Annotated in this window: 52 protein-coding genes (1 of these 52 only partly in view); 28 read left to right on the plus strand and 24 right to left on the minus strand. The window is 61.6% G+C overall.

Going from position 1 to position 57,507, the window contains the following annotated elements; genetic code table 11:
* Positions 1 to 154 precede the first annotated feature (154 nt).
* Both PQR67_RS34340 and PQR67_RS34345 read right to left on the minus strand, forming a co-directional pair.
* Positions 155 to 1,420 carry an SGNH/GDSL hydrolase family protein gene (locus PQR67_RS34340; RefSeq protein WP_408467248.1) on the minus strand — a complete coding sequence of 422 codons (1,266 nt, stop codon included), beginning with the start codon at positions 1,418 to 1,420 and terminating at the stop codon, positions 155 to 157.
* 158 nt (positions 1,421 to 1,578) lie between these two features.
* Positions 1,579 to 3,204, minus strand: coding sequence for an NAD(P)/FAD-dependent oxidoreductase (locus PQR67_RS34345; RefSeq protein ID WP_408467249.1), 1,626 nt, complete (start codon positions 3,202 to 3,204; stop codon positions 1,579 to 1,581).
* A gap of 216 nt (positions 3,205 to 3,420) precedes the next feature.
* Here PQR67_RS34345 and paaA point away from each other — a divergent pair, with 216 nt between their 5' ends.
* The 8 genes from paaA (at position 3,421) to PQR67_RS34385 (ending at position 9,746) form a co-directional block, all read left to right on the plus strand.
* A complete protein-coding gene (gene paaA, locus PQR67_RS34350) occupies positions 3,421 to 4,419 on the plus strand; it encodes a 1,2-phenylacetyl-CoA epoxidase subunit PaaA (protein WP_408467250.1) in 999 nt (332 codons plus the stop codon).
* A gap of 55 nt (positions 4,420 to 4,474) precedes the next feature.
* On the plus strand, positions 4,475 to 4,759 hold the full coding sequence (paaB, locus tag PQR67_RS34355) for a 1,2-phenylacetyl-CoA epoxidase subunit PaaB (protein WP_007179854.1): 285 nt from the start codon (positions 4,475 to 4,477) through the stop codon (positions 4,757 to 4,759).
* Positions 4,760 to 4,767: 8 nt separating this feature from the next.
* Positions 4,768 to 5,571, plus strand: a complete 804-nt coding sequence (gene paaC / locus PQR67_RS34360) for a 1,2-phenylacetyl-CoA epoxidase subunit PaaC (RefSeq protein WP_408467251.1) — start codon at positions 4,768 to 4,770, stop codon at positions 5,569 to 5,571.
* Positions 5,552 to 6,157: a 1,2-phenylacetyl-CoA epoxidase subunit PaaD gene (paaD, locus tag PQR67_RS34365; protein ID WP_408467299.1), complete on the plus strand. Its 606-nt coding sequence runs from the start codon at positions 5,552 to 5,554 to the stop codon at positions 6,155 to 6,157. Before paaC ends, paaD begins: the two co-directional genes overlap by 20 nt.
* Position 6,158: 1 nt before the next feature.
* Positions 6,159 to 7,247: a 1,2-phenylacetyl-CoA epoxidase subunit PaaE gene (gene paaE / locus PQR67_RS34370; protein ID WP_408467252.1), complete on the plus strand. Its 1,089-nt coding sequence runs from the start codon at positions 6,159 to 6,161 to the stop codon at positions 7,245 to 7,247.
* Positions 7,248 to 7,397: 150 nt separating this feature from the next.
* On the plus strand, positions 7,398 to 8,210 hold the full coding sequence (locus PQR67_RS34375) for a DUF1835 domain-containing protein (protein WP_408467253.1): 813 nt from the start codon (positions 7,398 to 7,400) through the stop codon (positions 8,208 to 8,210).
* Positions 8,211 to 8,224: 14 nt separating this feature from the next.
* On the plus strand, positions 8,225 to 8,833 hold the full coding sequence (locus PQR67_RS34380; protein WP_120347923.1) for a TetR/AcrR family transcriptional regulator: 609 nt from the start codon (positions 8,225 to 8,227) through the stop codon (positions 8,831 to 8,833).
* A gap of 244 nt (positions 8,834 to 9,077) precedes the next feature.
* Entirely contained in the window at positions 9,078 to 9,746 is a 669-nt protein-coding gene (locus PQR67_RS34385; protein ID WP_408467254.1) for a GNAT family N-acetyltransferase, read from the plus strand.
* A gap of 79 nt (positions 9,747 to 9,825) precedes the next feature.
* Here PQR67_RS34385 and PQR67_RS34390 read toward each other — a convergent pair whose 3' ends face one another.
* Entirely contained in the window at positions 9,826 to 10,323 is a 498-nt protein-coding gene (locus PQR67_RS34390) for an Lrp/AsnC family transcriptional regulator (RefSeq protein WP_408467255.1), read from the minus strand.
* A gap of 292 nt (positions 10,324 to 10,615) precedes the next feature.
* Here PQR67_RS34390 and hppD point away from each other — a divergent pair, with 292 nt between their 5' ends.
* Positions 10,616 to 11,713 (plus strand): 4-hydroxyphenylpyruvate dioxygenase, encoded by a 1,098-nt coding sequence (hppD, locus tag PQR67_RS34395; RefSeq protein WP_408467256.1) that lies wholly within the window; start codon positions 10,616 to 10,618, stop codon positions 11,711 to 11,713.
* A 137-nt stretch (positions 11,714 to 11,850) separates the two neighbouring features.
* On the opposite strand, the gene PQR67_RS34400 is transcribed toward hppD, so the two are convergent.
* Entirely contained in the window at positions 11,851 to 12,057 is a 207-nt protein-coding gene (locus tag PQR67_RS34400; protein WP_408467257.1) for a hypothetical protein, read from the minus strand.
* 347 nt (positions 12,058 to 12,404) lie between these two features.
* Here PQR67_RS34400 and PQR67_RS34405 point away from each other — a divergent pair, with 347 nt between their 5' ends.
* Positions 12,405 to 16,004 carry an indolepyruvate ferredoxin oxidoreductase family protein gene (locus tag PQR67_RS34405; RefSeq protein ID WP_408467258.1) on the plus strand — a complete coding sequence of 1,200 codons (3,600 nt, stop codon included), beginning with the start codon at positions 12,405 to 12,407 and terminating at the stop codon, positions 16,002 to 16,004.
* Between the two features lie 96 nt (positions 16,005 to 16,100).
* Entirely contained in the window at positions 16,101 to 16,361 is a 261-nt protein-coding gene (locus tag PQR67_RS34410) for a hypothetical protein (RefSeq protein ID WP_408467259.1), read from the plus strand.
* 378 nt (positions 16,362 to 16,739) lie between these two features.
* On the opposite strand, the gene PQR67_RS34415 is transcribed toward PQR67_RS34410, so the two are convergent.
* Positions 16,740 to 19,022 carry an NADP-dependent malic enzyme gene (locus PQR67_RS34415; RefSeq protein WP_408467260.1) on the minus strand — a complete coding sequence of 761 codons (2,283 nt, stop codon included), beginning with the start codon at positions 19,020 to 19,022 and terminating at the stop codon, positions 16,740 to 16,742.
* 303 nt (positions 19,023 to 19,325) lie between these two features.
* Complete coding sequence (locus PQR67_RS34420) at positions 19,326 to 20,558, minus strand: MFS transporter (protein ID WP_408467261.1); 1,233 nt, start codon at positions 20,556 to 20,558, stop codon at positions 19,326 to 19,328.
* A gap of 386 nt (positions 20,559 to 20,944) precedes the next feature.
* Between PQR67_RS34420 and PQR67_RS34425 the strand changes: the two genes are divergently transcribed.
* A complete protein-coding gene (locus tag PQR67_RS34425) occupies positions 20,945 to 21,631 on the plus strand; it encodes an orotate phosphoribosyltransferase (protein WP_074281967.1) in 687 nt (228 codons plus the stop codon).
* Between the two features lie 102 nt (positions 21,632 to 21,733).
* Here PQR67_RS34425 and PQR67_RS34430 read toward each other — a convergent pair whose 3' ends face one another.
* Complete coding sequence (locus PQR67_RS34430) at positions 21,734 to 22,423, minus strand: response regulator (RefSeq protein ID WP_408467262.1); 690 nt, start codon at positions 22,421 to 22,423, stop codon at positions 21,734 to 21,736.
* Between the two features lie 265 nt (positions 22,424 to 22,688).
* On the opposite strand from PQR67_RS34430, the gene PQR67_RS34435 reads away from it, so the two are divergent.
* From PQR67_RS34435 to PQR67_RS34460, 6 genes are all read left to right on the plus strand, one after another.
* Positions 22,689 to 23,291 carry a YbhB/YbcL family Raf kinase inhibitor-like protein gene (locus PQR67_RS34435; protein ID WP_408467263.1) on the plus strand — a complete coding sequence of 201 codons (603 nt, stop codon included), beginning with the start codon at positions 22,689 to 22,691 and terminating at the stop codon, positions 23,289 to 23,291.
* A gap of 70 nt (positions 23,292 to 23,361) precedes the next feature.
* The gene (locus PQR67_RS34440) at positions 23,362 to 23,943 is read left to right on the plus strand and encodes a flavodoxin family protein (protein ID WP_408467264.1); all 582 of its coding nucleotides are present in this window, start codon (positions 23,362 to 23,364) and stop codon (positions 23,941 to 23,943) included.
* 290 nt (positions 23,944 to 24,233) lie between these two features.
* Positions 24,234 to 25,181 carry an N-acetyl-gamma-glutamyl-phosphate reductase gene (gene argC / locus PQR67_RS34445; protein WP_408467265.1) on the plus strand — a complete coding sequence of 316 codons (948 nt, stop codon included), beginning with the start codon at positions 24,234 to 24,236 and terminating at the stop codon, positions 25,179 to 25,181.
* Positions 25,182 to 25,670: 489 nt separating this feature from the next.
* On the plus strand, positions 25,671 to 27,095 hold the full coding sequence (locus PQR67_RS34450; protein ID WP_408467266.1) for a DUF2957 domain-containing protein: 1,425 nt from the start codon (positions 25,671 to 25,673) through the stop codon (positions 27,093 to 27,095).
* A 100-nt stretch (positions 27,096 to 27,195) separates the two neighbouring features.
* Positions 27,196 to 28,443 carry a DUF2957 domain-containing protein gene (locus PQR67_RS34455; RefSeq protein WP_408467267.1) on the plus strand — a complete coding sequence of 416 codons (1,248 nt, stop codon included), beginning with the start codon at positions 27,196 to 27,198 and terminating at the stop codon, positions 28,441 to 28,443.
* Positions 28,444 to 28,624: 181 nt separating this feature from the next.
* Positions 28,625 to 29,449, plus strand: a complete 825-nt coding sequence (locus tag PQR67_RS34460) for an OmpW/AlkL family protein (protein ID WP_408467268.1) — start codon at positions 28,625 to 28,627, stop codon at positions 29,447 to 29,449.
* Between the two features lie 277 nt (positions 29,450 to 29,726).
* Here PQR67_RS34460 and PQR67_RS34465 read toward each other — a convergent pair whose 3' ends face one another.
* Together PQR67_RS34465 and PQR67_RS34470 are read right to left on the minus strand one after the other, a co-directional pair.
* Entirely contained in the window at positions 29,727 to 30,362 is a 636-nt protein-coding gene (locus PQR67_RS34465; RefSeq protein WP_408467269.1) for a LysE family translocator, read from the minus strand.
* 76 nt (positions 30,363 to 30,438) lie between these two features.
* Positions 30,439 to 31,308, minus strand: coding sequence for an NAD(P)-dependent oxidoreductase (locus tag PQR67_RS34470; RefSeq protein ID WP_408467270.1), 870 nt, complete (start codon positions 31,306 to 31,308; stop codon positions 30,439 to 30,441).
* 94 nt (positions 31,309 to 31,402) lie between these two features.
* Here PQR67_RS34470 and PQR67_RS34475 point away from each other — a divergent pair, with 94 nt between their 5' ends.
* The gene (locus PQR67_RS34475; protein WP_408467271.1) at positions 31,403 to 32,158 is read left to right on the plus strand and encodes a Mut7-C RNAse domain-containing protein; all 756 of its coding nucleotides are present in this window, start codon (positions 31,403 to 31,405) and stop codon (positions 32,156 to 32,158) included.
* Between the two features lie 137 nt (positions 32,159 to 32,295).
* Positions 32,296 to 32,574, plus strand: coding sequence for a hypothetical protein (locus PQR67_RS34480; RefSeq protein ID WP_408467272.1), 279 nt, complete (start codon positions 32,296 to 32,298; stop codon positions 32,572 to 32,574).
* A gap of 153 nt (positions 32,575 to 32,727) precedes the next feature.
* Here PQR67_RS34480 and PQR67_RS34485 read toward each other — a convergent pair whose 3' ends face one another.
* From PQR67_RS34485 to PQR67_RS34500, 4 genes are all read right to left on the minus strand, one after another.
* Entirely contained in the window at positions 32,728 to 32,940 is a 213-nt protein-coding gene (locus tag PQR67_RS34485) for a hypothetical protein (RefSeq protein WP_408467273.1), read from the minus strand.
* 226 nt (positions 32,941 to 33,166) lie between these two features.
* Entirely contained in the window at positions 33,167 to 33,919 is a 753-nt protein-coding gene (locus PQR67_RS34490) for an IclR family transcriptional regulator domain-containing protein (RefSeq protein ID WP_408467274.1), read from the minus strand.
* A 120-nt stretch (positions 33,920 to 34,039) separates the two neighbouring features.
* A complete protein-coding gene (locus tag PQR67_RS34495; RefSeq protein WP_408467275.1) occupies positions 34,040 to 35,218 on the minus strand; it encodes an SDR family oxidoreductase in 1,179 nt (392 codons plus the stop codon).
* Between the two features lie 91 nt (positions 35,219 to 35,309).
* Positions 35,310 to 36,056, minus strand: a complete 747-nt coding sequence (locus PQR67_RS34500) for a MipA/OmpV family protein (RefSeq protein ID WP_408467300.1) — start codon at positions 36,054 to 36,056, stop codon at positions 35,310 to 35,312.
* A 201-nt stretch (positions 36,057 to 36,257) separates the two neighbouring features.
* Here PQR67_RS34500 and PQR67_RS34505 point away from each other — a divergent pair, with 201 nt between their 5' ends.
* The 3 genes from PQR67_RS34505 to PQR67_RS34515 are packed head-to-tail and all read left to right on the plus strand — an operon-like array spanning position 36,258 to position 39,400.
* Entirely contained in the window at positions 36,258 to 36,983 is a 726-nt protein-coding gene (locus PQR67_RS34505; RefSeq protein ID WP_408467276.1) for a response regulator, read from the plus strand.
* On the plus strand, positions 36,984 to 38,420 hold the full coding sequence (locus PQR67_RS34510) for an ATP-binding protein (protein WP_408467277.1): 1,437 nt from the start codon (positions 36,984 to 36,986) through the stop codon (positions 38,418 to 38,420).
* A gap of 44 nt (positions 38,421 to 38,464) precedes the next feature.
* Positions 38,465 to 39,400, plus strand: coding sequence for a DMT family transporter (locus PQR67_RS34515; protein WP_408467278.1), 936 nt, complete (start codon positions 38,465 to 38,467; stop codon positions 39,398 to 39,400).
* Here PQR67_RS34515 and rtcR read toward each other — a convergent pair.
* Positions 39,388 to 40,992 carry an RNA repair transcriptional activator RtcR gene (gene rtcR / locus PQR67_RS34520; RefSeq protein ID WP_408467279.1) on the minus strand — a complete coding sequence of 535 codons (1,605 nt, stop codon included), beginning with the start codon at positions 40,990 to 40,992 and terminating at the stop codon, positions 39,388 to 39,390. The two genes, PQR67_RS34515 and rtcR, sit on opposite strands and share 13 nt — an antisense overlap.
* A gap of 270 nt (positions 40,993 to 41,262) precedes the next feature.
* On the opposite strand from rtcR, the gene PQR67_RS34525 reads away from it, so the two are divergent.
* Positions 41,263 to 42,474 (plus strand): RtcB family protein, encoded by a 1,212-nt coding sequence (locus PQR67_RS34525; RefSeq protein WP_408467280.1) that lies wholly within the window; start codon positions 41,263 to 41,265, stop codon positions 42,472 to 42,474.
* A 65-nt stretch (positions 42,475 to 42,539) separates the two neighbouring features.
* Here PQR67_RS34525 and PQR67_RS34530 read toward each other — a convergent pair whose 3' ends face one another.
* The 6 genes from PQR67_RS34530 to PQR67_RS34555 form a co-directional block, all read right to left on the minus strand.
* A complete protein-coding gene (locus PQR67_RS34530) occupies positions 42,540 to 42,791 on the minus strand; it encodes a hypothetical protein (protein WP_408467281.1) in 252 nt (83 codons plus the stop codon).
* Positions 42,792 to 43,572: 781 nt separating this feature from the next.
* Entirely contained in the window at positions 43,573 to 44,277 is a 705-nt protein-coding gene (locus tag PQR67_RS34535; protein ID WP_408467282.1) for a DUF2242 domain-containing protein, read from the minus strand.
* A 178-nt stretch (positions 44,278 to 44,455) separates the two neighbouring features.
* Positions 44,456 to 45,094 carry a lytic transglycosylase domain-containing protein gene (locus PQR67_RS34540; protein ID WP_408467283.1) on the minus strand — a complete coding sequence of 213 codons (639 nt, stop codon included), beginning with the start codon at positions 45,092 to 45,094 and terminating at the stop codon, positions 44,456 to 44,458.
* Positions 45,095 to 45,215: 121 nt separating this feature from the next.
* On the minus strand, positions 45,216 to 46,457 hold the full coding sequence (locus tag PQR67_RS34545) for a cytochrome-c peroxidase (RefSeq protein ID WP_408467284.1): 1,242 nt from the start codon (positions 46,455 to 46,457) through the stop codon (positions 45,216 to 45,218).
* Positions 46,458 to 46,498: 41 nt separating this feature from the next.
* Positions 46,499 to 47,728, minus strand: coding sequence for an alkaline phosphatase family protein (locus tag PQR67_RS34550; RefSeq protein WP_408467285.1), 1,230 nt, complete (start codon positions 47,726 to 47,728; stop codon positions 46,499 to 46,501).
* Positions 47,729 to 47,886: 158 nt separating this feature from the next.
* Complete coding sequence (locus PQR67_RS34555; RefSeq protein WP_408467286.1) at positions 47,887 to 48,870, minus strand: helix-turn-helix transcriptional regulator; 984 nt, start codon at positions 48,868 to 48,870, stop codon at positions 47,887 to 47,889.
* A gap of 102 nt (positions 48,871 to 48,972) precedes the next feature.
* Between PQR67_RS34555 and PQR67_RS34560 the strand changes: the two genes are divergently transcribed.
* From PQR67_RS34560 to PQR67_RS34570, 3 genes are all read left to right on the plus strand, one after another.
* A complete protein-coding gene (locus tag PQR67_RS34560) occupies positions 48,973 to 49,623 on the plus strand; it encodes a glutathione S-transferase family protein (RefSeq protein WP_408467287.1) in 651 nt (216 codons plus the stop codon).
* A gap of 195 nt (positions 49,624 to 49,818) precedes the next feature.
* Positions 49,819 to 50,079 (plus strand): DUF6723 family protein, encoded by a 261-nt coding sequence (locus PQR67_RS34565; protein ID WP_028198573.1) that lies wholly within the window; start codon positions 49,819 to 49,821, stop codon positions 50,077 to 50,079.
* Positions 50,080 to 50,197: 118 nt separating this feature from the next.
* The gene (locus tag PQR67_RS34570; protein WP_408467288.1) at positions 50,198 to 50,791 is read left to right on the plus strand and encodes a hypothetical protein; all 594 of its coding nucleotides are present in this window, start codon (positions 50,198 to 50,200) and stop codon (positions 50,789 to 50,791) included.
* A 786-nt stretch (positions 50,792 to 51,577) separates the two neighbouring features.
* On the opposite strand, the gene PQR67_RS34575 is transcribed toward PQR67_RS34570, so the two are convergent.
* Entirely contained in the window at positions 51,578 to 52,825 is a 1,248-nt protein-coding gene (locus tag PQR67_RS34575; protein ID WP_408467289.1) for an MFS transporter, read from the minus strand.
* Positions 52,826 to 52,932: 107 nt separating this feature from the next.
* On the opposite strand from PQR67_RS34575, the gene PQR67_RS34580 reads away from it, so the two are divergent.
* Positions 52,933 to 53,814 (plus strand): LysR substrate-binding domain-containing protein, encoded by an 882-nt coding sequence (locus tag PQR67_RS34580; RefSeq protein ID WP_408467290.1) that lies wholly within the window; start codon positions 52,933 to 52,935, stop codon positions 53,812 to 53,814.
* A gap of 3 nt (positions 53,815 to 53,817) precedes the next feature.
* Here PQR67_RS34580 and PQR67_RS34585 read toward each other — a convergent pair whose 3' ends face one another.
* The 3 genes from PQR67_RS34585 to glmU form a co-directional block, all read right to left on the minus strand.
* Positions 53,818 to 54,246, minus strand: a complete 429-nt coding sequence (locus PQR67_RS34585; RefSeq protein ID WP_408467291.1) for a hypothetical protein — start codon at positions 54,244 to 54,246, stop codon at positions 53,818 to 53,820.
* A gap of 166 nt (positions 54,247 to 54,412) precedes the next feature.
* The gene (glmS, locus tag PQR67_RS34590; RefSeq protein ID WP_408467292.1) at positions 54,413 to 56,230 is read right to left on the minus strand and encodes a glutamine--fructose-6-phosphate transaminase (isomerizing); all 1,818 of its coding nucleotides are present in this window, start codon (positions 56,228 to 56,230) and stop codon (positions 54,413 to 54,415) included.
* Positions 56,231 to 56,290: 60 nt separating this feature from the next.
* Positions 56,291 to 57,507 carry the 3' portion of a bifunctional UDP-N-acetylglucosamine diphosphorylase/glucosamine-1-phosphate N-acetyltransferase GlmU gene (gene glmU / locus PQR67_RS34595; RefSeq protein WP_408467293.1) on the minus strand. 145 nt of this gene lie beyond the right edge of the window, so 1,217 of the gene's 1,362 nt are visible here — the last part of the coding sequence; its start codon lies off the right edge, out of view; it ends in the stop codon at positions 56,291 to 56,293.

A 57,507-nucleotide genomic window follows, 5' to 3' on the forward strand; every position in this document is an offset into this window, starting at 1 on the left:
GCTCTTTTTCGCTTTGTCAACAACATTTTTCCGCTTTCGCTTAAAACCTTGTTGACGCCACAGCCGCTGGTTTCCGCCGCGGCCCTCGTTCGCAAACGAGGAGGCGAACTTGGGGCATGTGACAAGGCTTTGGCGAAAATCTTTTTTTGGCGACTTACTTCCGAGTTGAATTCACTAAAGCGGCGATCGGAACCGCTTCAGCCATCGCGGTGTATCCAGCATCGCTGGGATGGATATGGTCGCCGCTGTCAAAGGCGCGTTGCAGGCGATCTGGTTGTGCCGACTCGCGTAGTGCAGCGTCGAAATCTACAACGCCATCGAAGGCGCGACTGGTTCGAATCCACTGATTGACCGCAAGCCGGATCGCCTCCCGCTGCGCCGGCAGCGAAGCCGGCGTCAACGTTGCGCCGAACACCTTCACGCCACGGTGCCGTGCGGCCGCAACCACCCGCTGGTAACCGGCAATCAGATCGGCGGCTGTCACCGCGGTATGTGGCGCGTCGCAGTCGAGCCCGCTACGCGGCGGCATCTCAGCAAAATTGATGTCGTTGATTCCGATCAGCAGAATCGCCGTCTTGACGCCCGGGCGCTCCAGCACGTCCCGCTCGAACCGCTGGACGAGCGCGTCGCCATAGCAAGGAGAATCGCTCAATAAGCGATTGCCGCTAATGCCAAGATTAACGATCGCCGTCGAGTGGTCGCCGGTGCTGGCGAACCGGCGGGCCAGCGCGTCCGGCCAGCGTCGATTCTGATTCAGGCTTGAGCGCATGCCGTCGGTAATCGAGTCGCCAATCGCGGCGACAGCAGCCGATGAAGGCGCGTCCACCGACAAACCCGTCACCCACACATATTGCGTGAACCGGCCGCGAAACCACTCAGCAGTAGCGTCGCCAGTGTGATTACCTGGCCCGGAAACGAAGTTCAACTGATTCGAGACCCGATGCCATGCCACGATCCGCTGTTCCGACCCCATGAACGTACTAATCGCATAGGGCGCCCCTTCAGCGATGTCGATAGCAATCGGATCGCTGTCCAACTCCCCACCGGCCGGCACGCTCACCGAGCTCTTGCCACCAAACGTCACGCGCGCGCCGCCATTGCCCAATGCAGCCCCGCCGGCCGAGCGCGCAATGCGCAAATCCTCGATAGCGAGCGCCGTCTTGCCATACTCGTTGCTGAGATGAATTCGTGCGGATTTACCTGACAACGTGGGATAAACGATCTGACGAACCGTGCGTCCAGCGACTTCCGGCGCACGGTAAAGCGGCGGCAAATCCGACCGCTGCGGAATAGGTTGCAACGCCGTCGCCCAGGCGGTGACCCAATGAGCTGGGGCGTCGGCGGCAAGAGCGGTCTGGGAAACGGCAAATTGGCAAAGCAGCGCCGCGCCACATGCGGCAGCCAGGGTGCGAATGGTCATTCGGGTGGTCAGTTCGATGCGAAACGTGCATTGTGCCCGATCGCCATGGCCATCGCGCCCGACCTGGCGAACGCTGTCATACGGTCGCCGCGCCCCGTATCAGCGTTGCCGCACCGAACGAGTCACGAGACAGGCACGGGTGCCCAGGCGCGGACCAATCAGCCCGCCGCCAACGCCCCCGTCATCTTCAACGCAAGCGCCTCGGCCACCTCGATCCCGTCGATAGCAGCCGAATAAATTCCGCCGGCGTACCCCGCGCCCTCGCCGGCAGGATACAAGCCCTCGACATTCATGCTCTGGTAATCGTCCCGGCGCCGCACGCGAATCGGCGACGACGTTCTCGTCTCGACGCCCGTCAATACGGCGTCATGCATGGCAAACCCGGCGATCTTCTTATCCATCTGCGGCAAGGCCTCGCGGATCGCTTCGATCACGTAGTCAGGCAGCGCCGTGCTGAGATCGGTCGGATGCACGCCCGGTTTGTAGGACGGCACCACCGACCCCAGCGACGTAGACGGCCGCCTGGCGATAAAGTCGCCGACCAGCTGACCCGGCGCCATATAGTTACCGCCACCCAGTTCGAACGCCCGCTCTTCCCATTTGCGCTGAAAGGCGATACCGGCGAGCGGCCCGCCCGGATAATCGTCCGGCGTGATGCCGACGACAATCCCGGCGTTGGCATTGCGCTCCGCCCGTGAGTATTGACTCATGCCGTTGGTCACCACACGGCCCGGCTCGGAAGTCGCCGCGACCACCGTGCCGCCAGGGCACATGCAGAAGCTATAAACCGCGCGCCCATTGCTGCAGTGATGCACCACCTTATAGTCGGCGGCGCCGAGTTGCTTGTGCCCGGCGAACTTGCCAAAACGGCTGCGATCGATCAACCCTTGCGGATGCTCGATCCGAAAACCGAGCGAAAACGGCTTCGCTTCCATATACACGCCGCGATCGTTCAGCATCTGGAAGGTATCGCGCGCGCTATGGCCAACCGCCAGCACCACGTGGTCGCAGCGCAGATTCTCGCCTGTCGAGAGCTTGAGCCCGCGCACCTTGCCCTGATCGATGTCGATATCGTCGACTCGCGTCTCGAAACGCACTTCGCCGCCCAGTTCGTGAATGGTCGCACGCATTTTTTCGACCATGCTGACAAGGCGGAACGTGCCGATATGAGGCCGGCTCAGATAGAGAATGTCCTCCGGTGCGCCCGCCCGGACGAATTCGTCGAGCACCTTGCGGCCGTAGTGCTTCGGATCCTTGATCTGACTGTAAAGCTTGCCATCCGAGAACGTACCCGCGCCGCCTTCACCGAACTGCACGTTCGATTCAGGATTGAGCACCGACTTGCGCCATAGGCCAAAAGTATCTTTGGTGCGCTCGCGTACGGCTTTGCCGCGCTCCAGAATAATCGGGCGAAAACCCATTTGGGCAAGGATCAGCCCGGCAAACAGGCCGCACGGACCCATGCCGATCACGACCGGACGCGGGGCGGTCATCTGCGCGGGCGCCTTGGCAACAAAACGGTATGTCATGTCCGGCGTCACCGCGCAGTGCGGCACATCGGCGAGCCGTTTGAGCGCGGCGGCTTCATCCTTCACCTCAACGTCGACGATATAGGTGAGCTTGATGTCGGCGCGCTTGCGCGCGTCGTGCGCGCGACGGAACACCGTGTACCGGATGAGCCCGTCGTCGCCCACACCGAGCTCAGCGAGGCGCGCGCGGACAGCGGCTTCGAGAACGCTCTCGGGATGATCGAGCGGGAGTTTGATTTCGCTTAGACGTAACATGAGTACCGGGGGATGCAGGAAGGCCGCAAATCGCAGCCAATTCGCAATTTTATAGGTTAAGTGTCGGCGCGGGGCGGCAGCGCAAGTGAAACGCCCTCGGCGCCGCCTCTTCCTCCCTCTATCGACAATGGCCGTTCGTCTCAAAAAATTTATTAACCGACCGGTCGGTTGGTTTATACTGCGCAGACACAGACAACTTCCGCTGAGAGCGTCCCCATGTACACGCAATCCCTGGATATCCCCGGCAACGTCGCCCCGCTCGACGCGGCAGCGGGCTCACTCGAGCAGACGCAATTCGACGCAGTCATGGCCGCCGACGGCAAGATCGAGCCTCAGGACTGGATGCCCGACGCCTACCGCAAGACGCTGGTGCGGCAAATCTCGCAGCACGCGCATTCCGAGATCGTCGGCATGCTGCCGGAAGGCAACTGGATCTCACGCGCGCCCAGCCTGAAGCGCAAGGCGATTCTGCTCGCCAAAGTGCAGGACGAAGCCGGCCACGGCCTCTATCTATATAGCGCGGCCGAAACGCTCGGCGTTTCGCGCGACCAGCTGATCGCGGCGCTGCACGCGGGCAAAGCCAAATATTCGAGCATCTTCAATTACCCGACGCCTACGTGGGCGGACGTCGGTGTGATCGGCTGGCTGGTGGACGGCGCGGCGATCATGAACCAGATCCCCCTGTGCCGCTGCACTTACGGCCCGTACGCACGCGCCATGATCCGGATCTGCAAGGAAGAGTCGTTCCATCAGCGTCAGGGCTTCGACGCGCTGATGTCGATGATGAGCGGCACCGAAGCGCAACGCGAATTGGTCCAGCAAGCCGTGAACCGCTGGTGGTGGCCGGTGCTGATGATGTTCGGCCCGAGCGACAAGGACTCGATCCACAGCAATCAGTCGTCGAAATGGGGCATCAAGCGCATCTCGAACGACGACCTGCGCCAGAAATTCGTCGACGCCACCGTCGACCAGGCCAAGGTGCTCGGCGTCACGCTGCCGGACCCCGACTTGAAGTGGAACGAAGCCCGCGGCAACCACGACTACGGCGACATCGACTGGGAAGAATTCTGGCGCGTTGTAAATGGCGACGGTCCGTGCAACAACGAACGTCTCGCGACCCGCGTGAAAGCGCACGACGACGGCGCCTGGGTGCGCGAAGCCGCCCTCGCTCACGCTGAAAAACAACGCCAGCGCGCGCAACAGCACGCCGCTTAACTCACGCGACCGCACGCTCACGCGGCAAGCCGAACAAAGTATCAGGAGATCAGCGATGAACAAGGAATGGCCGATTTGGGAAGTCTTCGTGCGCAGCAAGCAGGGACTCGACCATAAACACTGCGGCAGTTTGCATGCCGCCGACGCGCCGATGGCGCTGCGCATGGCGCGCGACGTCTACACGCGCCGCCAGGAAGGCGTGAGCATCTGGGTGGTGCCGTCCTCGGCGATCACGGCGTCCGCGCCGGAAGACAAGGCGGAGTTGTTTGAACCGGCTGGCGACAAGATTTACCGTCATCCGACGTTCTACACGCTCCCCGACGAAGTCAACCACATGTAAGCGCGGCCATGAATATCACGCCCCAACATTTGCAGTACGTACTGCGCCTCGCGGATACCGCGCTGATCCTCGGTCAGCGCAATACCGAATGGTGCGGCCACGGCCCGATCCTCGAAGAAGATATCGCGCTGTCGAACATGAGTCTGGATCTGATCGGCCAGGCGCGCCTGTTGTACACGCACGCCGCCGCGCTGGAACAGCAACTCACCGGCAAAAACCGGACGGAAGACGATTACGCCTACTTCCGCGCCGAGCGCGAGTTCGCCAACTACACGCTAGCTGAGTTGCCGCATTACGGCCCGCTTGCCGGCACCGCGCAAGCCGAGAAGGACTACGCGGTCACGATCGTGCGCAATTTCCTGTACTCGACGCTGATGGCGCATCTGTGGTCGGCGCTCACTACGTCGAAGGACGAACAGCTTGCCGCGATCGCCTCCAAGTCGATCAAGGAAACCAGCTATCACGTGCACCACGCGAGCGAGTGGCTGATCCGCTTCGGCGACGGCACGGACGAATCACATCGCCGCGCGCAAACCGCGCTCGACTATCTGCTGCCGTACACGCGCGAGTTTTTCAGTGCCGACGCGGTGGAGGAGACTATTGCCGCCGCCGGCGTCGGGCCGTTGACGTCGGAGCTCGAAACGGCATGGCTCGAAGACGTACGGGCCACGCTCGACCAGGCCACCCTCACGCTGCCCGCAGCGGTCAAGCACATCACGACCGGCAAGCATGGCGAACACTCCGAGCACATGGGCTTCGTGCTGGCCGAAATGCAAAGCCTCGCGCGCCAGCATCCCGGCGCCACCTGGTAAGTACGCACCTGAGCACACAACCGGAACCCAACGGACCTCCACGATGACGACCTTGACTGCCACGCCCGCCGCCGACGCCACGCTGGAACGCGCATGGGCCGTGCTCGAAACGGTGCCTGATCCGGAGATTCCGGTGGTCTCGATTCGGGAACTCGGCATTCTGCGCGACGTGCGGCGCGCCGCCGACGGCGCGCTCGAAGTCGTGATCACGCCGACCTATTCCGGTTGCCCGGCGATGTCGCAGATTGCCGAAGACGTCGCCCATGCGCTCGATGTGGCCGAACTGAAGCCTTATCGGGTCGCCACGGTCCTCGCCCCGGCCTGGACCACCGACTGGATGACCGCCGACGCGCGTGAAAAGCTGCGCGCCTACGGAATTGCGCCACCCACGGGCAATTGCGGCGCCGCCGTGCCGTCTCAGGAAAAAGTACTGCGTTTCATGCCGCGTGCACTGCCGGCGCCGTCGTGTCCGCGCTGCGGCTCGGCGCATACCGAGCGTCTCGCGCAATTCGGCTCGACGGCTTGCAAGGCGCTGTACCGCTGCCTCGACTGCCGCGAACCCTTCGACTACTTCAAACCATACTGATATGGCTACCCCGCAATTTCACCCGCTGCGTATCCGCGAAGTGCGACCTGAAACCGCCGACGCTGTGTCGGTCGCCTTCGAAGTCCCCGCCGAACTACGCGATCAGTATCGCTTCACGCAGGGCCAGTTCGTCACGCTGAAAACGCACATTGACGGCGAAGAAACGCGCCGTTCCTATTCGATCTGCGTCGGCGTCACCGATTACGATCGCGACGGCGAACTGCGCATCGGCATCAAGCGCGTGCGCGGCGGCCGCTTCTCGAACTTCGCGTTCGACACGCTGCAGCCCGGCCACACGATTGACGTGATGACGCCCGATGGCCGTTTTTTCACGCATCTGAACGCGGACCAGGGTCAGCAGTACCTCGCGTTTTCCGGCGGCTCGGGCATCACGCCGGTGCTTGCGATTATCAAGACCACGCTCGAAGTCGAGCCGCGCAGCAGCTTCACCCTGGTGTACGGCAACCGCAGCGCTGACCAGATCATGTTCGCGGAAGAGCTCGAAGATCTGAAGAACCGCTTCATGAACCGCTTCGTGCTCTATCACGTGCTGTCCGACGACCTGCAGGACGTCGAGCTGTTCAACGGCGTGCTCGACCAGCAGAAGTGCGCGGCCTTCATCGAGAACCTCCTGCCGGCCGATGCAATCGACGAAGCCTTTATCTGCGGCCCCGCCCCGATGATGGATGCGGCCGAGGCCGCACTGAAAGCCGCGGGCGTGCCTTCGGCAAAAGTGCATGTGGAGCGCTTCGGTTCGCCGCTGCCGCAAGCGGGCGTGCCGCCGGTCGAGATCACCGACAACACACCGGCCGCCGACCTCGAGATCGTCCTCGACGGAAAACGGCGCAAGCTGCGCCTGCCGTATCAGGGCGTGAGTGTGCTCGACGTCGGCTTGCGCGCCGGCCTCGCGCTGCCCTATGCGTGCAAAGGTGGTGTCTGCTGCACTTGCCGCGCCAAGGTGCTGGAGGGCGAGGTCAAGATGGAAAAGAACTACACGCTGGAAGAACATGAAATCCGCGACGGTTTCGTGCTGACCTGCCAATGCCATCCAATTAGTGATCGGGTGGTGGTGAGCTACGACGAGCGTTGAGCCGAAGGCGCCGGGCGACCGTGCGACGCCCGGAACGCTTTCAGCAGGTGCGCGATCCGCTTACACTAGGGGCCGCTCGCGATCGGATATCTACCCTGATCGATGAGCGGCCCCTTTTTTGTCGTTTTTCGCAAGCCCAAGCCACTGCCGATGAGCACCATCCACCTCACTAACGGCGACGTCGCCGCCGAGTCACCGCGCGCCGCGCTAGCCGAGGCGGGCCGCGACGAGCGCGTGCACGCCTTGCGCGACGATCTTGCGGTCGGTCCACTGCGCGGCATCGATGACGGCCCCGACGTGCGGGCGGAGTTCTGGGACCGGGTCAGCACGGACGCCCGGCGCGATTTTCTGCGGGAATTCCGCGAGCAGGCGGCCGCGTTGGAGAACATCGCGCGCGGCGAAGCGAATCTGGTGGTTTGGCACGGTGAAAGTTCGGCCGATCAACTCATGCTACGCCGCGTCTGTTACCACCTGCGCAACAATCCGCAACGGCTGAATGAAGTGCGCCTGTCGATTCGCGACCTCACCGATCCAGGCGCATGGGCGCACAGCCGCAAAGACCACGCGACTTCCGTCGGCATGTTCGCCCCGGCTGTACTGCAAGGACGCCTGCCGGATGCGGCGCCGATTTCGGTTCTGCGCATCAGCCGGCTCGCGCTCGAATGGCAGGAAGCCAAACACGCGAATGGCGAGACACGGCGCTGGCGCGACAACACTTTCACGAGCGGCAGCTTCGCCGATCTGGACGCGCTGATTCTCGAACAGGCCACCGGCGACTGGCAGCCCGCCGCGCGGGTTGCCGCCGAATTGATGGCCGCCGAACTCTGGTATCTGGTAAGCGACAGCATCGTGCTGTGGCGATTCCGCGAACTTGCCGCTACGCGCCGCATCAAGCTGCGTGGCGACGCGGGTGCATGGCGCACCCTCGAAATGTGCGCGGCACTTGCCCCCTGTCCACACTAATAAAATAGACGACCATGGCCCGTACCCGAGCACCCGACCACGAAACCCAGCGCGATCAGATTCTCGAACTGGCCGCGGCGAAATTCGCGCAGACCAGCTACCCAAGCACCTCGATGGCCGACCTCGCTGCCGCTAGCGGCACTTCGAAGGCGCGCCTCTACCACTACTACGCGAGCAAGGAAGCGATCCTGTTCGATCTGCTGGATCGCTACACGAAGCGGCTGATGCTGATCATCGCCGAGGTGGAAGGTGCAAGCCAACGTCGCGGGCTGTCCGAGCGGGAAACCTTCGCGGAGCTGATCCGAGCGTTTCTGTCCGAGTACGAGACGTCGCACAGTCGCCACGTCGCGCTCCTGAACGACGTGAAGTATCTGGTCGACACCCAGCGAGAAGTCATCCTGAACCGTCAGCGCGATGTGGTCGCGGCATTTGCGCGGCAACTGGCCCGCGCCTATCCGGAACGTGCCACGCGCGACAACCAGACCGCGCTCACGATGATGGTGTTCGGCATGATCAACTGGACCTTCACCTGGCTCAAGCCTGACGGCCGGATGGGCTACCGGGAATTTGCCGAGCAGGTGGTCAATATGGTGGACCACGGATTGAGTTCTGCCGAACGCTGATTGCCCACGGCCGCACTATTCAGAGAGGATAGCTGGCACCTGCAGCCTGGGCTGCGACAGCTTGTCACGAACGCTCGTTCAATTTCTTTTTTCGTTAATAATCAATCAATTAAAAATAGGGTGCCAGCTTTTTAGGCGACGCCCTCCATTATTGATACGGGTTTTCCCTAGTATCGAGCCAGGGTTTCCGCTAAAATCGTTTTTGCGGTGCACCATACCGCTCGATCAAAAGGAGAACCCGACCATGAACATGATTACACCCCGCGCCGCTGAGCCGATCGTCGCACACGATCGTCTGTTGCAGTCAGGCGGTCGTGCGCCTGCTCTGGTCCGTGAACTCACCACGGTCGACCGTGAGCGACTGCTGACCCACTTCCTCGCGCTCGACGAAGACGACCGCCTCCTGCGTTTTGGTCAGATCGTGCCGAACCACGTCATTGAAAACTACGTCCGCGCGATCGATTTCATGCGCGACACGGTCTTCGGCGTGTTCAACAGCCAGTTGCAACTCACCGGCGTCGGCCATCTGGCGTATCTGCCGGCCGAAGGCGACAAACGCACCGCCGAGTTCGGCGTGTCGGTGCTGGAAAGCGCTCGCGGGCGAGGCATCGGCTCCAAGCTCTTCGAACGTGCAGCCATCCGCAGCCGCAATACGCATGTCACCACGCTTTACATGCACTGCCTGTCGCGCAATTCGACCATGATGCACATCGCGAAAAAGGCCGGCATGAAGATCGAGTACGCGTACGGAGAAGCCGACGCCTACCTGACGCTGCCGCCGGCGGATCAATCGAGCATCATTGCTGAGATGCTGCAGGAACAAGCCGCCGTATTTGACTACGCACTCAAGCGCCAGGCGCGTCAGGCGTCGAAGCTGTTCGAATCGTTCATGCCAGCGGCTGAAGCGGCTTAACCAGTCTGAGTTTCAGCGAAAAAGGGCGGCCTTGCGGCTGCCCTTTTTGTTTGTCCGTCACCTGACTGCGGCCACGCGCTCACAAAATGGGCAGCGCCGTCGTCTCCTTGAACTTCTCCAGCGAAAAGCTCGTCTTCACGTCGACCACTGAGGGATGGCGCAACAACTGGTCCTGCACGAAGCGGGAAAAGTGCGCCATGTCTTCAACCTGCACACGCAGCAGGTAATCCATGTCTCCCGTCATTGCATGACATGCGACCACTTCCGGCCACGTCTGCACTGCCGCGCGAAACAGATCGGCATGCGTGGTGTCGCCGCGCGGACTGAGCGCAGGACCACTGCGTTTTTCCAGCCGCACGTTGACGTAAGCGAGCAGATCGAGCCCAAGCTTTTGCGCATCGAGCAGCGCGACATAGCCGCGAATCACCCCACTCTCTTCCAGCCGACGGATACGCCGTAGACACGGGCTCGGCGACAGATTGATGCGCTCGGCGATCTCCTGGTTCGACAACCGGCCATTCTCCTGAAGGATTGCCAGAATGCGTCTGTCGATGGCGTCTATCTCTATTTTGGCCATTTTCTGCCGTCTGTATGTGTAAGTGAGCTAGAAAATAGCTCAAGCGTATCGGCGCGCGATTAACTTCGCAAGTTTTCGTCGCAAGCAGGCCTTTACACTTGCGTCATTCAGTCGCGCCAATTCCGATCGACAACTTTGCTTGGGACCGGGGTAAGCGCTAAAGCGCCAACTACGGTCGACAACTTTGCTTGGGACCTGAGTAAGCGCTAAAGCGCTAACTCCGGTCGACAACTTTGCTTGGGACCGGAGTAAGCCCTAAAGCGCTAACTCCGGTCGACATAGGAGACAGACAATGCAGGTTTCAACTTGGGAAAACCCCGTCGGCACCGACGGCTTCGAGTTCATCGAATACACCGCGCCGGATCCGAAAGCGCTCGGCAAACTGTTCGAGCAGATGGGCTTCACTGCCGTCGCACGGCATCGTCACAAAGACGTGACGTTGTATCGTCAGGGCGAAATCAACTTCATCGTCAACGGGGAACAGCATTCGTTCGCGCAACGTTTCACGCGCCTGCATGGCCCGTCGATCTGCGCGATCGCCTTCCGCGTGCAGGATGCGGCGAAGGCTTACCAGCAAGCGCTGGAAAAAGGCGCCTGGGGCTTCGACAACAAGACCGGCCCGATGGAACTGAACATCCCGGCAATCAAGGGTATCGGCGACTCGCTGATCTATTTCGTGGACCGCTGGCGCGGCAAGAATGGCGCCGAGGCGGGCAGCATTGGCAACGTCGATATTTACGACGTCGACTTCGAGCCGATTCCCGGCGCGAATCCGAATCCGGTTGGCCATGGCCTGACCTACATCGATCACCTCACGCACAACGTCCATCGCGGCCGCATGCAGGAATGGGCGGAGTTCTACGAGCGTCTGTTCAATTTCCGGGAAGTGCGTTACTTCGACATTGAAGGCAAAGTAACCGGCGTGAAATCGAAGGCGATGACTTCGCCCTGCGGCAAGATCCGCATTCCAATCAATGAGGAAGGGTCGGACGTAGCCGGTCAGATCCAGGAATATCTGGACCAGTACCACGGCGAAGGCATCCAGCACATCGCGCTGGGCAGCAATGACATCTACCGCACGGTGGACGGTTTGCGCGCGGCTAACATCTCGCTGCTCGATACGATCGACACGTACTATGAACTGGTCGATCGGCGTGTGCCGAATCACGGCGAGCCGCTCGACGAATTGCGCAAACGCAAGATCCTGATCGACGGCGCCCCCGATGATTTGCTGCTGCAGATCTTCACCGAAAACCAGATCGGACCGATCTTCTTTGAGATCATCCAGCGCAAGGGCAATCAGGGCTTCGGCGAGGGCAATTTCAAGGCGCTGTTCGAATCGATCGAGCTGGATCAGATTCGCCGCGGCGTGGTTCAGGACAAGGCCTGACGACTAAAACCCCGCGCGAAATCTGGGGACGATAAAAAAGGGCGAGGATCTTGCGACCCTCGCCCTTTGTCGTTTATGCCGTTGCCCGAAGCGGGGCCACGGCCGATTTCCAATCGACGCGTCGCATCAGCGACGCATCACGAATTCTGCTCTTCCTCGTCGGCCTTCGTGGATCGTGCAATGCGCTCCACCACAATACGTGCGGGCGCGACTTGCGCCGTGCTGGTGATCGCGTTCGACAGCGTCCCTGCGCTGCCCGAGTTCGTGCTCGAGCGCACCGGCGCGCTCATGGCGAAGAATGCGGCCGAAACCATCAGGAACGTCTGGATGTTTCTAGTGTTCATGCGTACTCCTTTTCTAACTGCCCTGCTGTCCTGAAGCTCCACCGAATGCGGAGCGTTGCGCAGACATTGCTCGCAGGTGGGGTGTTAGACAGACATTTCAACTGCGGTTCCGCGAATTTGTAGTTTTTACAGCTTGTTACAGTGGGACATCGGCGCAGGAAATCTTTCGATGCGCATCGTAAAAGTCACGCTGCACCGCCGCATTTCCGGGCTTGCTGCGGCGGGTTTTTACCAGTGCTACCATCACTTAAAACACGTCAATATGGCGACCCCGGCCATACGCATTCACAAGATGCCGCGGCCCAAAAAGTTTTGGCGATCCCAAACTGGGTGGAGGAGTACACATAATGAATGCCCCGCTAGACGCAGGTCAGCGAGCCTCGCTCGAAGCCGCGCTATCTTCCGTCACGCTCGACGACAAATACACCCTGGAACGCGGCCGCGCGTATATGAGCGGCATCCAGGCGCTAGTGCGCCTGCCGATGCTGCAGCAGGAACGCGACCAGGCCGCCGGGCTCAATACCGCCGGCTTTATCTCCGGCTATCGCGGCTCACCACTCGGTGGACTCGACCAATCCCTCTGGAAGGCGAAGCAGCATCTCGCCGCGCACCGTGTGGTCTTCCAACCCGGCGTCAACGAAGATCTCGCTGCGACCGCCGTGTGGGGTTCACAGCAGGTCAATCTGTACCCCAGCGCCAAATACGACGGCGTGTTCTCGATGTGGTACGGCAAGGGCCCGGGCGTCGATCGCTCCGGCGACGTCTTCAAGCACGGTAATTCAGCCGGCTCAGCGCAGCACGGCGGCGTTCTCGTGCTCGCCGGCGACGACCACGCCGCCAAATCCTCGACACTCGCGCATCAGTCGGAACACATCTTCAAAGCGTGTGGCCTGCCGGTGCTGTTTCCGTCGAACGTCCAGGAATATCTGGATTTCGGCCTGCATGGCTGGGCGATGAGCCGCTACTCCGGCCTGTGGGTGGCGATGAAGTGCGTGACCGACGTGGTTGAATCGTCAGCTTCGGTCGATATCGATCCTCACCGCACAAAAATCATCCTGCCGGACGACTTCGCGATGCCCGAAGGCGGTCTGAACATTCGCTGGCCGGATCCGCCGCTGGTGCAGGAAGCGCGTCTACTCGACTACAAGTGGTATGCGGCACTCGCCTATGTGCGCGCGAACAAACTGGACCGCGTCGAAATCGATTCGCCGCATGCGCGCTTCGGCATCATGACTGGCGGCAAGGCTTACCTCGACGTTCGTCAGGCGTTGACCGATCTCGGTCTCGATGACGAAACCTGTTCGCGCATCGGCATCCGTCTGTACAAGGTCGGCTGTGTATGGCCGCTTGAAGCCCAAGGCGCCCATGCGTTCGCGCGCGGCCTCGACGAAATTCTGGTCGTCGAAGAGAAGCGCCAGATTCTCGAATACGCGATCAAGGAAGAACTGTACAACTGGCCCGACACGCAGCGTCCGCGCGTGTTCGGCAAGTTCGACGAGAAGGACGGCGCGGGTGGCGAATGGTCGGTGCCGATGGGCAACTGGCTGCTGCCGGCTCACTACGAACTGTCGCCGGCGATCATCGCCAAGGCGATCGCCACGCGGCTCGACAAGTTCGACTTACCGTCCGACGTGCGCGCGCGCATTGCGACACGTATCGCGGTCATCGAAGCGAAGGAAAAGGCCTTGGCGCGTCCGCGCGTCGAAGCCGAGCGCAAGCCGTGGTTCTGCTCGGGCTGCCCGCACAACACGTCGACGAACGTGCCGGAGGGCTCGCGTGCGATGGCCGGCATCGGCTGCCACTACATGACCGTGTGGATGGACCGCAGCACCAGCACTTTCAGCCAGATGGGCGGCGAAGGCGTCGCGTGGATCGGCCAGGCGCCGTTCACCAACGACAAGCACGTGTTCGCCAACCTCGGTGACGGCACCTACTTCCACTCCGGCCTGCTCGCGATTCGCGCGGCGATCGCGTCGAAGGCGAACATCACCTACAAGATTCTCTATAACGACGCGGTCGCGATGACGGGCGGCCAGCCCGTCGACGGCGTGCTGACCGTGCCGCAGATTACGCATCAACTGGCAGCCGAAGGCGCGACGAAGATTGTGATCGTCACCGATGAGCCAGACAAGTACACAGCGAACGTCGGCCTCGCACCCGGCATCGACATTTATCATCGCGACAAGCTCGACGAAGTTCAGCGCCAGCTTCGCGAGATTTCCGGCACCACGATCCTGATCTACGACCAGACCTGCGCGACCGAGAAGCGCCGCCGCCGGAAACGCGGCACGTATCCGGATCCGGCGCGCCGTGTCGTGATCAACGAGGCGGTGTGCGAAGGCTGCGGCGATTGCTCGGTCAAGTCGAATTGTCTATCTGTGGAACCGCTCGACACCGAGTACGGCACGAAACGCCAGATCAATCAGTCGACGTGCAACAAGGACTTCTCGTGCGTGAACGGGTTCTGCCCGAGCTTTGTCTCAGTGGAAGGCGGCCAACTGCGCAAGCCGAAGGCCGCGTCAGGTATCGTTGCCGACGCGATGCCGCCGGTGCCGGAACCTGAGTTGCCGTCGATCGAGCGTCCTTACGGTGTGCTGGTGACCGGCGTCGGCGGCACGGGCGTCGTGACGATCGGCGCATTGCTCGGGATGGCCGCGCACCTGGAAAACAAGGGTGTCACGGTACTCGACGTCACCGGCCTCGCGCAAAAGGGCGGCGCCGTGATGAGCCACGTGCAGATCGCCAGGAACCCAGCCGACATCCACGCAACCCGCATCGCGATGGGCGAAGCAAGTCTCGTGATCGGCTGCGACGCGATCGTGACCGCGAGCGACGAATGCGTCTCGCGGATGCAGGCGGGCCACACACGCGTCGTGCTCAATAGTGCGCACACGCCGACCGCCGCGCTGATCAAAAACCCGGACTGGCGCTTCCCGGGCAGCAGCACGGAAGCAGACGTGCGTGCCGGTGCGGGCGACGACGGTGTCGACATGATCGACGCGAATCACTTCGCCGTCGCGCTGCTCGGCGATGCGATCTACACGAATCCGTTCGTGCTCGGCTACGCGTGGCAACGCGGTTGGGTGCCGCTGACCTATCAGTCGTTGATGCGCGCGATCGAACTGAACAACGTGCAGATCGAGAAGAACCGAGCAGCGTTCGAATGGGGCCGCCGCGCCGCGCATGATCTGGCGGCGGTGCGCGAACTCGCGAAGTCACAAGGACGCGGTGTCGCAGCAGAAACAACGAGCAGCAAGATCATCTCGCTGCACACGCCGAAGGCGCTCGACACGCTGATCGACAAACGTGCCGACTATCTCACCGCGTACCAGAATCCTGCGTACGCGGACCGCTATCGTGTATTGGTATCGCAAGTACGTGTGGCCGAATCCGCGCTTGATTCGATCGACGGCCAGTTGCCGTTGACCGAAGAGGTCGCGAAGAACCTGCACAAGCTGATGGCTTACAAGGACGAGTATGAAGTCGCGCGCCTGTACAGCGATCCGGCGTTCATCGAAAAGCTGAAGGCGACTTTCGAAGGTGACTGGAAGCTGCACCTCCACCTCGCACCGCCCACGTTCTCGAAGAAAGACGCCAAAGGTCATCTGGTCAAGAAAAAGTACGGGCCGTGGATGTTCAACACCATGCACATGCTGGCCAAGCTGAAATTCCTGCGCGGCACGGGATTTGATCCGTTCGGCAAGACAGAAGAGCGTCGCACCGAACGCGCGCTAATCGGCGAGTATGAGGCGCTGGTGCGCGAACTGATCGGCGGCCTGACTGCGCAAAAGCGCGAGCTGGCCATCGAGATGGCAAATCTGCCGGACGGCGTTCGTGGCTATGGTCACGTGAAGGAAAACAATCTGAAGGGCGTGCGGGTCAAGTGGAACGAGCTGCTGACTCGCTGGCGCTCGCCGGAAGCAGGGAAGACACAGCACGCGGCATGATTTTGCCGGCTTGACCGACCGGCGTCGGGCTGAAATGGAAAAGGCGGCTGCCCTCACGGACAGTCGCCTTTTTTTGCCTGTTTCGACACGTGATGCATGATGCGTGTGTACAAGAACAAGCGGTACTGCTCCTTCCAACAACACAACAACAACCAACCAAAAACAAACAGACAACTACCAGACTGCAACTACAACTACAACTACAACTACAACTACAACTACAACTACAACTACAACTACAACTACAACTACAACTACAACTACAACTACAACTACAACTACAACTACAACTTCAACAGCAACTTCAACAGCAACCGCAACCACAACCGCAACCGCAACCGCAACCGCAACTACTAACCGCAACTTCAACTACCAGCTACACACATCTACTACGAGTACTACAACCCATTGGTACTACTGTCTTCATCATCAGAACTGCAACTACTCAACACCAGAGGAAGCGCAACACCTACTGAGGGACAAAGGAGTGGCCAGCCGACTGTTCCGTTGCCACCAAGCAGTGCCGCGCCTCAGAAGTAACTTTACAAAATTGTCACAGCGAATCGAATAGGACCAGTCCTAAAGCTCGGCGATCGACTTAAGAATCTCTCAGACAAACGCTCGTGCAAAGCAGAGTGCACAAATAAAAAGCGCCACGAAATCCGCTTCCGTGGCGCTCTTGCAGAGCTGACTGCGAACGCCGCGATGCAGCGCCGCTTCGACATCAGAACATTTTTATTGCGCGTTCACCCGCTTGCGCGCATTGGCCGAAGCCACTGCCGTCATGTTGATGATGCGGCGCACAGTCGCGGCCGGCGTCAGAATGTGAACCGGCTTTTCCGCGCCCAGCAGGAACGGACCGACGGTCACGCCTTCACCGCCGACCATCTTCAGCAGGTTGTACGCAATGTTCGCTGCTTCGACGTTCGGCATGATCAGCAGGTTCGCTTCACCGCTCAACGTCGTGCCGGGGAATGCGGCCTTGCGGACCATCTCCGACAACGCCGCGTCGCCGTGCATTTCACCGTCGATCTCGAGCGACGGTGCACGTTCGGCAATCAGCTTGCGCGCGGCTGCCATACGTTGCGACGACGCCGACGGCGCGCTGCCGAAGTTCGAATTCGACAGCAACGCAACCTTCGGCGTGATGCCGAATTTTTCGATTTCGCGCGAAGCCAGCATCGTCATATCGGCGAGCTGTTCAGCGGTCGGCGTTTCGTTCACGTACGTGTCGCAGATGAACAGGTTGCGGCCCGGCAACATCAGCAGATTCATCGCGGCGAAGTTCTGCACGTTGTCCGCTTTGCCCAGCACCTGCTCGATGAACTTCAGATGCGTGTGGTACTGGCCGATCATCCCGCAGATCATGCCGTCGGCTTCGCCGAGGCGCACCAGGATCGCACCGATCAGCGTGTTGAACTTGCGCATCGCGGCCTTCGCGACGTCCGGCGTCACGCCTTCGCGCGCACCGAGTTCGTGGTAAGCCTGCCAGCATTGCTGATAGCGCGGATCGTCTTCCGGATCGACGACTACGAAGTCTTCACCGCACTTCAGCTTCGAGCCCATCTTCTTCAGACGCATTTCGATCACCGACGGACGACCCACCAGAATCGGCTTGGCGATCTTTTCCAGCAGCACGAATTGCGCGGCGCGCAGCACGCGCTCGTCTTCACCTTCGGCGAACACGATACGCGCCGGCTCCGACTTGGCCGCCTGGAACACCGGGCGCATCACCATGCCGGTGCGGTACACGGTGGTGCCGAGTTCTTCGCGGTACGCGTCCATATCCTTGATCGGACGGGTCGCAACGCCCGAGTCCATCGCGGCTTGCGCGACAGCCGGCGCGATCTTGATGATCAGACGCGGGTCGAACGGCTTCGGAATGAGGTATTCCGGACCGAATTCGAGCGAGTGACCTTCGTAAGCCTTCGCGACTTCATCGCCCTGGTCGGTTTCTTCGGCCAGTTCCGCAATCGCGCGCACGCACGCGAGCTTCATTTCTTCCGTGATCGTGGTTGCGCCGACATCCAGCGCGCCACGGAAGATGAACGGGAAGCACAACACGTTGTTGACCTGGTTCGGGTAGTCCGAACGGCCAGTCGCGACGATGCAGTCCGGACGCACCTTCTTCGCTTCTTCCGGACGGATTTCCGGTTCCGGATTCGCCAGCGCCAGAATCAGCGGCTGCGTGCCCATTTCGGCGACCATTTCCGGCTTCAGCACGCCGGCGCTCGAGCAACCGAGGAACACGTCGGCGCCGCGAATCGCGTCAGCCAGAGTGCGCGCTTCAGTGTTCGCCGCGTAGCGTTCCTTCGACGGATCCAGATTGCCGCGGCCTTCGTAGATCACACCCTTCGAGTCCGTGACCAGCACGTTCTTTTTCGACAGGCCGAGGTTCACCAGCAGATCCAGACACGCAATGGCAGCCGCGCCTGCGCCTGAACACACCAGCTTCACTTCGTCGAGTTTCTTGCCGACCACTTTCAGGCCGTTCAGGATCGCCGCCGAGGCGATGATCGCCGTGCCGTGCTGGTCGTCGTGGAAGACGGGAATCTTCATGCGCTCGCGCAGCTTCTTCTCGATGTAGAAGCACTCCGGCGCCTTGATATCTTCAAGGTTGATGCCGCCCAAGGTCGGCTCGAGCATGGCGATCGCTTCGACCAGCTTGTCCGGATCGGATTCGGAGAGTTCGATGTCGAACACGTCGATGCCGGCGAACTTCTTGAACAGACAACCCTTGCCCTCCATCACCGGCTTCGCGGCCAGCGGGCCAATGTTGCCGAGACCGAGCACGGCCGTACCGTTCGTGATCACACCGACCAGGTTGCCGCGCGAGGTGTATTTCTGCGCGTCGAGCGGGTCTTCGTAGATCGCCATGCAGGCCGCGGCGACGCCCGGCGAGTAGGCGAGCGACAAGTCGAGCTGGTTCGACAGCGGCTTGGTGGGAGTGACCGAAATCTTGCCGGGTTTCGGAAACTGGTGGTAGGCGAGAGCGCTTTGCTTAAGTTGTTCGTCCATTTTTTAACCTGCGAGACGTAAGTAATCGGGCCCGGCACACTGACCGTTGACGGCGCTTCGCGTCTATCGAATGGATAATCGACGGCGGCGGTTTTCGCATGCGCCGGTTGGGCGCAGCGTCGAACCTCGGCGGAGCGCAAGACGGTGCGGAGTGCTACGCGGGTCGATCAGTGTACACCCCGAATGAGTCGATGCACTGACTGGTTAACGCGGCTCACCATCGGCGAAACAGGCGCTGGCAATGCTGCAGCGCCGCATCCGGCGGCCATTTTTGCTGACGGCCGTGCGTGTGTCACGCGCACGTCATTCGAGCTCGGCGCCGCGTCGTTCGGGGATCAGAAAGAGTGTCGCGAAGATGTCGAGCAGATAGATCGAGGCGAGCAAAGCCAGCGCGGCACCGAATGAATACCGCGCGGCCAATGCGCCCACGACCACCGGCCCGAAACCGCCGACCGCCCGGCCGACGTTGAACAGCACGTTCTGCGCGGTGGCCCGCGCATCGGTCGGATAAAGCTCGGAGATCAGCGCGCCATAGCCGCCGATCATCCCGTTGACGAACACGCCCATGGCCGCGCCGCCGATCAGCAGTGCCATCGGCGTTGTCAGATGCGCGTAGACGAACACCATCACCACCGCGCCCACCTGGTAGAGCAGGAACGTCGGCTTGCGGCCGAACCGGTCGGCGGCCATGCCGAACAACCAGATGCCACCCGCCATGCCGAGAACCGTCACGGCGGTCCACACGCCGGATTTGGTCAGCGAGTAACCGAATGTCTTCGACAAATAGCTCGGAAGCCAGATCATCAGACCGTAATAGCCGAAATTCTGTACAGAACAGAGAATCGCGACACCAATGCTCGCACGTGTGGCGCGTGCGTCGGCCACCAGCAATTTGAGCGGCAGCTTGCGCATGCCGCGTGCGACACGCTCCGTGAACAGCGCCGGCTCCTCGACGCGCCGCCGCACGAAAAAGGACACCACCGCTGGCAGCAATCCAAGGGCGAACATGCCGCGCCAGCCGATCACCGGCAGCAGCAGCGGTGTCAGCAACGCAGCCGCCAGCACGCCAAGCTGCCAGCCCAGGCCGACATAGGACGACACGCGCGCCCGCTGCGACGCCGGCCACGCTTCAGCCACCAGCGTCATGCCGATGCCGAACTCGCCGCCGAGGCCAATGCCTGCAATGGTCCGATAAGCCAGCAGATCGGCATAACCCTGCGCCAGCGCGCACAGGCCGGTGAAGACGGCGAAGATCAAAATCGTCCACGTCAACATTCGCACACGGCCAAAATAGTCGCTTAAAACGCCGAAAATCAGACCACCGGCGACAGCGCCAATCAGCGTCCAGGTCACGAGCGAACCTGCCTGCGCCGAACTCAGATGCAGATCCGCGGCAATCACCGGCAACATGAAACCGAGGATCAGCAGATCGAAGCCGTCCATCGCGTAGCCAAGCACCGATGCGATCAGCGCGCGCCCCGCATAGCCACGCCTGGTGGGTTCTCGGGTCTCGGTGGCGGAAGAAGCGGGGGTCATTGAAAGCGTTCCGTAGGACATGGCGGCGACCGGCATAGGCGGTCGCCATGAAATTCGCGTGAGTGTAAAGGCGCCCAAAGCCGCTCACAAGCCAGCCATAAAACCGGCCGCCAAACAGCCCGGGAAGCGGCGACGAAGCAGTGCCCAACGAACCTTGCCAGCGTCGTTCAGTACGGCCGTTATGACCGTCATTCGCGGCTCGTCTGTACGACGGCCTCCTCGGGAGGGCCCATTTCGGGTAAAATGTCGGGCTACGCGCGCAGCAAAACCGGCCTGTACTGCACTGACGGGCCGCGTATTCCGCCCATCACGGCGCGGCATACCCCGCTTGCTGCGCCACCGGGCCCCGCGCCCGCTTCTCCTCGCTCACACCCAAGGATCCGCCCATGACAGGCTTCGATCGCCAGACGATCTCCGACACCACCGCCAAGATGCTGCTGGAAGTGCAAGCTGTGCACTTCAATGCGGAGAAACCGTACATTTTCACGTCCGGCTGGGCGAGCCCGGTTTATATCGACTGCCGCAAGCTGATCTCGTATCCGCGCGTGCGCCGTGGGCTGATGGAAATGGCTGAAGCCACCATCCTGCGCGACGTCGGCTATGAACAGATCGACGCGGTGGCCGGTGGTGAAACCGCCGGCATCCCGTTCGCGGCATGGCTCTCCGACCGCCTGATGGTGCCGATGCAATACGTGCGCAAGAAGCCGAAGGGTTTCGGCCGTAACGCGCAGATCGAGGGTCTGCTGACCGAAGGCCAACGCGTACTGCTGGTCGAGGATCTGACTACGGACAGCCGCAGCAAGATCAACTTTATCAATGCGCTGCGCACCGCCGGCGCAACGGTGAACCACTGCTTCGTGCTGTTCCACTACAACATCTTCAAGGAAAGCGTGTCGGTGCTGAAAGACATCGACGTCGATCTGCACGCGCTTGCCACGTGGTGGGACGTGTTGCGTGTCGCCAAGGCAAACAACTACTTCGACACCAAAACGCTCGACGAAGTGGAAAAATTCCTGCACGCCCCGGCCGAATGGTCGGCGGCACACGGCGGCGCCAACGCAACGCCGCAGTAAGCGCAACCGCTCAATGCGGATGAAATGAAAAAACCGCCTGTCGCACAACGACAGGCGGTTTTTTTATCGTGCTCTTCCAGCCTGACAAAAGTAGCGCTGTGGCTAAGACGGGCTGCCGGTATCGTCGACCGAATGCGATGACAGATTCAGCAAGCCGTTGCTCTGCGCGTACTGGAACAACTCCGAATCGCGATCGATCCCAAGCTTGCGCATTGCCGTATTTTTCTGCGTGCTGATCGTCTTGATGCTGCGATTGAGTTGCTCCGCGATTTCCTTGATCGTCATGCCGGACACGAACAGGCGCACAACCTCGAGCTCGCGCCGGGACAGCATCACATCGTCACTCTTGCCGCCGGCGTTCATGCGCAGCGTATCGAGCGACGCCTTGACCGACGGGCTCATATATTCCAGGTTGCGGCTGACGTGCTGCACCGCAAGCCCGATGTGGCTCAGATCGTCTGATTTGTTGACGACCGAGGTGACCCCGAGCTCACTCAGCCGCTTGAGTAGCGCCGCGTTCTCCAGCATCGTCAGCACGACAATAGGAAGGTCGGGGAAATTGCGGCGCAGATAGCCGATCAGCGGCAAGCCGTCGCCGTACTGGCCGCCGGGCATGGCCAGATCCGTGACGAGCACGTCGCACGGAACGGTCTGCAGCACCTTGATCAGTTCGGTTGACTGTCGCGCATGCGCGACGACTTGCAGACCGGGAAACTTGAGCAAAGCCTGTTCGGCGCCGAACAGAATCACTGGATGGTCGTCAGCGACCACGACCCTGACTGGATCTTGCATTGCCCTCCCCTCGACAGATAAACCACTCTCCAAAACTTCTGACATGCCTTTCTATTCTTGGTACTTGAACTGATCGGGTGCGCGGTCTGTATTCGCGCGGACAATTCCTCCGACTATAGCCGATTTCATGTCCACCAAACCCGCTGGCGGCAACAATGAGTCGTCGCAAAGCGAATGTTAGACTTGAATCGACCTTGGGGCACAAAATAGGGACAATAATCCTCGCGAGGACAACCGCCTCGCGCCCTGACAGGAGAACCGGCACATGCGCTCGCGTTGCCTGGTTGTTTCGCTTGCTTCGCTGTTCCGCCGTATGCCGTCCCTCACCTGCGCGATGCTGGGTCTTGCGCTATTCGCGGCGCATAGCACGCACGCACTCGCCGAGGATGCGTTCACGCTGGACAGCACCAGTTTCCACGCGGGTGGCACCGTAGATGCAGCTCAGGTTTTTAATCAGGACGACTGCAAAGGCAGCAATCGATCGCCACAGTTGACGTGGCGCAATGCGCCGGCCGGTACACGCAGTTTCGCGGTCACGATCTTCGATCCGGATGCCCCCGGCCGAGGCTGGTGGCACTGGGCAGTTGCGGCCATTCCCGCTAGCGTCGACAGCTTGCCGGAGAACGCCAGCGCGTCGGGTTTCCTGAAGAAACTCGGTGCGCTCGAAGCGCGCAACGACTTCGATATCGACGGATACGGCGGCCCCTGCCCGCCGCCAGGCAAACCCCATCGCTACGTCATCACCGTTTATGCGCTGAGCACAGCGGACCTGCGCCTCGCGCAAGGGCGCCCCGCAATCATGTTCGACCATGAGATCGGGACCGCCACGCTCGGCAGCGCGCGGATGGTGGTCAACTACGGCCGGTAGCGGCGCCCGCGAAATATACGCGCAACGTTGCCGTGCCAACCTCTGCTTTTTCATCCTGCCGGAGAGTGCCATGTCGAAGATCGTCATCGTTTATCACAGCGGCTACGGCCACACGAAGAAAGTCGCCGAGGCCGTGCTGGCCGGCACGCTCGAAGCCGGCGCGGACGCGAAACTCCTGCCTGTCGGCGAGATCGATGACGCTGGCTGGGCGGAACTGGCGGCCGCGGACGCCATCATCTTCGGCGCGCCAACCTACATGGGCGGGCCGTCCGCCGACTTCAAGAAATTCGCCGACGCAAGTTCGAAACCGTGGTTCGGCCAAACGTGGAAAGACAAGATCGCGGCCGGCTTCACCAACTCGGCAACCATGAACGGCGACAAGTTCTCGACGATCCAGTACTTCGTCACCCTGGCGATGCAACACAGCATGATCTGGGTCGGCACCGGCATGATGCCGTCGAACACCAAGGCGGCCACCCGCAACGACCTGAACTACGTAGGCGGCTTCACCGGCCTGCTGGCACAGTCCCCAGCGGATGCGTCACCGGAAGAAGCGCCACCCGCGGGCGATCTTGAGACGGCGCGAATGTTCGGCGTACGTATTGCCGGCGCGACGGCGCGATGGAATGCGGGCGGCCGCGCGGGGATTTGATAGCGCGGCATCCCAAGGCTCGCGCCGGGCATCGGCACCCCTGCCGCACGCTTGACGCGGGTGCGTCTGCCGCCCGGACACGCACGGCGCGGCCCTTGGCGCGCGTCGCCAATCTGCCTGGAACCCGCCGGCATCGGCTTGCATCTGTCGCGTAACCCGTCACGCCGATGTCACTTTCTGCGCGCATCGTCGTTTTTTCACCCCGTTTTGCACACCCACCGCTATCAGGTCTTAAAATAGCGTTCCGGCGCGGCGTCGCGCCCCGTTTCCAGCAAGCCAGTGAGATCGAGATGAGCACGAAAGTTTTTGTCGACGGACAGGAAGGCACGACCGGCCTGAAGATTTTCGAATACCTGTCGCAACGCGCCGACGTGGAGATCCTGCGTATCGAAGAAGCGAAGCGCAAGGATCTCGAAGAGCGCCGTCGTCTCATCAATGCTTCGGACGTCACGTTCCTGTGTCTGCCGGACGTCGCCTCGCGCGAGTCGGCCTCGCTGGTCGACAACGATCACACCGTGCTGCTCGACGCGAGCACGGCTTTCCGCACATCGGCCGATTGGGCCTACGGCCTGCCCGAGCTGGCGCGCTCGCAACGTGAGCGTCTGCGCACGGCGAAGCGCATCGCCGTGCCGGGCTGCCACGCATCGGCCTTCGTGCTGGCCATGCGCCCGCTGGTCGAAGCCGGCGTCGTGGCTGCGGACTTCGCCGCGCACGCCTATTCGATCACGGGTTACAGCGGCGGCGGCAAGAAAATGATTGCCGACTACGAAGCTGGCGGCAACGACAAGCTCAAGAGCCCGCGTCCCTATGCGCTTGGTCTCACGCACAAGCATCTGCCGGAAATGGCGGCGCATACGGGCTTGAAGTCGGCGCCGGTGTTCACGCCGATCGTCGGCGACTTCTACAAGGGTCTCGCGGTCACCACCTTCTTCTCGCCGAACCAGTTGGCCAAGAAGGCCACGCCGCAAGACGTGCAGGCGTTGTTCGCCGAGTACTACGCGGGTGAGGCCTTCGTGCATGTCGCGCCGTTCGATGCTGACGCGAACCTCGACGGCGGCTTCTTCGACGTACAGGCGAACAACGACACCAACCGTGTCGACCTGTTCGTGTTCGGCAACGAAGAGCGCTTCGTGACCGTCGCGCGCCTCGATAACCTGGGCAAGGGCGCGTCGGGCGCGGCAATCCAATGCATGAACCTCGCCATCGGCGCCGACGAGGAAACCGGCTTGAAACGCTGAGCAAGCTCGAGATACAGACGTCATCCGCTGACAATCCACAGAAAAGCCGGTCTACAAAGACCGGCTTTTCTGTTTTAAAAACCTGCCCGCCGAATTCCTCTTTTACCCTTAATCAGTAGTAGCCCCCATTACTTAAAAAAAGAAAAATCGGACTGCTCACCGAGTGACGGTAATTCATTCTCCCGATTGACCTGCACAGCATAGTTTTCCGCATAGGGAAACTCCGGATTTTTTCTCGAACGGTCGTTCGAAGATCATAGAGCCATTTTGCTGTAACGCTTATCTGACAAGGGCGTGCGGCGAAGCAACGGTACCGCTGTCAAAACCAAAATTCCTTTTTTGTTTAAAAGGCCTCCCGGTGCCCAAGCAGTGCGTGTCTGGCAAAAAATATCCCGTTTGAATCGGTCTTTTTAGACGGCTCATTCAATTGACAGGCATTAAACGCGCAGCGAAATTAGTTCGCACTATTACATGAAGGGAGACAGCTGCATGTCGCACGCCAATATTCGAGGCCTGGCGATGGCCATTGCCATGGCCCCATTGCTCATCGCATGTGGCGGCGGCAAGGCCGGCGATCCCAGTACGATCAATGCGCCGCAATGCTCGGGCTCGACTTGCGGCGTGCAAGGTCCGCCCGCTACAGGCGCGGGTCCGGCCGCGTTGTGCCCTGCGACCGCCGACATCGTTAAAACGACCTATCTTGGCGGTGCAGGCAGTGGCGAAATCGTTCAGGTGAACATCAACGCGACGGCGATGACGTACACGCTGAAGTGGCTAGAGTCGCCGATTCCGTTGCGTACGGGTCAAGTCACGCCGACGCGCGCGGGCACGCAAATCACGGGCGCCGTGATCCACCCGCCAGCTGGCGCACTGCCGACCGCCGAACAGACGCGCTGCGCCTTCATCCTCGGTGCGGGCACCGGTACAGGCGTTGGCGACGGTCAGCCTTATACGACACCCGATTTCGTCAACAATCCGAATCCTCCGATGATTCTCGTCGGTCTGGGCGTAGCCGGTGGTGGCATTCCAGGTGCGACGGTCGAGTACGACGGGCTGACTATTCTCCCGGTGCCGGGCCTGGAGAATATCGGCGCCGTGCCGAACCGGCACTTCGACTTCTATCCGTTCATCGGGTTCGCCAGCACGACAACCGATATCACCCGGCTGCCAGGCACCTATAACGGCCTGCTTTACCACCTCGTGCCGTCGGGCTCTTATGCGGCAACAGCGACCAATACGGTTGAAACCTTCGACGCTAGTGGCAATTGCACCGGCTCCAACTCATCCAACGCAGCATTTCATCCAAGTGCAAGTGGCTGCCTGACGACCGGCACCGCCTGGGCGCCCAACAGCAGCGGCTACTTCGACAGTAATAACGCACCGCAGATCGGCACTCAACTGACGCTGCCCACCGGCACTAGCGGTTCCGTGGCTCCGGCGCACATGATCCTTGGTCAGATCAACGGCGCAACCGTGCCGCTCGTTATCCGCACGGGCCTTGTGAATCTCGGCACTGCGCCGCTGCATCTCGACGCCAAGGTCGACGACGAGTCCGGCATCGCCATGCTCACCGCAGCCACACCGCTCGCATCGGGTGGCTTCGACGGCGGCTATGTCGGCGCGGATTCGAACTTCAAGTCCACCGCGACGTTGATCCAGGGAGGCGTGGGCACCTTCATCAATCCATCGACTTCTGCCGCTGAAGACGGTTTCGGCCTGGGATACGGCCTGCCGAGTCCCGGACTGGTCGGCGTCCAGCAAGCGAACGGTCAGACCGGTTTCGCAATTGCGTCAGGCGGCCTGTACGCAATCGAAATTCAAGGCACCGTCAACGGCGGCGTCACGCCGACGTCGGCGATTTCAGGTACGTCTAACGCCCCCTACTTCGGCATCGGCGCGCAGATCAGCAAGTAAGGACTGAAGGACCGGCAGTTCGCAGTACGAGACATAAATAGAGCAAAAGGTGGCCGGACAGGGAGTCTGCCACTCACAACGAGAAAATTCTGGAGGCAGTATGAAATGGAGAATCCTTTCGGTGCTCGCTCTTGCAGCACCGTTACTGGGGGCATGCGGTGGTGGTGGCGGCAACGGCGACGGACCGGTCACCGAAGTTCGTCTGTGTCCTGCGTCGCTCGACTACAGCACGGTGTTCACGGGCGGCGGCGGTGACGGCGAACTGGTCAAGCTGCAGATGGACACGACCAAGATGACGTGGCAAATCAACTATATCGAGTCGCCGATCCCGGCCACCGTCGGCACCGTCGCGCCTACGCGCGCGGGCCAGAGCGCAAGCGGCACGCTGACCCAGGAAACCCAACTGCCGACCGCCAAGCTCAATCAGTGTGCTTTTCGCCTGAACGGGGCAAGCCTCGACCCGAATCGTCCGGCGCGGATTTTTGTCGGCGAAGGCGTGGCGGGCGGCACGATCCCGGGGGCGGAGATTTCCTTCGCCGGGATTCTCGGTGTGGGCGCGGTGCCCGATACCACCTTCCCGTACTACCCGTTCATCGGTTTCTCGTCGATTGAAACGAACATCGCGAACGTGGCCGGCACCTACAACCAGCTCGGCTACCACCAGGTTCCGTCGCAAAACTTCGCGCCGGTCGCGGTCGACACGAAGATCACGATCAATGCCGACGGCACGTGGACCGAGTGCGACAACTCCGGCGTCAACGCGGGCACGTGCCAGCAACCGGGAACGAACTTCGTGCAGTCAGCCGACGGCAGCGGCGCGTTCGAAACCGACAACTTCCTGGGCCAGGCCAAACCGACGCTCGCCACAACGCCGAAGGCACGCGGCTACATGATCGTCGGCAAGCTGCGCAATCAGGTGGTGCCGATTCTGGTGCGGACCGGCGCGGCGAACTCATCGGTGACAACACCGGTGAACGGCTCACTCGGCCCGTATGCGGACGATGAGTCGGGCATCTCCATCCTGGCGCCGCAAAGCGCGATCGCGGTCAACTCGCAAAACGGCGAGTACATCGGCGTGGATAGCCAGTTCGACTATCGCACGACGGCGCTCGAAGGCACCGAAGCCACGCTGCTCGATCCGTTCAACGCCTCGCAGGCCTCGCTCGCGACGGCGCTGAATCTGAACTTCACGCAGACCGTGCCGGGTGTCGTGACGACCACGCAAGTGGGCGCCTCGACGGGCACTACGCCGACCGGAAAGATGATCTTTACGGGTGGCGTGTTCGGCTACCTCGATATGACCAACGCGGCCTCGCCGTACTTCACGATCGGCGCCTTCGTCCAGTAATGGACGCAGCACGCGCCGCTGACACGCAGCGAGGCGTTCGCGTCCCGGCTGTCGCGCACAGAAATAGCGCGGCGGCCGGCGTCCACCGACTATCCAGCGCACCGGCCAGGCAATCAGGCCGCCGTCGCTCGCAGCGCGCGAAGAACGCAACGATCGTCATGCGCGCCTCAGGAGGAACACCATGAAAAAGATCTTTTTCGCGATACTGGCTGCCTGCCTGTCAGTCAGTGCGCACGCGCAACACGCGGGCGACAACGTCGCCGTGCTCGGCTGGTTCCACGTCATGCCGCAGGATTCGAGCACGCCGCTGACCACCAACGTCGCCCCGACACCCATCAATACACCACTGCGTCTGCCAAGTTCGTTCACGTCCAGCGGCACGGGGTTGTCGACCAATACCGCGAATACCGTCGGCCTCGTCTTCAGTCACTACATCACCGATCACATCGCTGTGTCGACGGTGGCGGGTGTGCCGCCGGTCTTCAAGATCTACGGACACGGCACCATCCAGCCGCCCGGACCGGCAGGCGCACTCGGCCAGCAGAATCTGGGCGATCCGCAGGCCAATCCGATCGTGAAAAGCGTGCGCCAGTGGAGCCCGGCGCTGCTGTTCCAGTATTACTTCAATGCGCCGACGGCCCATTTCCGGCCGTTCGTGGGCATTGGCGTGTCGTATAACTGGTTCTCCGACGTTCAGTTGAGTCCAAACTTCGTGACCGCGACCCAGAACAATCTGGGCTCGGTGCTGGCAGCGGGTGCGGGCAAGCCGGGGCAAACGCAGGTGTCGGCGAAGGCGTCGTCCTCCTGGCAGCCGGTGTTCAATGCGGGCCTCGCCTATAACATCACCGATCACTGGGGCCTCGTGGCATCGGTCACGTACATTCCGCTGAAGACCACCTCGTCGGTCATCATCAAGGCGGCAGACGGCACGGAGTTGGGTGTCTCGAAGGCGGAACTGAAGGCCGATCCGATCATTTCGTTCCTGGCCGTCTCGTATAAGTTCTGAGTTCGACGTAGACGCGACAAAGCCGGCGGCCTCGCGCAGAGGCCAGCCGGCTTTGTCTTTTCTGGAAGGCACGGGAAATTCGGGGCAAAAAAAAGCCCGCCTAATTGGACGGGCTGAATCCATATCAGAGGAGACATGGAGGAGACAAGAAGAACTATAGCAAATGATTTGGTGCGTCGCAACATTCAAATTAGGGTAGACCCTCAGCGTTGCATACGCACAACACCCCTTGCGGCGCCTGGCAAGTGGTGTCGACCGCCATGCGCCAGCCGTTTGCCTAGTGCCGCACCAGCGCCATCATCGCGCCGAAGCCGACGAACACGCCGCCCGTCAGACGATTGAACGTCCTGGCGACGCTGCGGCTCTTCAAGCTGGCGCCAATCCGCGTGCCGAAACCGGCGTAGACCAGATACCAGCTCACCTCGATGACGGCAACGGTAGCGACGAGCACGCCGAACTGCGGCAGCTTGGGCCGCGTCGCGTCGATGAATTGCGGCAGCAGCGCGGCGGCGAACAGGATGGCCTTCGGGTTACTGCCCGCCACGAGGAAACCATTGCGAAACAGCGCGAAGCGCGAACGCGCGGGCTTGGCGGACAGTTCCTCGACCGCGCCGGCAACGCCTTCGTCAACAGGCGAACGCCACGCCTTGATGCCCAGATAGACGAGATACGCCGCACCGATCATCCGCAGTGCGTTGAACATCGTCGGCCACGCCGTGAGAAACACGCCGAGGCCCGCCGCCGACACCGCCAGCATCAACACCAGCGCCGACAGGCAGCCGGCCATGGTCGCGCTGGAACGGCGCAGGCCGTGCCGGGCGCCGTGCGTCATGACCAGCAGCATGTTCGGACCAGGAATCGCGCAGACAACAAAAACAGTCGCGACGAAGAGCCACCAGGTGTGCAGACTCATAGGGATCGATGCAGAAAAAGGGATCAGACCGCGATTATGCCCTTCCGCACCTTAAAGCGCCCTCGCCTGCGCCCGCTCAGCGCCCTGCCCGCCGCGCCGCGACCTGTCCCAGCACCGCGAAGTCTTTCTCGCCGTCGCCATGCGCCACGGCTTCGATCAGGCTGTCGCGCACCACGCTCGCGATCGGCAACGGCGTCGTGACCGCATCGGCGGCCGCCAGCGCGAGACGCACGTCCTTTAGTCCGAGGCGCGCCTTGAACAACGCCGGCTCGTAGCGCTGCTCCGCGATCATCTTGCCGTAGCCCGAATAGACCGGCCCCGGGAACAGACCACTCGTGATGACATCGAGAAAATCCTGAATCGCGACGCCGTGGCCCGTTACGAGCGTGGCCGCTTCGCCGAGCGTCTCGACAGCCGCAGCCAACATGAAGTTAGCCGCGAGTTTCATCACGTTTGCCTGCTGCGGCAGCGAACCGATGCGCCACGTTTTCTGGCCGATGGCGTCGAAAATCGGCTGCACACGGTCGATCGACTCGGCCGGGCCGCCTGCCACGATCGTCAGCTTGCCGGCCGCCGCGACGTCGGGCCGGCCCAACACCGGCGCGGAGACGTAATGAATGCCGCGCGAGGCGTGCGCGGTCGCCAGTTCCTCGGCCAGCGCCACCGAGATCGTCGCCATGTTCACGTGAATCAAACCGCGCGGCGCGTGTTCCAGCAGCGACGCGGTGACGACTTCGCGCAATGCGGTGTCGTCGGCGAGCATCGAGAACACGGCGTCGCCCGCAAACGCTTCAGCCGGCGTCGCGACGATCCGCGCCCCTGCGTCAGCAAGCAACTGCGTGCGTTGCGGCGACCGGTTCCACACACGCACCTGGTGCCCGGCTTTCAAAATGTTTGCAACCATTGCGGCGCCCATCTCGCCGAGACCGATAAAACCGATGTCCATCTGTCGCTCCATCTTCTAAAGAACTGGCAGTAAAGCACACCCATGCGACACGTGCAGGACAGCGCGCAATTGAACACGGTGCGATACTGATGCGATGGTCACCGCGACATTCCGCTTCTATGAGGAGCTGAACGACTTTCTCGCCCGGCCCCTGCGCCGGCGCGCGTTCAGTTGCGCCTGCGCGCGCGGCGCCACGGCGAAACATATGATCGAAGTGCTCGGCGTGCCGCATACCGAGGTCGAACTGATTCTGGTGAACGGTGAGTCGGTCGGTTTCAATCATCCCCTATCCGACGGCGATCGCATCGCCGTTTATCCGAAGTTTGAAGCGCTCGACATCCAGCCGCTATTGCGCGTGCGCGAGCACCCGCTGCGGGTGGTGCGCTTCATTGCCGATGCGCATCTGGGCGGTCTTGCACCGCTGTTGCGGCTAGCCGGCTTCGATACGCTCTACGACAACCACTATCCCGACGCCGATATCGAAGCGCTCGCCGCCGCACAACAACGCATCGTACTGACCCGCGACCGTGAGCTATTAAAACGCCGCGCCATCACGCATGGCTGCTACGTACGCACGCTGCGGCCACGTGAACAATTGCGTGAAGTGTTTGAACGGCTGGATCTGGCCGGCAGCGCGCAGCCGTTCCGTTTGTGTCTGATGTGCAATGCGCCGCTGCGGCGTATCGCCAAAGACGAAGTCGGCGACCGGGCGCCCGACGGCGTGCTGGAACGGCACAGCCAGTTTGTCACCTGCGACGTGTGCCGGCGCGTATTCTGGGAAGGCACGCACTGGCAACGAATGCGCGCGCTGATGGACAGCGTGGCCGGCGCGCCGGAACCGCCCGCTTGAACAGCCCACAATGGCTCGAACTCCGCGGAGCCCGAGCATCGCCTGGTCGCCGCTCAGGTGCGGAATTGCCGCCGTTGGCTCGACGCGCGGCGCGATGCGTACAATGCGGGATTACTTATCTGGCAGAGGCCTTCCGTATGGCGATGAAAAAAACCGACCTTGAAAAGAACAAGGCGCTCAAGCTGAACAATGCAATGAACCTGTCGACCGCCGAACGCTTCGGCAAAGCCGCTGCCGCTGAACCGAAGCTCGATCGCCGTGAACAGCGCAAGCTCGACCAGGCACAAGGGCTCGTCGCCTTCGCCTGCAAGCTGAACGGCGACCTGGTTACGGAGCTGAAAGAACGCGCCGCCACCCATCCGGAAGGCATGACCGGACTGCTGAACGAGGTCATCAAGCGCGGTCTCGCAGGCTAAACGCCATCCGAGCTAGCCGCCCAATGCAAAAAGGCCAGAGCAGAAGCTCTGGCCTTTTGCTGGCGGCATTCAACCGGAATCGCGCTGCACTCGCCGGCTAGCAGCGTGCGCAGACGAACCGGCAGGGTTCGCCTGACAAAACCAAGCGTTAGCTTAGTTTGCCGTGCCCTTGTCGTTCGTGCCAGCTGCCGAAGCTGCCGACGAAACCGGAGCACGCTTGCCGTGCGTCTTCAGCTTCTTGATGTGGTGCTTCTTCGGCGTGCTAGCTGCAGCGGCCGGTGCTGCTGCGTCCGATGCTTGTGCGAAAGCTTGAACGGAAACCAGCGCGATCGAAGCTGCTGCGAGCGAGACGATAACTTTTTTCATGTGTTGTTCCCCAAACCTGGACGACTGAGTCAATGTGAATGAAATAGCTGAACGGTGAAGCAGACGGCACGCAAGGCGCCTTCCCGCTCCCCGCGGGAGAGTATTACGCAGTGTATGCGGTTTGTCATGCCCAAAACTCGATATGTATTTTCCGGGAGACAGCTTGCTTTCGATAAGCTTTCACTCGTTAAGCATTCCATATTAGGGCGATTACCTAGTCCCGCATTTAGAGCAGGTTTCTGAGCAAACTCGCGGTTTCCTGGAGGGTCGGCAGCACCCGATGCAGCGCCGCGTTCGCCGATTCCTGGCCGATTGGCATGCTCACGCTGATCGCCGCCACCACCGAGCCGTGCCGGTCCCGCAGCGGTACCGCGACACCGCGCATGCCCAGTTCCAGTTGCTGGTCGGTGACGACATAACCATCGCGGCGGATTTCGCTCAGCACTTCGCGCAAGCGTTCAGCGGTCGAATACGTATGCGGCGTGAATACCTTGATCGGATAGGACGCCAGCCACTGCTCGATGCTTTCCGGCGCCTGAAAGGCCAGCAGGACCAAACCCGCGGACGACAACGGCGCGCTCGCCCGCGACCCCAGCACAAAGCCGACCGCCATCGCCCGGTTCACGCCGTTGCGCGCGACATAAACCACATCGTGTTCATCGAGAATCGCGACCAGTGCGGTTTCCTGCAAGGTTGCGGTGATGCGCTGAAGAAATGGTTGCACGGTGCGCGGCAGGCGCGCCGAATCCAGATACGACTGACCGAGCCGCAATACACGCGGCGCGAGCCAGAACAGCTTGCCGTCGGTGTCCACGTAGCCGAGTTCGCGCAGCGTCAGCAGATAGCGGCGCGCCGCCGTGCGCGAGAGTCCAGCGCGGGCGGCCACCATGGTCGGCGTCATGCGCGCATGCTCTTCGTCGAATGCTTCGATGATCGCCAGTGCCTTTGCGGCGCCAGCGATCCAGTCTTTCTCGTCCATTGCGTCTGCCTGAAAATCCGTTGGCCAAATGGGTCAGCGATACCCTGACTCACCCAACCCGTTGCGCGATTATCGCGCGAGTCGCGGCACTGTATAGCCGGTTAAAGACCTGGCGAGAACCTATTTGAAGTCCCAGCGCATCTGCTCGGCGATCCCCACCCCGCGCGAGGTCCGCACACATTCGCTCACGTAGTCCGTAAAGGGCAGTGGCTCGAAACCAATCTCGTCGCGCAGGCGGCGGTTGTCGAATGCGTAGTCCAGCTCGGCGAAACCGGCGTACAAACGCAGCGCATGTTCGATCAGACGGCCGCTGCCGCAGCGATCGCGGCCCACCACTTCGCGTGCGATCTTGCCGAAGTCGCGCACCCGGCACATTGAATAGCGGCGGCCCGAAACACCGGTGGCTTCGTCCATGGCGCTGATGATCTGACCAATGGTCGGCGCCTCCGAACCCGCCGACACGTGATACGTATCAAAAGCCAGCGACGGCTTCACCGCCAGCAGCGCCACCGCGCGCGCGCAATCGTCGGCGGATATCACGTCGAGGCGGTTCATGGCCCGCGCCGTGAAGCGCCGCGCGGCGTGCACCACGCGAAACACCCAGAAAATGCTTGCCGAAGGAAGCGTACCGAGCACCGTATGGCCCACCACGATCGACGGCCGCACCACGACCAGCGGCAAGTGCGGATACGTGCTGCGCAGCAAGCGTTCGACTTCACGTTTGCTGCGCGTGTACGGCACGAGGTGGCTCGTTTCGCCATAGCCAAACGGCGATTCCTGAACGTTCGCGCCGCATTGCGTGCCGCACGCCATCGCCGTGCTCACGTGCACAAAGCGCCGCAGCTTTTTGCTGCCGACAAAACGCGACGCAAAACACAAGGTATCGTGCACATTTGTGTCGAGCACTTGCGGATGTGTCGAGAACGACGCGAGCGCCGCGCAATTGATCACATGCGACGCCTTGGCGAGCCGCGCCAGATCGATTTCCGGGAACGCGCTGCCGAGTTCGCCGACCATCACGTTGGCTTCCGTGATTCGCTGGGCTCGAGCATGCGGCAGCCCGCAGCGCACCGCAGAAGCGCGCAACCGCGCGAGCGCATCGGCCACACTGGCGCCGCGCACCAGACACACCATGCGCTCGACCAGGCCGGCGTTGATCAAGGTCACCAGCAGATTGCCGCCGATAAATCCGGTCGCACCGGTCAGCAACATGCTGTCGACGCCCATTGCCTGCGCGCGTGCCGACGAAATCAGGCTGTCCTGCCAGGCAGTGGAAAGAGGGGGTTGCCATGCAAACATCGCGAGCTCCTTGCAGGGAAATCTGAGCGTCGGGAAAGTTGATCCGGACAACCGATCAACAGTCGCGTCAACAGTCACATCAACACACGCATCAATAGCGATACGTCAACGCAGTGATCGCGAAGTAGTTGTTCTTCGACTGCACGATCGGGCTGTTCGCCGACGCGCCGAGCAGGCGCGTCACGCCGCCCTCGGTATGCACCGACCAACGCGGCGAGAAACTGTAGGTCCATGCGGCCGACACCTTGGCGCTGTCGAAACCGCCTTTCACCGCATACGGCTGAAAGCGGCTCGCGGCCGCCTGCGCATCGGTGACGCCAAAGAAGGTCTGCGTATAGCGGCCGCTACCGGCATGCACGCTGCCCGTGATGCTGATTTCGTTGTCGACTGTTTGCAGCACCGGCACCGTCAGATCGACGTGCCCGCTGGTGCCGCGGCTGGTGTGCGTGAGGGGCTGATCCAGCGTGATGCTGACGGTCGAAGGACCAAACAGATGCGCGCCGACCTGCACGGACATCATGACCGAACCCGGAATCCGGCCCATGCCCTTCAGGTAGTCGGAGCCCGGCAGATCAGCACGATTTCTGTCGGTGCGGCCGAAGTCATAGCTGAGCGCCGCGGATGCGAACAGCCCATTGGCGAACGTGTGCTTGTAGCCGAGGCCGTCTGTCGGGCTCAGAAAGATGCCGTTGCTGAACTCGGCGGAGATCAGCGGAGCCACGAACGGACGGTAGTCGCGGCTACCCTGATAGCGCGGCGCCACGCCGCCGGCCAGCGAAAACATATAGAAATTCTCGGCGTATGCCACCGACGAGCAGGTCAGGCCAAACAGCGGAATAAACAGATACGGGAGGCGTTTGCGCACGATCAGGACTTTTTATTTGGGACGGAAGCCGCAGTCTAGGGACGCCGCCGCGCCACGTCTGTCCTGAAGTTGGGAGAATGTGTGCGCAATTGTGTTCAAGTGTTCACGAATGTTCGCGGCGTATCCCGTGGCGGTGCGCGCGGATAGAATCGGCGCCTGATAGTGGAGACCCATATGAACGACGCCCCCCTCAAAACCAGCGTGCTGCTGATCGAGGACGACGATCGCCTCGCGCAGTTGATCGGGGAATATCTGAACGGCTACGAATTCAGCGTGACAATCGTGCGACGCGGCGACACGGCCGTGGCCGCCGTGCGCGAGCACAAACCGGCGCTGGTGATTCTCGATCTGATGCTGCCGAACATGGACGGCATGGAGGTCTGCCGCCGCATTCGCAGTTTTTCGCGCGTGCCGGTGCTGATCCTGACGGCGCGCGTCGACGTATTCGACCAGATTGCGGGACTGGAAACCGGCGCCGACGACTACGTCGTCAAGCCGATCGAGCCGCGCGTGCTGGTCGCCCGCGCCCGTGCGCTGTTGCGTCGTGCACAGCCGGCGGAAAGCGCGGAGCCGTCCACGCAGGACGAGACGCTGACCTTCGGTGAACTGGTGATCGCGCCGCCCGATCGAGCGGTGAGCTGGCGCGGCCAGCCGGTCGACCTGAAGACCGCCGAGTACAACCTGCTGCTGATCCTCGCGCGCGCGGCCGGCACCGTGCTGAGCCGCGACGATATTCTCAGGCAATTGCGCGGCATCGAATTCGACGGTCTCGACCGTACCGTCGACGCCGGGATCTCGCGGCTACGCCGGCGTTTCGAAGATGCGTCACCCGAGCCGCACAAGATCAAGACGATCTGGGGCCGCGGCTACCTGTTCAGCCCGTCGGCATGGGAGGAATAAATGATCCGCTCCCTGATCCGGCTGTACCTGATCGTTGTCATCGGCGGCGGCCTCGCCATTGCATTCGTCAACACCTCATTCTCGCAACTGTTCCATGAGCGCGTCACACAAACCGAGCGCGGCGCGGACCGTACGTATGCATTCGTACTCGAGGATTACCTGCAACGGCACTCAGGCCAGGAACGCGCCGCGGCGCTCGCGGAATTGAACAAGCACGGCAGCGAAGGCTTCAGGTTGATGACGACCGACGAGGTCGAGCCACTGGTCGGCAAGCGCCAATGGCGCGAGTTGCGCGATGGCAAGCTGGTGTTGGACTACGACACCACGAATTACTTCCTGCCTCTCTCGGATGGCATCGTCGTCTATGCGCGTCGCGGCGATTCCACCACGGTCGAGATTCAGGCACTCGCGTATGCGTTGCTCGCGCTTGCCACGCTGCTTTCGGTGGTCGTGTGGGTGCACTATCACTGGCGCGATCTGCGCAAGCTCGAAGCCGCGGCGCGCACCTTCGGCTCAGGCGCGTTATCGACGCGCGTGAAGTTGTCGAGCAAGTCGAACATCTACGACCTGTCGCAACAATTCAACGAAATGGCGCAGCGAATCGAAGCGTCGATCCTGCACCAGCGCGAGATGATGCACGGCATCTCCCACGAACTGAAGACGCCGCTCGCGCGGCTCGAATTCGGCCTTGCGCTGCTGCAATCGCCGGAGTCGCCCGAGCGGCAGCGCGAACGACAACTGGCGCTGTGCAAGGACGTGCGTGAACTCGACGACCTCGTCACCGAACTGCTGACTTTGAGCCAACTGGAACAAGGTGAAGGGCATCTGGTGCTGATGCAGGTGTCCGTGAATGAGTTGCTCGACAGCGTGGCCGCGAGCATGTCCAACGATGTCGCCGATCGCTCACTGACGCTTTCGGTCAGCACGGCGGGCGTGTCCGCTGGGGGTAGCGCTGCAGGTAGCGCTGCAGGTAGCGCTGTAGGCACGGCCGCCGCCCGCGCCCCGGTCTCTCGTATGCCGGTTGCCCGCACGCCCACGTATCATGTCTGCGATCCCAAACTGGTCGCGCGTGCGCTGCTGAATCTGCTGCGCAACAGTACCCGCTACGCACGGCAGGCGATTTCGCTAAGCGCGGCCGCCGACGCGGCAGGCGCACTGGTGTTGATCGTCGAGGACGACGGCCCCGGAATTCCGCTTGCGGAGCGCGGGCGCGTATTCGAACCGTTTCACCGGCTCGACTCCAGCCGCGACCGGTATACCGGCGGCTTCGGCCTTGGCCTCGCGATCGTGCGGCGCGTCGCGCTGGTACATGGCGGCGACGTGCGACTCGAAGAAGCGGCATCGGGCGGCGCACGCTTTGTGATCACCTTGCCGGCGTTACCATTACCGGCGCCGGCAAAGAAACCCGCGCCGCAAGACGCCGGATATCACCGTTGAGCCGCGAGCGCCTTGTTCAAACAACCGAATTCGAAAAACAGCCTTTGAAATCCGACACACGCCAACACCTGCGCGCCAATCTGCTGATGCTAATCGCGGCCATGATCTGGGGCTCCGCGTTCGTCGCGCAACGGCTAAGCCTCGATACGATCGGACCGTTTCTGTTTACCGGGCTGCGTTTCCTGCTCGGCGCGCTGGTCGTGCTGACCATGATCGTTTGCGTGCGGCGCTCCGCGCTGGCGGAATTGTCAAAGCGCGAACCCGGCGGCGCACGCGAACTGCTCGGTGCCGGTGTATTGCTCGGTGTCGTGCTGTCTGCGTCGATTTCAATGCAGCAGATCGGTCTGCAATACACAAAGGTCGCCAACGCCGGCTTCATCAGTTCGTTATACGTGGTGATCGTGCCGCTGCTCGGCGTGCTGTTTCGTCATCGAACGGGGTTCGGCACCTGGCTCGGTGCGACGCTGGCTGCGATCGGCATGTACTTTCTGAGCGTCAACGAGCACTTCTCGATCCTGTACGGCGACTGGTATCAGCTTGCCGGCGCATTGGTGATTTCCGTGCAGATGATGCTGGTCGGCCGCTTCGCGCTGCGGCACGACACCCTGATGCTGGCGCTCGTGCAGTTCGTGACCTGCGGGGTGGTGTGTCTGGCCGTCGGTCTCGTGATCGAGCCGATCAGTCTTGCGGTGATCGAGCGTGCCGCGCCAACGATTCTGTACGGCGGTGCGCTGTCGGTGGGCATCGCCTATACGATTCAGGTGGTTGCGCAAAAACATGCGGCGCCCTCGCATGCCGCGGTGATTTTCAGTATGGAAGGGGTGTTCGCCGCGTTCGCCGGCTGGCTGGTGCTCGGTGAAACATTGTCAACGCGTGCGCTGTCTGGATGCGCGCTCATGCTCGCCGGCCTGATGGTGTGCCAGTTGATGCCCGCCCGGCGCCCCACGAGCGAACCTGATCGCTTGCCTCACGAAGCGTGAGGGCGCAGCCAGTCGCCCCACTCCACGTCGAAACGCGCGAGGTATTTGCGCAGGCGGTCGGCGTCGTTCGGCTGCTTCCTGGATTGCCGCGACACCGCAAAGAGCGTGCGCCCCGCGTCCGACAGACTTGCCGACGCCTGGCAAACCTCCAGCACACGCTGGAGTTGCAAGCGGTCGAACAGGTCGTAGTCGTCAGCACGTGCGCCGAGCGTGCGTGATACCAGATCATCATCGGCACCGTCAGAGGGAGGCGCCCACGTTCGCTGCAAGCGCTCGATTTCCTGTCCGGCATTGTCTTCCGTGATACGCCCGGCGTCCGCCAGGGTCGCCATGCGCGTCACCGAGGCTGACAACTCGCGGAAATTGCCGGTCCACGCGGCCTTCGCGGAGGTAGCGAACGACAGATAGCGGCGCCGTGCTTCGACATTGAAACGCACCAACTCGCCCTGCTCCCGGCCGAAGCGATCGAGCTCGAATTCGAGATTCGGCTCGATATCCTCGATGCGCCCGGCAAGGCCCGGCAGGTGGTAGGTCCAAAGGTTGATCCGCGCGTACAGGTCTTCGCGAAAGGCGCCCTGCGCGACCATTGTCCGCAAATCGCGGTGCGTACCGGCGATCAGTTGAAAATCGCTGGTCACTTCCGTATCGGCGCCGACGGGCAGAAAGCGTTTCTCCTCCACGGCCTTCAGCAGCATTGCCTGTTCATCCATCCCGAGCTCGCCGATTTCGTCGAGAAACAGCAGCCCTTGATCGGCCGCGCGCAGCAAACCGCCGCGCGCGCTTTGCGCGCCGGTGAAGGCGCCTTTGACGTGGCCGAACAGCGTCGACATCGCCGAATCCCCTCGCAACGTCGCGCAGTTCACTTCGATAAACGGGCCACCCAGTCGATGCCGATTGCGCTTCAGCTCATAAACCCGCCTGGCGAGGAACGACTTGCCTGCGCCGGTCGGGCCGATCAACAGAATCGGCGCGCGCGAGCGGATCGCGACACGCTCGATCTGATCGATCAACGCGTTGAACTGCGGATTGCGCGTGGCAATACCGGCCTTGAGGAACGACACGGTGTCCTCGCGCTCGCGGGTGAAACGTTGGGCGATGCGGTTGTAGCGAGACAGATCCAGATCGATGACCGACACTTTGCCAGGCCCGCTCTTGCCCTCGTCGGTTTGTTGCGGGGGGGCGGTTTGCACGAGGCTCGCCGGCAGATAGCGCGCTTCGGTCAGCAGAAACCAGCAGATCTGCGCGACGTGTGTGCCGGTGGTGATGTGGACGAGATATTCCTCGTTGTCGGTATCGAACGCGTAGCCACGCGCGAAATCATGCAGCGACGCGTAGACCTCTTCGAAATCCCATGGATCGTGGGTGGCGATCGAGGTCAGACGCACTTCGGTGAGCGGTGAGACACCGGCGAGATCGTTCTTCACGCGATTGGCGAGCGATTCGTAACCGGGCGAGTGCAACAGCTCGAGCCGGTCGATCGGCATGCCCGGCTGCTCGCAGAGACTAATGGTGGGCCGCCAGCGTTGCCAGCGCCGCGCGCCGCCCTGGTCCAACACTGTGCCGAGAAAGCCGATAGCGACGCGCTTTTTCATTTTTATCTTTCTGTATAAAACACTAGCTGATCATATCAATTATTGGCCGGTTCAGCCTACCGGCGAGAACCACTGAACAACGGCGTACGCAGCATCTTTATGATTCACATCAATCACTTACGGCAGAACGATTCGAACACGCGACCATGCTGGCATGCTCCTCGCAATACATAACCCGACTGGGCGTCATAACCGACATACCCAGCCGGGAGCGCGCCGCACAACTGCGCGCTGCAGCCAGTCGAAAGAAGAATAGGGAAGAAAAGAAAAATGGATTACCAACTGATGGAAGTCGCGGACGGCAAGCCGGTCAAGATGTGGACCGAAGGTGTCGCCATTGACGATTTCGCCCGCGACCAACTCGCTTACACGGCCAAGCTGCCGTTCATCTTCAAGCATCTGGCGGTGATGCCGGACGTGCACGCAGGCAAAGGCTCCACGATCGGCAGCGTGATTCCTACGCTCGGCGCGATCATTCCGGCAGCAGTCGGGGTAGACATCGGCTGCGGCATGATGGCCGCGCGCACCACGCTCAAGGCCGCCGACTTGCCCGATTCGCTGGCGGGCCTGCGCAGCGCGATCGAACGCGCGGTGCCGCACGGCCGCGCACCGGGCCGCCGCGATCCGGGCGCATGGGACAGGCCGCCGCAACCGGTCGACATTGCTTGGAAGTCGCTTGCTGACGGCTTCAAGCGAATCGTCGACAAGTATCCGAAGCTCGCGCGAACCAACAACTACGTGCACCTCGGTACGCTCGGCACCGGCAATCACTTCGTGGAAGTCTGCATCGACGAAGCGGACAGCGTGTGGTTCATGCTGCATAGCGGCTCGCGCGGCGTCGGCAATGCGATCGGCAATCTGTTCATCGAACTGGCGCAGGCGGATATGCGGCAGCACATCGCGAACCTGCCGGACCGCAATCTGGCCTACTTCGAAGAAGGTAGCGCGCACTACGATGACTACGTCGAAGCGGTCGACTGGGCGCAGAACTATGCACGGCAGAATCGTGAACTGATGATGGGTGCGGTCGTTCGTGCGGCGCAATCGGTCATCGCCAAGCCGTTTTCGCTCGATGAGCACGCGGTGAACTGCCACCATAACTACGTGCAAAAGGAACACCACTTTGGCACGGACATCCTGGTGACGCGTAAAGGTGCGGTGTCCGCGCAGAAGGGCCAGCTCGGCATCATTCCGGGTTCGATGGGCGCGAAGAGTTTTATCGTACGCGGGCTCGGCAACCCGGAAAGCTTCTGCTCATGCAGTCACGGCGCCGGCCGCGCGATGAGCCGTACTGAAGCGAAGCGGCGCTTTTCCGTCGAAGATCAGGTCAAGGCAACGGCACACGTCGAATGCCGTAAAGACGAAGGCGTGATCGACGAAATTCCGATGGCCTATAAAGACATCGACGCGGTGATGGCCGCGCAGCGCAGTCTCGTCGAGGTGGTGCACACGCTGCGGCAGGTGGTGTGCGTGAAGGGGTAGCAGGGGTAGTACAAAGCGCGGCCGTCATCTCCTGACGGGGGGCGGCCGCCTAACAGCGTCCGCCATCAAGCGGCGCGTGGTTGCGCGAAAAGCTTGGGCGTATCGGAGGTAGGTGGAAACACACACCAGCAACCGTCGTCGTGACGAAAGAAAAAGAGACTGCGCGATCCGGCCTCGGGGGACGTTTCCACGCGCACATAACGCCTGCCGCCCAGACGGGTACGGCTGAACTCGGTAACGTGAACCGGAATCGACAGCCCGGGCGCCAGCCATTTCTCGACCAGAAAACGCAGCGATTGTTCACTGGCGGCTCTCATGATCCGCTCCGGACCGGCTTGTCGCGATTCGCCTCACGGGCGGCTTCGTTGCTTTCGTCGCTATCGGCGCCGTCCTCGTCGTGCTCGGACGATGCGAGGGATATGGCCCGGTTTGTCGCCGCCGCCCGCAAGGTCGTGCAGCGGCTGGCATGCCTGATATCCGAGAGAAGACGGACTAGCTGTCGTGCTGTTCTACGTTTCATTGCACACCCCCGCACTGCACCAATAACTTCAGAAAACACTTTAACTCTATGCCTGGATAGGGCGTTGCTGAAATGGTTTTGACTAAATAGCAACAGTTGCGCTTGCAAAAACATAGACGCAATCTTTGTACCTTCCAGCTTCAATGTGCGCGTCTGAGGGGACCCGGTCTGTACGGTGGCGAGCGAATGGTATCGACGAAAAAACCACCTCGCCGCCCGGCAAAATATGGCCGGATAGGTGAGTTATCCACAGTTGCCTATGAATAACTTCGGGATATCGCGTCGGACAGCCTGTGCGCGAATTCTTGATAAGGTCCGGCGCGAGGCAAGCTCCGTCAAAGTTATCCCAGCTTTGTAGTTTTTCTACAGACGTGTTCCGCAGGGTTATGGTCTCTGCATGACGTTGATGTGACGGGGAATTAGCGAGTTATCCACAGAAGGGGTTAACCCTTGTTAACTATTACTACATATATATACGTATGAAGTAAAAGACATAGGATAAGTGCCGCTGCGTGATGAGATCAAAGGCTGATCAGGTCTTGATCAGCCTGAACCCGGCATGCGCCGGCAGGCATGTTTCACGGCGCGACGCCGGCTCCGCTCGCTGGTTGCACCGACGCGGCAGCAGCCTTCTCAATTGCGTCGGTCATCTCGGGAAGGGGCGCGGGAATCGGCGCTTCAACCGGCACGGGCGCCGGTACCGGCAACAGGCGTGTCTCGATGCGGCTGTTCGCAACCGGCTGCGTGCGCACTACCGTCTGCAAATAATGATCGACGAGGCCGAAGAAGCGATCGTAGAACTTGCCCGACGGGATCGTCTCACTCGAAATCTTGACCATCGCATCGTTATTCGAGCGGATCGGCAACGACAGCGAACCCAGCACGCTCAGCCCCACGCTCGCGGACGTATCGCTTTTCTTCAGCGCAAAGCCGTTTTGCACCGCATTGACGTAGACGATGCTGGTATCGCTCGCCTCCTCCCCCGGCGTGCAGACCACATGAAACTCGACAACGATGTGCGTGTCGCCGGTCGGCTGGAAGTTTTTCGTTCCGTCGACGGTATCGGTGCGCGTCATTGTTGTCAGATAGCCCTGGCTCAACAGCGCGCGGCGCGCAGCCTCACAGGTATCCGTGGTGCTCGAGTTGAAGTTTCGGGCGTAAGGGCTCGCTCCGGTTTCGAACAGTTCCTGCTGGAATTTTGGCTGCGGCGTGCTGTTGCAAGCGGCAAGGGTCAGCAAGCCGGCGAGGGAAACGGCAGTGGTTCTGGAAAACAAGGTGAACATGATCGATCGGGAGAGGCGCAGCGTGGGCTCGGATGGGAATGCATTGTAGAGCGGTTGCCGGGCGTGCGTAAAAAGCGTGCAGCGTTTTGCGCCGCACCGCCTGATATGGCGTGACGGCTCAATCCACCGCTTCACTGCGGGAGCATGGCAACGAGAAAAAGTAAGGGGAAGTGACCGCTCAGTGCGGCATTGCAGGCGATGCGCTTTGCAGCGCTGCCCCGCCGGTGGCAGTGAGATTGTCGGCCGGGATCGTGAAAGCGTCGGCCCAGTTGTCCGGTGCCGGGCAGCGGTCGGCCTCGCACATGCTGGTCTGTGCGTTCAGATGCGATGCGACCTCCTGGGGCCCGGCGACGTCGGTGAAATCTTCGACGCGCAAGCTCACCTTCCTCGCATAGGCCTGCGATCCGCCGTAGCTCTTGAGCGCCGCATTCATGTCGCCATTGGCCGAGCGCATGTAGCCGTAGAGAATCGCCGACCCCATTTCGATGTTGGTGGTCGGCTCCGTGAGGTCCTTAACGTTTCTCAGCAGCCCGCGATGAGCGCCCGGCACCACCTGCATCAAGCCGGTCGCGCCATTGGGACCCTTGGCCTTTTCCTTGAAGCGGGATTCGATCGAGATGATCGCCAGTAGCAGGGCCGGCGGCAGTGAATATTTCGTAGCGGCGGACTGCACCGCGTCTGAAATCTTTTGTGCCTTCTCTTTTGCCAGGCCGAATTTCTGCGTCAGATACGCCGACATGCGGTCATTGGTTTCGTCGGCCGTTGCGGTTTGCATCAGGCCGAGCGAAAGCACGATCAGGCAAAGTAGCCGGCTCATAACGGGGACAGAAAAGAAAAGGGATCCACGCATTATATCCCTGCCCGAAAAAGAGGCATCAAATTGCCAGAAATCATCTGAAGAAACGCAGCCACCCGTGCGCTCGCTTCGGCTACTTCAGCTACTTCGACGGCTTCGGTTTCAGCGGGTAGTCGTCGTTCAAGGTGGCAAGAAATGCGGCGACGTCGTCGATATCCCGCTCCGACCACACGGGACGCTCGCCCGCTTTGCGCGTAAGCGGCTCGTCGGTCGTATCGACGTTCACGCGCAGCGCAATCGGCAAGTCGTTGAATTTGTCGACCGTGCCGTGCGCGTCTTTCGGATACCACTTCGCCGGATTCGTGTCGCGCTGCACGTAGAAACGCAGCGCGTCCTTCAGCGTATGGAAGCGGCCATTGTGGAAGAACACCTGCCGCGTCGCCGTGTTACGCAGCGACACGGATTTGAAAAGTCCGCAGTTGCTCCGGTCGCTCGACTGATCGGTGCGCAGCGGCCCACATAAACCCATATCGAAGTACTTCGGGTCCGCATTCGCACGCAACTCCGGATTGCGCGGCACACCGAGCGCCTGGAAGTTGAAGTCGGTGAAAAGCGGATGCGAGCCGTCGACACCCGCCTGGTCGATATGGCAGGAGGCGCAATTGCCGCCGCTCGGATTGTCGAACAGTTTTTTGCCTCTCAACTCCTGTGCCGTTAGTTGCAATTTTCCATCGAGGTAGTCATCGAACTTGCTGGTGTAAGGATGAAAGCTCGGATCTTCGAGCTCGAATCGCTCAATAGCAGCCATCGCCTGGGCGAACGCCCTGGTGCGGTCGACGAAGATGTTCTGGCCGAACACTTCCTTGAAGCGAGCGGCATACGGCGCCTGCTCGAGTTTCGCGAGCACGGCCGCCGGATCCTTGTTGGCCATCTCGTCCGGATTGAACAGCGGGAAGCTCGCCTGATCATGCAGGTGGTTAAAGCGCCCGTCCCAACCGAAGCCGCCAACCGGCGCGTTGTCCGTCTCGCTCAGACGCTCGGACAGGCTGGCTGCCTGCGCATGACTCCACATCGGCGTACGGTTTAGCACGTAGCGCAGGCTCGGCACAGCACGCGTGCCTTGCCGGTGCATGTCGGCCCCACCCAATTGTGCGGCGAGCCCGTTAGGCGGCCCGTACGCGTGCGACGGGCTATGACAGCTCGCGCACGACATCTTGCCCGACGCCGACAACGACGCGTCGAAGAACATCAGCTTGCCGAGCGCCGCGGCATCGCTGTAGACGGGCTTCGCGGCATCCGCCGCCGGCACAGGTGCCGCTGCTCCCGCGAGCGGCAACCACGCGGCACCCATCAGCGCTGCAAGCGCCGCTAGTCGCGTGGCCATGCGCCCGGTCAATCGCATTGCAAAAAACGGCATCTGATCGCTTACAGGTTCGTGAAGATGTCGTTGCCGAACCCGGCCAGGCCGGCCTGCGCCGCATAGCCCAGATGATCCAGCTGGAAAATGTCTTCAATGCTCTTGAGCATCGAGTAGTGGTTGTACTGCACCGTCGACACCGTCCCCGGCTTGATGAACTTCGAAATCATCACCGCACCGGTCTGGTCGCCGCCAAAGCTCTGCTTGGTCAGGTTGATCGTCAGGCCCTTGTACGCCAGCGACGAAGTCTGCGGGAACGCCGGCAGATTCGGACCCGGCTGCTGGCTGCAGCAGGTTGAGCCGGCGAAGATCAGATCCTCGCCGGATGCCGATTGCGTGACGGTGGCGTAACTGCTTTCGTCGAAGTTGATGATCAACAGGCCGTCCTTCTGGAAGGCCGGCGAAGCGGTAATAAGCGGCACCCATTTCTGCAGGAACGTGTTCGCGCTCGTCAGTCCGCCCGGCTGGCCGTTCACGCACGGCGAATCGTGACCGTCGTCACACAGGTTTGGCGTAATCAGGTTGAAGTTGGCGGTGGTCGAGATCGACTGCAGATCGGTCGTGAGCCGGTTCAGATTCACGACGTTCTGGCCGCAGCCCGGCGAGTCGATGATCGAATGGAAATACATGAACGGGTTATGACGCGTCGCGTACTGATCGCCCAGCGGCACGGCCGCGCTCGGCGCTTCGGCCGATTGGGTCAGGTCCGTCGTGTTGAGCGTCGGGTGCCCGCAGGTCGTCGCTTCACGTGTCGGGTCGTTGCCCATGTCACCTTCGTAGCCCTTCCAGGTGTAGCCGGCAGCTGTCAACTGGTCCGGCAGCGTCTTGACACTGGCCGGGTACACGCAGCCCGAGCCGATCGCCTGACCGTCCTGCGTCATGCCGGTGAGCTTGTAGTCCTGATAGGTGATGCAGTCATTGTCCGTTTCCGGCGTCGGCGCCTGGCCGCTGAGCATCGAGATGTAGTTGTCGAGGCTGACGTGGCCCGTGCCGTAGTACTGCTGGACCATCGCGCCTTGCGAAGCCAGCGTCTGTGACAGATACGGCGCCTTGCTGTTCGCGCCGAAGGTAGTCGCATAGTTTTCGTTCTCGAGCGTGATGACGAAGACGTGCTGAATCTGCTGCTGCCCGGTCTGCTTGAGCGACGAGGACGACGAGCCGCACGCGGCGACGATCAGGCCAATTAAGGCCGCGCAAACGACCATGAAGAAAGCACGCAACCCGCTGCGCTGTGACATGTTTTGCCCTTGGGGATTAGAGTTTTATTCGCGGGCAAACTCTAGGCAGCACGTATGACGTCGACGTGAATCACGCCCCATGCCGGCAATATGCCGGTCATTCAACGCCACATATAAGGGTGGCTACGCCAGTTGCGGCCAGTTGCGAACGCGCGCGCTCATTGCATATAGCGGCGGTGCAAGGCTGCCGCCACTTCGGTGAAATGGGCCCGCAATTCGGCAGGCGCCAGCACCTCGGCCTCGATGCCGAAGCGCAGCAGTTCGGCGCAGGCCTGCCTGACTGAGCCGACCGGCAATGTGACCGTGCGCCAACCATCGGCCGGATCCGGCTCGCTGATTTTCGCGGCGGAGCGGGCGAATGGCGACGTAAAGACGTCGAGCATCTGCATGCCCCACGGCGACAGGCGCAGCGTTGCCTCGCTCGCATGCATCTCTTCAGACAGCCTCTGCGTGCTGTCTTGCCAGAAAGCGGCCAGATCGAAAGCGGATGGCCGCTCGAAAGTCTCATCGAGCGTGCTCAATTCGAGAATGCGCGAAATGCGATAGATGCGGTTGTCCATGCCGACACGCCCAACCACGTACCAGGCGCCGCTTTTCAGCACGATGCCGAGCGGTTCGATCCGACGAAATTTTTCGGCCTTCCAGCTCTGATACCGAATCTGCAGCGGATGCTGCTCCCACACCGCGCTAGCAATCACCGGCAGGTTCGCGGGCTGATCCGCGTCGGCGAACCAGGCCGGGGCGTCGAGGTGGAAACGCGAACGCATGCGCTCCGCGGTCGAGCGCAATTCGACCGGCAGCGCGGCCAGCAACTTGGTTTGCGCGCCGGCCATCACAGCGCCGAGACCGAGTGCCTGCACGGGACCGGGCAAGCCCGCGAGGAATAGCGCCTCGGCTTCCTGCGACGACAGGCCGTTCAGACGCGTGCGGTAGCCGTCGAGCAGACGATAGCCGCCTTCCGCGCCACGCTCGCTCTGAACGGGAACGCCCGCGGCACTCAAAGCGTCGATGTCGCGATAGATCGTGCGCAGCGAGACCGAACATTCGTCGGCGAGCGACTGCGCGGTCACGCGTCCGCGCGCCTGCAAGGTCATCAGGATGGAAAGAAGGCGGCTGGCTCTCATCCTGACAAGTTTAGCCATACCTGACACAAACTGACAGGTATGGGCGCTTAGCATGAGGCCATCCGGCGCCAGATGGGCGCTGGCTTTTCCTACAAAACACTCACCCAGAGGGCTCCCACCATGACCACCGACCGCACGATCACGCTGTTCCACTCACCGCAATGCCGCTCAGTCAGTGCACTCACGCTGCTCGAGGAACTCGGCGCCCCGTATCAGTTGAAGGTGTTGAACATGAAGGCCGGTGAGCAGCGCAAGGCGCCGTATCTGGCGATCAATCCGCTCGGCAAAGTGCCGGCGATCCTTCACGGCGATGCGCTGGTCACCGAACAGGTCGCCATCTTTATCTATCTGGCCGACCTGTTTCCCGAAGCGGGCCTCGCGCCCGCGCTCGACGATCCGTCACGCGGGCCGTATCTGCGTTGGCTGGTCTACTACGCGGCATGTTACGAACCGGGGCTGGTCGACAAGGCGATGAAGCGCGAACCGGCGCCGCCCTCCACCTCGCCGTACGGCGATTTCGATTCGATGCTCGGGACCGTGACAAGCCAGTTGCAGACGTCGCCCTATCTGCTCGGGGACAAGATCTCGGCTGCGGATATCTTGTGGGGTATCGCGCTGCACTGGGGGATGATGTTCAAGCTCGTGCCTGAGACGCCGGTCGCGCTTGAGTATGTCAAGCGCATCTGCTCGCGGCCGAGCTTCGTGAAAGTGAATGAGCGGGATATCGCGCTCGCGGCCGAGCATGAGGCGGCGCTCAAAGCCGCCGGGTAATGCCGGCTGCCGGACCTCCCTTTGCGGTCCAACCTGCGCAATGCAGGCAACGGCCGGCTGGCTGATCGGGAATCCGGTTCAATGCGCCGGGATTTGAGACAATGGGGGCCGCCGGTGAATGTCTTCCCGGGACAACCGGGCGCGCCTCGACCCTCCAGCGGGTGCCGGCCCATTGAACAAGAGATGTTTTCAGGTATGAGCAAGACCGCATTCATTCCCAGCGTCCCCGCAACGTCGGAGGACGACTTTGAAGTGTCGGCGACGTCGAAACTGGCCGGCTACCGGCGCTTTTTCGGCGTGCTGAAAGTGGTTCGAACCACCGATGGCCGTGTGCTGTTCCCCTTCGACGGTGCGCCGGAACTCGGCCCGTACGCGACCAAGCTGGAAGCGATCGCGGCGGCGCAGGTGTATGGCGAGCATATCGTGACCAGCGACCTGGCGCGGCCGGAGTTGTAAGCACGGGGGGCGTGGCTGGCTTCAGGTCGTTTCGGTTGTTGAGGTGGATCGCTCAACTTCGTCATTCAAGTTCGTCACCCCTGTTTGTCGTTTGAGGTGGTCACTTCGGGAGCAACGGATGACTCGTCTGCGCAACGCGTGCTCATCGGTCGCGATTGTATGGAGTGCGGCTGTACTGATAACGGCCGCTTTCAGTCAGTCCACCCTCGCTCAGGAAACCCGCGCCTATGCCAGTCAAACGGCGCTCGGCAAAGCCGAGGTCGTGCACGCCCAGGTCCATGTCGTAGCGATTCATCCCGCCACCAACAGCGTCACGCTGCGTGGCCCGTACGGCCATCTGGCGGATGTCGACGTCAATCCCCAATTGGCCGATGTCAGAAAGCTACGCGTCGGCGACAAGCTGAACGTTGCATACCAGCAAGCACTGCTGCTTCACGTCGACAAAGTGACGACGCCGGGTGTTCGTGAACGCGTCGAAACGACAGTGGCAATACCGGCTTCAGCGGGATATGCGTCATCGGCACATCGGGTGCAGATTGTCGCGACCGTGTTGAAGATCAACCGCAAGAGCCGGATGGTGACGCTGCGTGGGCCGAAGCATCAGCAGGTGCTGAGGGCGGCGGCGAGCATTCCGCTCAATGAGTTGAAAGTCGGCGACAGCGTGCGGGCGGAGTTCGTTTCGGCAGCCGCGGTGGAGGTGGTGAGGGAGTGAGGGAGTGAGGGAGTGAGGCGTGCTGTCGAGGTCGTCGCAGGAACCATCGCGCTATTCCTGACGTGCATTGAGGGTTGAGCCAGGTACGGTTTACCAGCGATGCGGAGAAAGCCGGGCTTAAGAGCGGGCGCAGGAGCGCGCTCTCGAAAAGCGCGAACCTATTCGTGCAGGCACAATGACAAATCGCGGCCAGGTTTTTGAAGTCCGCTTACCATTGCCAGAAGTTCGAACCATCAACGGGATGCAGTTCATCGATATCTCCCGGCTCTACGGCTCTCACGCAAACAGCCGATTCGTCAACGGTCAATACGCCGGCCGCCAGACTATTGGATGCTTGCGGCTCTGACAGACATCATCCACACACCCGCCAAATGGACCTCTGGATTCAACCTTGTGCGCAGTGCGCCGACCTCTACGGGAAGTCGGCGGCCGAGCTTCCGCACCCTCACCTCACGCTCAGCGGCGTCGGCGCGGTGAAGGACGCTCGAGTAGAAGAGCACTACACCTGTGTTCGGTGCCGTGCGGTGTTTGCACGAATACTTGCCGGACCGCCGACGCGGCAAATCTGGCTGCTACTGAATGCCGGCCAGCATTAACGCAACCGCTTGCTCGAACTCATCAGAAAAAAAGGAACTCAGCGGCGGGAATTCCTCAAACATGGAAGCACCGTAAAACCGCCCGCGAATGTTCGCGACAAGGACAAGCCCTGAGCCGACCGTACGGGGTGGCACACCGAAGGTGCGCTGAAGCAGCCAACCGATCCAGCCGCCCCTATCTGAGGCGTGTCTACTGCGGCTCGACCGCGTACGCTTGAATGCCCTTTCGTCGGCCAGGTGCAAAGTACCAAAGTGCGCCGGCGCACTGAATGATGATGAGGCCGGCCCATACGACTTGATGCGCGATGGCCGGGTAATGCCCCTGGTCAGCGGCCCAGTGACCAAGCGCCGCGCCAATCGCGATTTGTGCCGCAAAGATTCCGACGAAGATGACTAACGTGAAGGTCGTGTTGACGCGACCAAGCAGACGCGCGGGAAAATGCTCGGCCAATACCGCATAGGTCAGAATGCCGGTGCCTCCCAACGCCCCATAGGCAGCCCACAAAAGCGGCTCAGGAAGCGGAACCCGCGCGGCGAGCATTGCCTGGACGATGACGAATAGCGCCATGGTGACGCCCGAAAAGGTCTGCACACGAACGCCACGCCGCTCGAATGCCCGGGCAAGTGCACCGAAACAGATGTTGCCAACGATAAAAGCGCCCCCGAGCACCGAGATGAGTGCACCCACCCGTGCCGTGTCGCTCGCGGCGCCGACAGGAGCGAGGTCGCGCAGAAACGCACCGACCCACAGTGACTGCATTGAATAAAACACGGCCTGAGTGAGCGCGGAAAACGTCGCGACTTTCCAGAAGGCGTGGCTGCGAAGAATATGGAGCGTGCCCTTCAGCTGGTCCAGCACGGTCGCGCGAGTGGCATTCGCGCCGCCGGCGGGTGCGCCAACCCAGATGATTGCGGCGACACATGCCGTCAATGCGGCGAGCCCGAGACTCACCGTTCGCCACGGCGCGAACGTCAACAGGAAGGTAAGCGGTGCGCCGACCGCCACGCCGCCGAGACCTCCGACCGCCATCACAAGACCATTGACGAGCGTGAGCTGAGCAACGGGAAAATGTTGCGCCGTGGCCTTGAATGCACCGCCGAGACACACAGAGGCGCCTACGCCAATGAGCAGGCGCCCGATCATCATGCCGGTCATGCTATGGGAAAGCGCGAAAATCAATGCCCCCGCTGCCGCGAACAACAGAACAGACGCCGTGACCCGCCGTGCGCCGTAATGATCGAGCAGAACGCCTGCCGGAATTTGCGCGCCGGCAAAGCCGAGAAAATAAACGCTCGTCAGTGTTCCGAGGTCGGTCCCGGTGAGCCCCATCTCGCGGGATAAAAACGGGGCAAAGCCGAGATTGACACCTCGAAAAAGGTAGGAAATGAAGTAGCCGAGCGCGAACACGGCGAAAACGCGCAACCTGGTGGCGGTCATGATGCAGTCAAACCCGGAGACAAACGCTGGGTTATCGATTATTCGCGATGACAGGGCGTCGAGCCAGCGAGAGATTTGCGACGCAATTGTGAGTAGAATTTGACGTCATGCCACGCGATATTCCACCTCTGCAGGCGCTACGAGCGCTCGAAGCCGCCGCCCGACGTCGCAGCTTCAGCCGTGCCGCCGAAGAATTACATTTGACGCATAGCGCCATCAGCCATCATCTGCGTGCGCTCGAAGCCGAACTGGGTGTCGAGTTGTTCAAGCGCGTGGGCTCGCAAATGATTCCCACCGCCGCTGGTGCCCAGCTAGCCGACCGCGTTCGCCGCAGCCTGGACGATTTGCGGGATGCGCTTCAGGCCACCCGCCCCGGCGTCAACAGCGTGACGCGACTCGAGTTAAGCGTCATGTCCGACTTCGCTTCGGTCTGGCTGATTCCACGCCTGGGTGACTTCTATGAGCGTTATCCGAACGTAGACCTGTCACTGCACATGCATGCGGACGTGTCCCCGCCCGACCCGTATCCTTTCGACATCGGAATATGGCACCGCCGCGTCGAAGAGCCCGGGTTCCAGATTCGCAAGCTCCTGGATGACCAGGTGGTCGCCGTATGCAGCCCGGCGTTGCTAGCCAGATACCCGGACTTTCGTCTGGAGCAGCTTGCCGACATGCCTCTTCTGCGTTTCTCGCGCCGAGGCTGGCGGGACTTTTTCGAAGCCGCAGGAATTCAGGGGTCGGAACCGGTGCGCGGACCCATTTTCGACGACCCCGGCCTGCTTCTGCACGCAACCGTCGCCGGTCAAGGCGTAGCGACGGCTCGTCTTCAGATGGCTCGGGATTTCATTGACCGCGGTGAACTGGTCCGATTGGGACAGGTGCAGATTCCGGCGTCGCTCGACTACTTCTTCACCTGGCGCGACGGTCATCCTAGAGAAGACACCATTGGCCAGTTCTACCGTTGGGTGAAATCCAGGCTGGCGAAGTAAGCGTTACGATCTTGGCTCGGGCCAGGGCCAACCTTTCTTTTCGGCACGCGCGGCTTTTCTGATTGCCGGCAGCCCCACTCCGAACCACGTCACCTTTTTCTGCAATTGCGCGGCGTAGGCTGCCCAGCCTTTCGGGTTGCCGGCAAAGAGTTCGCGCTGAACAGACGACGCCAGCGCCTCCTGGTTGAGCTCTCCCTCAAGCAGCTCCTTTGGCCACAGGAAGAACGCGCTGGCGACGCACGCGGTAAATTCGGCCACTGTCATTTCTGGCGCTAGCGCCCGGAGAAACTCGAAGCGTTGCAAGGAAGCGTCGTGTTGCACGAGGTGCGCCACCAATGCGGCAGGTTTGTCCGCCGTGACTAAGGAATTCAAGGCATCGAGCACATCGCCGAGATGGAGCAGCAGTTCTCGTCTATCAAATCGGTCGTCCATTGCAGTAGGTCCGTTCATTTCTTCCACAGATGGAGATGCTCTGTTTTGTGAGGCGGCATACTTCGCCCACCTGCCTCACGTTCGATGCATCCCTAACCAGTAATTCGACAAAAGAAGACCTGCAAGAAGCCCATCCTGGAACACTGGCACCACAACTGCCTCAACCTCACTCCACCGTCACCGACTTCGCCAAATTCCGTGGCTTATCCACATCCGTCCCACGCGCGCAAGCCGTGTGATACGCCAGCAACTGCAGCGGCACCACGTGCAGAATCGGTGACAGCAAGCCGTAGTGTTCCGGCATCCGGATCACGTGCAACCCTTCGTCGTTCACGATCTTCGTATCCGCGTCCGCGAACACGTAAAGCTCACCGCCGCGCGCGCGCACTTCCTGAATATTCGACTTCAGCTTCTCCAGCAGCGCGTCATTCGGCGCCACCGTCACCACCGGCATCGCTTCGGTCACGAGCGCCAGCGGCCCGTGCTTCAACTCACCGGCGGGATACGCTTCCGCATGGATATAGGAAATCTCTTTGAGCTTTAGCGCGCCCTCGAGCGCGATCGGGTAATGCAGCCCGCGCCCGAGGAACAATGCATGTTCCTTGCGCGAAAACTCTTCCGACCACGCGATGATCTGCGGCTCCAGCGCGAGCACGCTATTCAACGCCGCCGGCAAGTGGCGCAACTGTTTCAGATACCCGGCTTCCTGCTCCGCGCTCAGTTGCCCGCGCAGCTTCCCAAGGGTCGCGGCCAGCACGAACAGCGCAACCAGTTGCGTCGTGAATGCCTTCGTCGACGCCACGCCGATCTCGCGACCCGCATGGGTCAGGAACGACAACGCCGTTTGGCGCACCATCGCGCTCGTGCCGACATTGCACACCGACAGCGTATGTTTATGCCCCAGCGACTGCGCGTGCTTGAGTGCCGCCAGGGTGTCCGCCGTTTCGCCTGACTGCGAGATCACCACCACCAGCGACTTCGGATTCGGCACCGACTCCCGGTAGCGATACTCGCTGGCAATTTCCACCTGGGTCGGGATCTTCGCGACCGACTCGAGCCAGTACTTCGCGGTCAGCCCCGAGTAGTAGCTCGTGCCGCACGCCAGAATCAACAGATTGTCGATGTCCGCGAACACCTTGTCGGCACCCTCGCCGAATAGCGACGCGTCGAACGAATCGGCTTGCGGGATCGTGTCGGTAATCGCACGCGGTTGCTCGAAAATTTCCTTCTGCATGAAGTGACGATACGGGCCGAGTTCGACCGCGCCGCCATAGGCCGCGACCTGGCGCACTTCGCGCGGTGTTTCGTAGCCGTCACGATCGGCGATCCGCACACCCTCGAGCGACAGTTCGCAGACGTCGCCTTCTTCGAGGAAGATGAAGCGCTCGGTGCTGCCGGCAAGCGCCAGCGCATCCGAAGCGAGGAAGTTTTCACCGTTGCCGAGCCCGACCACCAGCGGCGAACCTTGGCGCGCGCCGACCACCGTATGCGGCTGATCCTTGTGCAGCACGGCGATCGCGTACGCGCCGTGCAAGTGCCCGACCGTTTCACGCACCGCGGCGAACAGGTCGCCGCGATACAGGCTGTGAATCAGGTGAGCAATAACCTCTGTATCGGTCTGCGAGACAAACGTGTAACCCTTTCCCCGCAGCATTTCACGCAGTGATTCGTAGTTCTCTATGATGCCGTTGTGTACCAACGCGAGCGCATCTTTCGAGAAGATCGGGTGAGCGTTGTCGGTCACCGGCGCGCCGTGCGTCGCCCAGCGCGTATGCGCGATACCCGTGATGCCTTCAAGGTGGCTTTCGTGCACCTGCTCGTCCAGATCGGCCACGCGCGCGACGCTGCGAGCACGGCGCGGCCCGCTGTCGGAGAGAACGGCCACGCCGCAGGAATCGTAGCCGCGATACTCGAGGCGACGCAGTCCTTCGATCAGGACGGGAACGATATTACGTTGCGCAACCGCACCAACAATCCCACACATGGCTTATTCCTTTTCAGTGAAGGGTTTCAGGGAGCGCGCTCCGCGCGCGCGTCACGCCCATCAACTTTTCTTCTTGACCGGGCGTACGTAGCCCGGCTTGCTTGTTTGAGTCTTGTCGTTCAGCACCAGCATGCCTTCTTCGACATCCTTCCAGACCGTTGTGCCCGCCGCGATCGTCACGCCGCGCTTCACGCGCACGGGCGCCACGAGTTGCGTATCGGAGCCGACAAACACGTCGTCTTCGATGATCGTGCGGAATTTGTTCGCGCCGTCGTAGTTGCAGGTGATGGTACCCGCACCGATATTCACGCGCGCGCCGATATCCGCGTCGCCGATATACGTCAGATGGTTCGCCTTCGAGCCATGACCGAGCACCGCGTTCTTCACTTCGACGAAGTTGCCGACGTGCGATTCGTCCTGCAACGACGCGCCCGGGCGCAGCCGCGCATAGGGGCCGAGCACGACGTTCGCACCGACCTCGGCGCCTTCGATGTGCGTGAACGCGTCGATACGCGTACCGGCGCCGATCGTCGCGTTACGGATCACGCAGTTCGGCCCGACGCTCACGTTGTCGGCCAGCGTGACGCGGCCCTCGAAGACGCAGTTCACGTCGATCGACACGTCGCGGCCGCATTCGAGCGTGCCGCGCACGTCGAGGCGGGCCGGGTCGGCCAGCGTCACGCCCGCGACCAGCAGCGCCTCGGCGACATTGCCCTGATAAATCCGTTCGAGTTCGGCGAGCTGCTGCTTGCTGTTCACGCCAAGCGTTTCCCACTCTTCGTCAGGCTGGGTAGTGACGACTTCGAGGCCCGCCTCGATCGCCATTTCGACCGCGTCGGTCAGGTAAAACTCGCCTTGCGCGTTATCGTTCTTCAGCGCCGCGAGCCAGCCGCCAAGGCGCCCGGTCGGCGCGACGATGATGCCGGTGTTGATTTCGGCGATCTTAAGCTGCTCGGGCGTTGCGTCTTTCTGTTCGACGATGCGCGACACTTTGCCGTGCTGATCGCGCACGATGCGGCCATAGCCGCTCGGATCGGCGAGCGTGACGGTGAGCACGCCGTAGCCGCCCTGACCCGCGCGCTCGGTCAGCGCCTGCAGCGTGCTGGCGCGTGTGAGCGGCACATCGCCGTACAGCACCAGCGTGGGTTGGGACGGATCGAGCAGGGGCAGCGCCTGTTGCACCGCGTGGCCCGTGCCGAGCTGCTGCTCCTGGGCAGCGAACTGGACGTCCGGCGCCGCTACCGCTTGACGCACGGCTTCGGCGCCATGACCGACCA

This window comes from Paraburkholderia fungorum (assembly GCF_046026025.1).
Classification (GTDB): Bacteria; Pseudomonadota; Gammaproteobacteria; order Burkholderiales; family Burkholderiaceae; genus Paraburkholderia; species Paraburkholderia fungorum_E.

Coding starts and splice junctions, on each gene's coding strand:
- PQR67_RS34340 (WP_408467248.1), bottom strand. CDS start 1,420: ATGACCATTCGCACCCTGGCTGCCGCATGTGGCGCGGCGCTGCTTTGC.
- PQR67_RS34345 (WP_408467249.1), bottom strand. CDS start 3,204: ATGTTACGTCTAAGCGAAATCAAACTCCCGCTCGATCATCCCGAGAGC.
- paaA (WP_408467250.1), top strand. CDS start 3,421: ATGTACACGCAATCCCTGGATATCCCCGGCAACGTCGCCCCGCTCGAC.
- paaB (WP_007179854.1), top strand. CDS start 4,475: ATGAACAAGGAATGGCCGATTTGGGAAGTCTTCGTGCGCAGCAAGCAG.
- paaC (WP_408467251.1), top strand. CDS start 4,768: ATGAATATCACGCCCCAACATTTGCAGTACGTACTGCGCCTCGCGGAT.
- paaE (WP_408467252.1), top strand. CDS start 6,159: ATGGCTACCCCGCAATTTCACCCGCTGCGTATCCGCGAAGTGCGACCT.
- PQR67_RS34375 (WP_408467253.1), top strand. CDS start 7,398: ATGAGCACCATCCACCTCACTAACGGCGACGTCGCCGCCGAGTCACCG.
- PQR67_RS34380 (WP_120347923.1), top strand. CDS start 8,225: ATGGCCCGTACCCGAGCACCCGACCACGAAACCCAGCGCGATCAGATT.
- PQR67_RS34385 (WP_408467254.1), top strand. CDS start 9,078: ATGAACATGATTACACCCCGCGCCGCTGAGCCGATCGTCGCACACGAT.
- PQR67_RS34390 (WP_408467255.1), bottom strand. CDS start 10,323: ATGGCCAAAATAGAGATAGACGCCATCGACAGACGCATTCTGGCAATC.
- hppD (WP_408467256.1), top strand. CDS start 10,616: ATGCAGGTTTCAACTTGGGAAAACCCCGTCGGCACCGACGGCTTCGAG.
- PQR67_RS34400 (WP_408467257.1), bottom strand. CDS start 12,057: ATGAACACTAGAAACATCCAGACGTTCCTGATGGTTTCGGCCGCATTC.
- PQR67_RS34405 (WP_408467258.1), top strand. CDS start 12,405: ATGAATGCCCCGCTAGACGCAGGTCAGCGAGCCTCGCTCGAAGCCGCG.
- PQR67_RS34410 (WP_408467259.1), top strand. CDS start 16,101: ATGATGCGTGTGTACAAGAACAAGCGGTACTGCTCCTTCCAACAACAC.
- PQR67_RS34415 (WP_408467260.1), bottom strand. CDS start 19,022: ATGGACGAACAACTTAAGCAAAGCGCTCTCGCCTACCACCAGTTTCCG.
- PQR67_RS34420 (WP_408467261.1), bottom strand. CDS start 20,558: ATGACCCCCGCTTCTTCCGCCACCGAGACCCGAGAACCCACCAGGCGT.
- PQR67_RS34425 (WP_074281967.1), top strand. CDS start 20,945: ATGACAGGCTTCGATCGCCAGACGATCTCCGACACCACCGCCAAGATG.
- PQR67_RS34430 (WP_408467262.1), bottom strand. CDS start 22,423: ATGCAAGATCCAGTCAGGGTCGTGGTCGCTGACGACCATCCAGTGATT.
- PQR67_RS34435 (WP_408467263.1), top strand. CDS start 22,689: ATGCGCTCGCGTTGCCTGGTTGTTTCGCTTGCTTCGCTGTTCCGCCGT.
- PQR67_RS34440 (WP_408467264.1), top strand. CDS start 23,362: ATGTCGAAGATCGTCATCGTTTATCACAGCGGCTACGGCCACACGAAG.
- argC (WP_408467265.1), top strand. CDS start 24,234: ATGAGCACGAAAGTTTTTGTCGACGGACAGGAAGGCACGACCGGCCTG.
- PQR67_RS34450 (WP_408467266.1), top strand. CDS start 25,671: ATGTCGCACGCCAATATTCGAGGCCTGGCGATGGCCATTGCCATGGCC.
- PQR67_RS34455 (WP_408467267.1), top strand. CDS start 27,196: ATGAAATGGAGAATCCTTTCGGTGCTCGCTCTTGCAGCACCGTTACTG.
- PQR67_RS34460 (WP_408467268.1), top strand. CDS start 28,625: ATGAAAAAGATCTTTTTCGCGATACTGGCTGCCTGCCTGTCAGTCAGT.
- PQR67_RS34465 (WP_408467269.1), bottom strand. CDS start 30,362: ATGAGTCTGCACACCTGGTGGCTCTTCGTCGCGACTGTTTTTGTTGTC.
- PQR67_RS34470 (WP_408467270.1), bottom strand. CDS start 31,308: ATGGACATCGGTTTTATCGGTCTCGGCGAGATGGGCGCCGCAATGGTT.
- PQR67_RS34475 (WP_408467271.1), top strand. CDS start 31,403: ATGGTCACCGCGACATTCCGCTTCTATGAGGAGCTGAACGACTTTCTC.
- PQR67_RS34480 (WP_408467272.1), top strand. CDS start 32,296: ATGGCGATGAAAAAAACCGACCTTGAAAAGAACAAGGCGCTCAAGCTG.
- PQR67_RS34485 (WP_408467273.1), bottom strand. CDS start 32,940: ATGAAAAAAGTTATCGTCTCGCTCGCAGCAGCTTCGATCGCGCTGGTT.
- PQR67_RS34490 (WP_408467274.1), bottom strand. CDS start 33,919: ATGGACGAGAAAGACTGGATCGCTGGCGCCGCAAAGGCACTGGCGATC.
- PQR67_RS34495 (WP_408467275.1), bottom strand. CDS start 35,218: ATGTTTGCATGGCAACCCCCTCTTTCCACTGCCTGGCAGGACAGCCTG.
- PQR67_RS34505 (WP_408467276.1), top strand. CDS start 36,258: ATGAACGACGCCCCCCTCAAAACCAGCGTGCTGCTGATCGAGGACGAC.
- PQR67_RS34510 (WP_408467277.1), top strand. CDS start 36,984: ATGATCCGCTCCCTGATCCGGCTGTACCTGATCGTTGTCATCGGCGGC.
- rtcR (WP_408467279.1), bottom strand. CDS start 40,992: ATGAAAAAGCGCGTCGCTATCGGCTTTCTCGGCACAGTGTTGGACCAG.
- PQR67_RS34525 (WP_408467280.1), top strand. CDS start 41,263: ATGGATTACCAACTGATGGAAGTCGCGGACGGCAAGCCGGTCAAGATG.
- PQR67_RS34530 (WP_408467281.1), bottom strand. CDS start 42,791: ATGAGAGCCGCCAGTGAACAATCGCTGCGTTTTCTGGTCGAGAAATGG.
- PQR67_RS34535 (WP_408467282.1), bottom strand. CDS start 44,277: ATGTTCACCTTGTTTTCCAGAACCACTGCCGTTTCCCTCGCCGGCTTG.
- PQR67_RS34540 (WP_408467283.1), bottom strand. CDS start 45,094: ATGAGCCGGCTACTTTGCCTGATCGTGCTTTCGCTCGGCCTGATGCAA.
- PQR67_RS34545 (WP_408467284.1), bottom strand. CDS start 46,457: ATGGCCACGCGACTAGCGGCGCTTGCAGCGCTGATGGGTGCCGCGTGG.
- PQR67_RS34550 (WP_408467285.1), bottom strand. CDS start 47,728: ATGTCACAGCGCAGCGGGTTGCGTGCTTTCTTCATGGTCGTTTGCGCG.
- PQR67_RS34555 (WP_408467286.1), bottom strand. CDS start 48,870: ATGGCTAAACTTGTCAGGATGAGAGCCAGCCGCCTTCTTTCCATCCTG.
- PQR67_RS34560 (WP_408467287.1), top strand. CDS start 48,973: ATGACCACCGACCGCACGATCACGCTGTTCCACTCACCGCAATGCCGC.
- PQR67_RS34565 (WP_028198573.1), top strand. CDS start 49,819: ATGAGCAAGACCGCATTCATTCCCAGCGTCCCCGCAACGTCGGAGGAC.
- PQR67_RS34570 (WP_408467288.1), top strand. CDS start 50,198: ATGACTCGTCTGCGCAACGCGTGCTCATCGGTCGCGATTGTATGGAGT.
- PQR67_RS34575 (WP_408467289.1), bottom strand. CDS start 52,825: ATGACCGCCACCAGGTTGCGCGTTTTCGCCGTGTTCGCGCTCGGCTAC.
- PQR67_RS34580 (WP_408467290.1), top strand. CDS start 52,933: ATGCCACGCGATATTCCACCTCTGCAGGCGCTACGAGCGCTCGAAGCC.
- PQR67_RS34585 (WP_408467291.1), bottom strand. CDS start 54,246: ATGGACGACCGATTTGATAGACGAGAACTGCTGCTCCATCTCGGCGAT.
- glmS (WP_408467292.1), bottom strand. CDS start 56,230: ATGTGTGGGATTGTTGGTGCGGTTGCGCAACGTAATATCGTTCCCGTC.